Genomic DNA, 56,249 nt, shown 5'->3' with positions numbered 1-56,249 from the left:
TGTCCGATTTCTACTTTGGTTAGCCGGTCCTCTACCTTGTCAAATCTCTCATCTACTTTGTCAAATCTCTCATCCATCCGTTTTTCCAGGGAGTCGATTTTCTCATCCATCCGTTTTTCCAGGGAGTCGATTTTCTCATCCATCCGTTTTTCCAGGGAGTCGATTTTACTCTCAATCCTAGTTAGGACAGCTTCTAGGGAATAAGTTACAGTTTCGTTAGACATTTGCTATACTCCTATGGCGTTTTCGGGTTTTTGAGCGGCCATTTATTATGATCATAAGGCCTCTAGCCTTGCCTAGGAGCCAGTTCTAGGGATTGGGGAAAAAACCAAAAAGTTTAGCAGCACCTCCCAAGACGGCCACCACCAAAGCGATGAGAATCCCCCGGTTGGTAAATTCCTGATAACCAACCCGTGTAGTTAATCCCTCGATTTTCTCGTCTAATACTTTAATATCGCCTTTTAACTCGGCTTTGAGTTCGGCCTGTCCGATTTCTAATTTTGTGAGACGTTCATCGATTTTATCGATTTTACTCTCAATCCTTGTCAGGATAGCTTCTAGGGAATAAGTTACAGTTTCGTTAGACATTTGCTAAACTCCTATGGCGTTTTCGGGTTTTTTGAGCAGCTATTTATTATGATCATAAAGCTCGTAGCCTTGCCTAGTAGCCACTTCTAGTTACTTCATTGTCATAAATAAGGGACTTGCGCTTTGATAATGTACCTTTTGGACGAACGCAGTTCGCCCCTACATTGTGGACAAAATCCGTCTTTGGCTATAAAGATAAAAGCGGTCGCCCCAAAATTGGCAATAATGTCAGGATTACCGCCGGCGCTAAAGTCTTGGGAAATATTACCATCGGCGATAATGTCACCGTGGGCGCAAATTCAGTGCTAGTCAAGGATATTCCACCTAATTGCGTGGTGGTGGGTATTCCCGCTCGTATTGTTAAACCGGACGGCGTTAAAGTAGATGAAAAATTATAAACGTTGACTTAAAATATATTCGGCAATTGCCAGATCTCCGGGGGTAGTAATTTTTAAGTTAGTTTCTTCACCGACGACAATTTTGACGGGAAAACCACATTTTTCTAATAAGGCGGCATCGTCGGTGACTTCCCAAGCTAATTTTCGGCCCTGTTCATGACATTCTTTTAATAATTTTACCTGAAAACCCTGGGGCGTTTGGGCCGCCCACAACCGAGATCGATCGGGTGTATCCTTAATCCAACCCTTGCTATCGACAATTTTAATCGTATCTTTCACCGGAACCGCCGCTATGAAACCCTGACAAGTGGCTAAAGCGACAGCACAGCGATCGAATAATTCGGGGGTGGCTAAACATCGCGCCCCATCGTGAATTAAAACCGTCTCAGCCCCCTCTGGCAGGGCTTGTAAGCCATTGTAAACCGATTTTTGTCTGGTTTCGCCTCCTTGTATGATTTGCACGGGTTTAAGGGCATTTATGGCGGTTATAATTTCTCGGATCTCCTCAAAGTCTTCCGGTTGTGCCATGATGCCAATCCAGATAATTGCCCTGGATTGCATGGCAGCCAGCAAAGTCCAAGCGAGGAGCGGTTTTCCGTGCAGGGTGAGCAGTAACTTGTTGCGATCGCTGCCCATCCGTTTACCCATTCCCGCTGCTGGAATTAACAAATACATATTTTTTTCAGGTAAAAAGTTAAGAATTCAATAGATTTGGTCTTTGATCCCCCCTTAATCCCCCCTTGATTAGGGGGGTGCCGATGATTGTTAATAGCTTAAATAAGCCCAAAACTATCCCTCTTAAGAGAATAAATCGAGGGGAAAGTGACCATAAGTACCGACTAATTGATCATTTTCTGATTGACAAGAAACCAGGACACCGCGATAGGTTCCCGTATAAGAATCGAGATAGGAAGCTTGTCTTTGGGTATTATATTTAATATACACCGCTCCCTGTTCTGGCTGGTCTTCTGGGAGACTATTAGGCAGGGGGTATCCTAGGGCTTGTAGATAACCTTTCAGAGCTTTAAATCCCTCTTCATTGTTATCGGCACAGATACCTAAATTAATTGATTCCGAACCTTGGTTAACCAATAAAATTGCCTGTCTTAGAGCTTCTTCTTCTTCAGGAGATTGGGCAATTTTTAGTTTAATACATCCATATTCTTTTAGGAGTTTCAAAGCTTCTTCAATAGACATGAGCGGTTAGATAGGCGGGGCTAAAGATAAAAAATAAGCTGATGCTGCTGTCCTTAACGACAAATTCTCAAGTAAAAAAGCCCTAAATCATTGGGGTTTAGAGATAGGAAAATTTTGCATTGGTCTTAATCGTAAGATCGCCAATTTCGATCATATCAGGTTGGGGACAGGAAAATTTATCGGGGTTGTTTGATTGCTCCATTTTGTGCGGGCATTTCACGCGCTGCTTTTTGATAGCTGAAGTAAGCACGGCTCTCCTAGGTTTGGTGGGTAAAATGTATTCTAAGATACATTTCTCAAGAGCGCGGGGGTGGAACGAACCACAAAGACACAAAGGACACAAAGATCGATCGATCATTATGTAAGTTAAACTGATCACACAGAACCTAGAAGAGCCTAAACTTTTTCTAGAGCTTTTTCTTCGCTTGTTTCAGAGTCTTGCAGTTAAATTTCCGCCACGGCTCTTTCGATTAAACGACGAGCCAGGGTTTGAATGCCGGTATGTTCATAGTAATTAGTCGTCATATCGAGAAATGCCCCAACATACACCAATTTATCGGCAGAAAAGTCGATAAATCCCTGAATTTTGCTCAATAATCCCTGCTGGCTCAAATCGCGATCGCTGACAAAACTACTCATCCAACCTTTAGTCGAGTCGAAACTTTGACCGATAAAGTCTAATTTTCTGGCAGTATTTCCCCCCGGAATCAATTCTTTAATACTGCCGAAAGTAGAGTTAGATTCTAAGTCTTCTGGGTGGAGAATGCTGAGGGTGGATTCCACTTTGCGGATAAAACTGCCCCCCAGAGGAATCAAACCATCCAAACAAACTAACGCCGCCATCCGCATCAGGGATTCGCCGCTATAATCTCCTAGGGAAGTGACGAAATCCCCGATACTATCCCCCGGAATGCCATTAATTTGACAAAAAGCGACTAATTCGGTCACTAATTTCAAGGTTAGATCGATGGTTTGCGCTTTTTCGGGGGCAGGGGTTAATCTTTCGATTAAACCGCCCATGAGGGGAATTTTACCACCGACGGCATTAGCAAGAGAGGCGGTGGCTAGGGCATTATCGGCGCTGTCGATGGTTTGGTAGAGCCAGAGGGCCCGTTGATAGCCCTGGGATTTATCATTAAACAACCAAACGGCTCGATCGCCAATCTGTTGGATCATGCTTTCGTCGGTTTCGCCGGTGACTTTGATAATCGTATTTTTAAACCCGACTAGGTTATCCCACTCTCCCGGCACCACATAATCAAGGGTTTTGAGAACTTTGACGGTGAGATTATTCGTCGGTAATTTGTCCACCAGTTCAAAAATTGGCTTACTCACGGATGTCTCCTTACTTCAATTTTGCTAAACCATCTAAATCGAACTTAGCCAACCAAGCTTGGCGATCGCTGGCATCAAAATCCGTATCCCGCGATAAAACCTTGACTTGATAGCGATTATTGACTAAAACGGAGCTGGCGGTTGCACCCTGTTCGATAGAGGGAAAACCTTTGATTGTGGTTTGACTGTCTTGGAATTTATTGGCTGCGGCGGGATTATTGCTAATGTCAGATATGGCTAACATAGCCAGAACTTTGCCATCTTGCTTCAGTTTTGCCTCAGCAAAGCCTTTTTTCTCCTGGGTATAGACGCGCTCGTATCCTCCCCCAGAAGGCGGGAAAAACCGATTAAAACTGCCGCCAGAGGTGGATTCTTTCACCACTGCCGCCGCCCCGCGAGCGGTACTTTCCTGTTGCGCTCGGTCAAATTGCGAGGGAGCTTTAGCACAGGAAGTTACTAGCAAAAGTGTCGCTAATACCCCTGCTATCAAGATTTTGCCAAATCGAAAGCTCATAGTTCTCTTAATTAAAACTTGCTCATGTTTGTTTGTAGTATATCTCTCGCTTATTGCTTATTATTGTTAAGTTTTTCTAGATTCTCTCACACCAGACCGGGAAAAACAGAAAATCAGCAAAATTCAAGTCATTAACGAAGGCAGGGGGCAGTCCCGATGAAAAAATTTTCACCCCCACAGATGAAAGAGGTTTCTTTCCCTACACCCCACACCCTACACCCCACACCCCACACCCTGCCCCCAGGAAAACCTTTTTCGGCAAACCCCAGCTACAGTCCCGCAATTGCCCCTCGCGCCATAGATGCGATCGCTTGTTCCGTGGCCCGGGGTAGATGATAATATTTACCCCCGGCTTTTAGGGCTAATTCTTTGGCAAAACCAGTGGAGACGAATTTTTTCTCTGTATCGATAACCAGCAGTTTAATGCCTAAAGAGCGAATTTTAGCGGCAATATCGAGCAGTTCTGCCTTAATATCGGGTTTTTCACCCTCCGGAATCGGTTCGCCTAGAGATTTCGCCAAAGGAATATTACTTCTACCGTCGGTAATCGCCACAATCACCACTTGACCGATATCCCCCGATAAACGGGCATTCATCCCCACATGAACCCCTTGGGTTAAACCGTGAGCTAAGGGGGAACCGCCACCACAGGGCAGGGTTTCTAGACGTTTTTTCGCTAGGGTAATCGATTTGGTCGGCGGCAATAGTACATCTGCTCGCTCACCCCGGAAAGGAATCAGGGCAATCTGGTCGCGATTTTCGTAAGCTTCCGTTAACAGACGCATAACCGCACCTTTGGCCGACTGCATCCGATTCAGGGCCATGGAACCGGAGGCATCAACCACAAAGACAATTAAAGAACCGGCCTTGCGGGCCAGCCGTTTTGAGCGCAGATCCCCTTCTTCTATAATCACATGACGTTCGGGATTTCTTAAGCGACGGGCTTTTTGATAGGGTGCGGCCGCCCGGAGAGTGGCATCGACGGCGACTCTTTTCACCTTGCCCCGGGGTAACATCGGCTTAATATAACGTCCCCTATCTTCCGAGAAAATCAGGTTACGCGCCCCCGATTTCCCCTGACGCTGGGCCATCTGGGCAAAATACAGCACACTAGGATCCAGTAAAACCCCTTCCGGGTCGAAAACAAATTCTTCCGGCAGATTATCGGGCTGTTCCGGTTCTTTTTCCTCCTCTTTCTCCTCCTCTTTTTCTTCCTGTTCCTGCTGGTTTTCGTCTTGGGGCGGTTCCGGTGGTGGCGGTGGTGGCGGTGGGGGCTGTTGTTCCTGTTCCGGAGGTGGTGGCGTAATCAGCGATCGAGGTACAATAACTAATTCGACGGCTCTTTTTAAGTCATCGGCACTGACTAAATCCCGACCTTCTAAAGCGGCGGCGGCCTTGGCTACTCTCACGGCAAAAATCTCGGCGCGATGACCTTCTACCCTACCGCGCACCGCTTCTTCGACTAGATAACTAATTTGTTCGGGTTTAATTTTTACCTCTTTTAACCATTCCCTGGCTAGGATAATTTCGGTTTTTAGATCATCGATTTCTTGGGCATATTGGGCGATAAAAGCGGTGGGAGAAACAGCATACTCGATCGCCTGATTGACGGCGGTTACTCGTTGGTCTAAACTAAGGACACCATCGGCGGAAAGCGCAATGGCAATTCTATCTAATAAATGGGTTCGTAAATCCCCTTCTTCTGGGTTATAAGTAGCGATCAGGATTGGTTTACAGGGATGTTGAAAACTGATGCCTTCCCGTTCGATTTGGTTGCGTCCTTCGCTTAAAACTGTGAGTAATTGGTTAGCAATTTGGTCATCGAGTAGATTAATTTCATCGATGTAGAGAATTCCCCGATGGGCGCTGGCTAATAAACCGGGTTGAAAGACTGGTTCCCCCTGTTTCACCGATTCTTCCACATCGACGGAACCCAATAAACGATCCTCGGTGACTCCCAGGGGAATCTGCACGAAAGGGGCCCGGATAACTTCCGTGGGGACCTCTCCACTGCTATATTCTTCTTTAGTGCGATCGTCCCATTCGTCGGCATTGTTGGGATCACAATTAAAGACATTACCTGCGATAATTTCGATCGGTGGCAGTAAGGAATGTATCGCTCGCGCCATGACTGATTTGGCGGTTCCCCGACGACCGGCAATTACCACACCCCCCAGGGCGGGATCCACGGCAGCTAAGAGTAGGGCTAATTTAATCGCTTCTTGGCCGACAACGGCAGTCAGGGGAAAATTGAGGGTCAGAGTGGGCATAGATCTAGATTCAGGCGGCCAAATTCTAGTGTAAAACAGAAGCTCCCTGGTCTGGCGCTTTTCCCCTTTTGATTCCCGAACTCAGATTTTAAGTAGGTAGGCGTTAAAAATTATCAGACACCCCCCTTATCAAGGTAGGGCTGTTTCATTCTCCCATCAGAATATCAAAAGTAAAAGCGATCGCTGTCTTTGTAAAATGAGTATGTACTCTCAGACAATTTCAAGAGAGATAGGCTTTTAGTGGCTTGAGAAGAAGCTTTATCAATTTATTCATAATAAATATTGGCAGAGGATTAAAGATTAGTTATTGTAACTAACTCTTTTGATTAGAAAAAGATAAACTTGAGAATCTTCAGTCAAATTTATTGACTCAAAATCAGCTGTACTTAATTTAAATAAATCAACCCTAGGGAGCAGAGAGCTTTTTTCAATGCTCAGTCAACAGTAAAAAGTAATCAGTGAACTGAAAACTCAAATCTGACACCTGCTAACGGCTAACTGCTAACTGATAACTGAGAAAACGGTAGCAATTTCTACCAAAAGTCCCAGTAAAATTCGTTATTGTCATAAGGTCATGACAAAATGTAATTAAAACCAGAAAGAATGCGGATCGAGCAATTGCAAGCCTTTTTAGCCGTAGCCGATACAGGCAATTTCGGTCAAGCTGCCCGCCAGTGTGGAGTCACCCAATCGACTATCAGCCGCCAGATTCAATCCCTAGAAACCGATTTGGGCTTACCTCTTTTCCATCGTACCGCCCAAGCGAAATTAACCATTGCTGGCGAGAAATTACTGCCCCGGGCGAAACGAATTTGTCAAGAATGGACGAATGTTCACGAGGAAATCACTGACCTACAGGCGGGAAAACAGCCAGAATTGTGCGTGGCGGCGATTCATTCCGTGTGCGCCCACTATTTACCGCCGATTTTGCCGAAATTTTGTGCTGAATACCCAGAAGTGCAGTTAAGAGTTACAGCTCTGGGCAGCGATCGCGCATTAAAAGTGCTGCGGGATGGTTTAGTAGATCTGGCCTTGGTAATGAATAATCGTTTTCTCACCTCTAGCCCAGAGATGGTGGTAGAAATATTATACGAAGAAGCGATCGAAATTCTCATGGCCGCTAATCATCCCCTTGCCCAATACAAAGAAGTGCCATGGTCGGAATTAATCCCCTATCCGCAAGTGGTTTTCAAAGATGGCTACGGAATGCAAAGATTAGTACAAGAATGGTTTTCCCGTCAGGATGCCCACCTAAAAACTGTCATGGAATTAAACACCCTTGATGCTTTTCGCGGTGTGGTGCGTCAGGGTAATATTATCGCTCTTCTGCCTCAATCTGCCCTGATGGAAGCGCGTAGCGATGCCACCCTCGCCATTCGTCCTCTTGCTTCCCCTAGTGGCGAAAATCCCCATCTTAACCATGGTAAATTTAGTCATCGTCTCACCCGTCAGGTAGTCCTTGTCACCACCAGCGATCGCCTACAGATACCACCGATCGCTCATTTTTGTCAATTAGTGCGGCAAATGAATCAAAGTGTGGTTAAAAGCTTAGAAAATCACCCTGTCCAGCCTTAGCAATTCCCATCAATCCCATTTATCCTTTATTTTCTTCCTTGAGATGAGCGATACTTTTCGAGAATTATTAAAAGCGATCGGTAGTGGCACCCATACGGGCAAAAATCTAACCCGTCCCGAAGCGGCGATGGCCACCAAGATGATGTTAACCCAAGAGGCAACCCCAGCCCAAATCGGCGCTTTTATGATTGCCCATCGCATTAAACGCCCCACCAGCGATGAGTTAGCGGGAATGCTTGATGCCTACGCCGAGCTTGGTCCGCAAATAACCCTAGAATCAGCCTCTTTTCAGCATCCGATCGCTATTTTTGGCAATCCCTACGATGGACGCTCTCGCACTGCCCCGGTTACTCCGATCACTACTTTAATCTTAGGGTTGGCGGGGGTTCCCGTAGTCCTGCACGGGGGCGATCGAATGCCGACTAAATACGGTATTTCCCTCAGGGAAATCTGGCAGCAATTAGGAGCAGATTTTAGTCAATTATCCTTAGCAGCAGTGAAAGACTGTTTAATCACCACAGGATTGACTTTTTTCTATATTCCGCGCCATTTTCCCCTAGTACAGAATTTTGTCACCTATCGGGAGCAAATCGGTAAACGTCCGCCCATGGCCACGGTAGAGTTAATGTGGTCGCCTTTTGTGGGTAATATTCATCAGATATCGGGTTTTGTTCATCCCCCCACCGAGGATCGTTTTCGCGAAACTTTCGCTCTGAGAAATATCTCTCACTTCACCACCGTGAAAGGATTAGAGGGGAGTTGTGATTTAGCCTGTAATCGGACGGCGATTATTGGTCTGGGAAATCCCACCGATACCCCTTCCTTTCAGCGATTTTTCCTAAATCCTCGCGATTATGGCTTCTGTCCCTCGGATTATCCCCTCGAATCTTTAGAGATGCTCACCGCTAAATTAAAGGGTTTATTAGCTGGAGAAAATAACGAATTAACCGACGCGGCAATTTTTAACGGTGGTTTTTATCTTTGGCGCTGTGGAATTGCCCCAGATATCCCCACGGGTTTCCAGCAAGCAGAACAATCTTTACAGTCAGGAAAAGCCCTGGCTAAACTAGAACAAATCTGTAATTATCTGGAAAATCAGGAATAGATAGGAATAAGGCTGTAGGGGAAATTACTTCTAAATCAATCATTAATTTGAGAAGTTGGGCCAAGAAGGTCAACCCCAGACTTGGTGTAACTTCTCGGTTTAAAGATCAATGCTTTTGAAAAAAAATTTTCCCGACTGCATCATTTCCGCGCTCAAGGGGGAAAACCATGACTACGGTGAACGATTTAGAAGTTTCTAATTCCTATCACAGTCGCCCATAGAAAAGCCCTCATGTCTGCAATTAACCCCTCGACGCTCGAAACTAAATTTATCTCCCCCTCTTTTTCTGTCCTAAAATTGAAGGAAAACTCGATCGACCTAGATGAAGATTTTCTCGGCAGTGATTTAGAAGATAATTTAGTATCTAGTCCCCAAAAAAGCTACAGCAACCGTACAACTACCGATTTAGTCCGTTTATACCTACAAGACATTGGCAGAGTGCCTCTACTCAAACGAGACGAGGAAGTTGAACAAGCGCAACGGGTGCAGCGTCATCTGTCTTTACTGAAATTGCGCGCCACTGCCGTTAAACAAGGTGATACACAAGTACAGCAATTTGTCAAGTTAATTAAGATTTGCGATCGACTGACCGCCCTTCGGCTTCTCTCAGGGTCAACTCGATCAGCCCATCGTCCCTCCCTAGAAATTTGGGCAGAAACTGCCCAAATCACCGTGTCTGAGTTAAAAAATGCTTTGAAAGCAGGAAAACAGCGTTGGGCAGACCTAGCGGGCTTAGAAGTGGAAGAATTAGAAGAAATTATTGCCCTTGGTACCCGTGCCAAAGAACAGATGATTAAGTCCAATTTACGTCTGGTGGTGTCGGTGGCCAAAAAATATCAGAATCGCGGTTTAGAATTATTGGATTTGATTCAAGAGGGAACCCTAGGTTTAGAATGCGCCGTCAAGAAATTTGACCCCACCAAAGGCTATCATTTTACTACCTATGCCTACTGGTGGATTCGTCAAGGAATTACGAGGGCGATCGCAACTCAAAGCCGGATTATTCGCTTACCAGTTAGTATTACCGAAAAACTCAACAGAATTAGGAAAGCACAACGGAAAATCTCACAAATGCGCGGTCGTACTGCGACCGTAGAGGAAATTGCCCAAGAGTTAGCGATGACTCCTGAAACTGTGCGGGAATTGTTGATGACAGTGCCGCGTTCGGTTTCCTTAGAAATAAAAGTGGGTAAGGAAAAAGATACGGAATTGATAGACCTTTTGGAAACTGAAGAAGTGTCTTCAGAAAATCGTCTTGTCTATGAATCTTTGCAAAGAGATATGAGAGAACTATTGGCAGATTTAACCACTCGCGAACGAGAAGTGATTGAATGGCGCTATGGTTTTCTCGATGGTAAATCCCATTCCTTGGCTGATATCGGTCGCATCTTGGAATTATCCGGGGAAAGGGTGCGAAAAATTGAGTTGAAAGCGTTGCAAAAACTGCGTCAATCCGGGCGACATCATCAAATTCGCGATTATTTTGAAGCTTTGAGTTAGTTAGGGTATGCTGACAAAGATTGTCATGGGGGTAGGGTGTGGGGAGTATTTTCAGTGAACAGTAAACAGTAAAAAGTAAACAGTAAAAAGTAATCCTAAATCCTGTTATTAAAAACTGATTATTTATTCCTCCTTTTGCCTTTTGCCTTTTGCCTATCCTGATATGTAGCCTATACTCAACGGATTTAGTATTAATATGTCCAATTTTGTTTCGTCTGTAGGGTGTAGGTTCCGTCGCGCACATTGACCCGATGGGGGATCAGCTTCAGGTCTCGGAAGATATGAGCTTGGTGTTGTAGGGCTGCCAGAGAGCGATCATCGATCGGGATAATGGCACGTTCAGAGGCCCGTTGTTCGAGATTAGTCACGATCGCCGGATCGATCTCGTGGTGAGCTGCCAAGCGTCTCGTCGCCTCTAACTCCTGTTGTTTCGCCCAGGCACCCGCCTCGTTCACCTCTTCTAAAATCACCTTCAGTACATCGGGATAATCCCGCACCAATTCGGGAACCGCATAATAATAGGTCGGCACTTCTAGAGAGGCGTTTTCCCCAAAGATACTCTCTAGATCGGCCAACGGTCTTCCCGGATAGGTGCGCGTCTCCGTGGGAGAATAGGGAACCCAGACCACCCAAGCGTCGATCTCACCGCGACGGAAAAGCGCCAGTGCTTCCGGTTGGGTTGCATACACCGGTTCGATATCGTTTAATTCTAGATTCACTCTCATCAGGGCGCGGATAAGGACGTAATGGGCGCTCGAACCTCGATCGAAGGCGATTCTTTTTCCTTTTAAATCCGCCAACGTCTCTATTGGCGAATCCTCTGGCACGAGAATCGCCTGACCTTTCGGGGCGGTATATTTTTCCTTGGCTACCCGGACGAAGACGTGTTCCGCCGCTTGGGAGAAAATACTCGCCGTACCGCCACCACCGCAGAAATCGATCGTTCCGTTGCTCAAGGCCTCGATCAGAGAGGAAGCGGCCAGAAAACTCGTCCACGTTACCGTCACCCCAAAGGGTTTTAAGCGTCTTTCCAGAAAGGCCTGGGCGCGGAGAACTTCCAGATTGGTCATACCCTCGGGGTAGCCGATCTTGAGGGTTCCTAGCCGCCGCGCTTGTTTGGCAAGGGGAGTGATATCGGAGGGGGTCGAGCGCTTGAACCAGCGATCGATCGCGATACAGAAGAGAATTCCAGCGATAAATAATCCCACGGTTTCCAATAGTCGGGGAGTGGTATTTCGGGGGAATTTAAAGCTATCGACGAGGTTCAGAATCGGGTTATCCGAGCGAGAATTTTGACCGACGGCGATCGTGTGGGAAAATCCAGCCAGGAGAAAGCTCCCGACCAGGCTGGTAACAAAAAGCACCGCAGGACGAACTGCCCGCCAATTTCGCCACGGTTTCCAGAGACACTTGATCGAACGGTGGAGCATGGGATTTCTCGCAGAAAACAAGATTTATGATCGGGAAAGGGGACAAGAGGGAAGGGTTTCCCAACTTGATCGGGAGAGGTTCCATTAGTTTTATCTACATACTATAAAAATCCACGACTCCTCGATTGTGTAACAAAGTACATTTATAAATGTATTGAAAATGATATAGTTTCAAAATGAAATTGCGCCCGCATTTGAGAGATCGAGGTGGTATGGATGGATTGGTTGATCGAAATCGTCAAAATCGCGGTGGCCACCGGCATAGCCACCACCTTCGACGACAATATTTATCTAACTGGCTTCTTTAGCGAGGTAAATCGTACCTTTCGCCCGGTTCACGTCGTCGTCGGCGAGCTAGTCGGGTTTACGGTCTTGGTATCGGTTAGCTTGATGGGTTTTCTACTCGGCTTAATCATCCCACCGATTTATATCGGTCTTCTCGGAATCTTGCCGATCCTCATCGGTGTGAGAAATTTACTGACGTTAAATCGGGATAACGAGAGGGAAACCGCAGATCACAAGGTGAATTTGCAAAGAAACGCCCAATTTCATGGATTCGCCTCCCGCAGACTATCCCTCGCTCAAGTCCTCAGCGATCGCCAAACCTATAAAGTTTCCGCGGTCACGATATCCAATGGCGGCAATAATCTCGGTATCTACATTCCCCTATTCGCCAATAGTACCGTGGCGCAGTTAGCCGTAATCATCCCGATCTGCTATCTAATCGTTTGTACTTGGTTATTTCTCTCCTATAATCTAACCCGCCAACCGGGGATCGCGGTTGTCCTCAGCCGTTATGCGAGTAAGCTTTTCCCTTTTGTGCTGATGTGGTTGGGCCTACGGATTATTCTCGATAACGGATCCTATCGCCTGTTGATTCCCATCGGGTAAATTAGACCCCCCGTAAACGCCAATCTCCAGATCCCACGGGAGTCAAAATTCAGGAAGAGAGAAGAAAAAATTAGTTGGTTTAGATCAACCTTATCGAGAAAATCCCGATGAATGTATCACTGTTGTCAATTCGATCGCTGTTTCGTCGCTTTCGTTCCTTATCGGGGAGGAGCTTCCTTTCCTTCCTGTTAGTGGGACTGTTGGCAAGTATTGCCCTCGCCTCCTGCGGGGGGATCGGCTCAAAACCGGAGGTGAAACTGAATCTCGTTTCCTTCTCGGTCACAAAAGCCGCCCACGACCAGATTATCCCGAAATTCGTCGAGAAATGGCGGAAAGAGCATAACCAAAAAGTCATTTTCCAGCGGAGTTACGGCGGTTCCCTGGCCCAGGCCGATGACGTGATCGCAGGGAAACAAGAGGCGGACGTGGTACATCTGGCCCTTCCCCTCGACGTGATGCGGATATCTCAAGCTGGCCTGATTAATCGCGGTTGGGAAGATCGGGTGCCGCGGCGGGGGGTGGTGAGTCACTCGGTTGCAGCGATCGTGACGCGGGCGGGAAATCCGAAAAAGATTCAATCTTGGGCGGATCTGGCTAGAGAGGACGTTACGGTTCTATCCGCCGATCCGAAAACTTCCGGGATCGCTATTTGGCAGTTATTAGCCCTCTGGGGTTCGGTGACGCAAACGGGGGGCGAACCGCAACAGGCATGGGATTTTGTCCGCCGGATCTATCAAAAGATTCCCACCCTAGCTAGGGACGCACGGGACGCCAGCAATGCCTTTTTCCAAGAGGGAAAGGGCGATGTTTTAGTCACCTACGAAAACGAGGTAATTCTAGCGGCAAGAAATCAACCAGATACCAATTACTTAGTCCCCCCGGTCAATATCTCGATCGATAATCCCGTGGCGGTGGTGGATAGAAATGTCGATAAACACGGCACGCGAGAGGTGGCCGAGGCCTTTGTGAATTTCCTCTATTCCGAGCCGGCACAACAGGAATTGGCCAAATTAGGCTATCGCTCGGTCAATCCCTTCGTGGCCAAGGATGAAGGACTACAATTTCCGCCGATCAAGACCCTTTTCAACGCCCAAGATCTCGGCGGTTGGACGTTGATCGAAAAGGAATTTCTGGCCAATAACGGCATCTTCGAGCAGATTAAAAACCAGTCGGCTTCCTAACATTTTTCCCGCTTTAATCTATGAAATTCTCTCATTATTTTTTCCTAATCTCCCTTCTGATGGCCAGTAATTTGATCGCCGGTTGCGGTCGCCCGGCCGACTCGGCCGAGAAAGAAGCGCCAGTCTCGATCGACGGAGGTGCGGTGGGTTTCGCCCTCTCCCTCGCCGTTGCCGAAGAATATCAAAGAATCCATCCCGAAGCGCGGGTAAGCGTCGCCACCAGTGGAACCGGGGGCGGTTTTAGTAAGTTCTGCGCCGGAAATCTCGACATTGCCGGGGCATCGCGGGTGATCCGGAAAGAAGAGATCGAGAAATGTCGGGAAAACGGCGTGGAATTTCTGGAATTACCGATGGCGATCGACGGATTGGCGGTGATTGTCAATAAAAAAAATCAATTCGCCAAGTGTTTAACGATTAAAGAACTCGATAAAATGTGGAACACCAAAGCGGAGGGTAGGATTACCAGTTGGAAACAGATTAATCCCAAATTTCCCGACGAGAGATTATTACTTTTCGCCCCGCCTTCCGATACGGGAACCTTCGATTATTTCACCCAAGCGATTACGGGAAAACGGAGAAATAGCCGCACCGATTTTACCCCGAACCGCAATCAAAACGCCCTCGTACAGGGGGTGATCGGCAATCCATCCGCGCTTGCGTATTTAGGCATCTCTTTCTATATGCAGAACCAAGATCGATTGAACTTGGTGGCGATCGAAAATAATGAAGGAAAATGCGTCAAACCGGTCCCCATCCATAACGTTCTCCGCAATGTCTATAATCCCCTTTCCCGTCCCCTGTTTATCTACGTCAACAAGAATAATTTAAAAACGAATCCATCCCTGGAAAAATTCGTGCGCTTCTATTTAGAAAATTCATGGAAATGGGTCGATGGGGTGGGTTACGTCGCTTTACCTGATGAGGCCTACGTCAAAACCCTGCGGAAATTCGAGCGCAGGGAAACGGGATCGAAATTCGGCAAAGCTAAACCGGGAGAACCGATCACGAACTTTATCTAAAAAAGGAATTTTGTTAAACCATGACCTTAACCCCGAGTTCTTTCGATAATTCTTTTTTCGCGGCAGATAATTCACTCCTCAAGCGCCCCGGCGACGATATTCAAGAGAAGATGATCGCGGTCATTCTCTTCGCTTGCGCCTTCGTTTCCGTGGCGACGACGATCGGCATCGTGGCGATTATTTTTAGCGAAACCTGGGGATTTTTTCAAGAGGTATCTTTCGCCCAATTCTTTCTCGATACCCGTTGGACTCCACTGTTCGCCACCCCTCATTTCGGCATCTGGCCGCTAATTAACGGGACATTTTTAACCACGGCCATCGCTATGTCCGTCGCGGTTCCTTTAGGCCTATCTTCCGCGATCTACCTCGCCGAATACGCAAAACCGAACCTAGCGGCGATTTTACGCCCTGCGGTGGAACTTCTCGCCGGGATTCCCACGGTGGTGTACGGGTACTTCGCCCTACTGGTGGTCACGCCCACTTTGCGGAATCTTTTCCCCGTCGAGATTTTTAACGCCCTCAGCGCCGGGTTAATGATGGGGATCATGATCACTCCCACGGTGGGATCGATTAGTTTAGACGCGATCCGAGCGGTTCCCCGTTCCCTGCGCGAGGGTTCCTACGCCCTAGGAATTACCAAGCTGGAAACGATTTTTAAAGTGGTTCTCCCCGCCGCCCTCTCCGGGATCATGGCCTCGATTATTTTGGGAATGTCGCGGGCGGTGGGGGAAACGATGACGGTGTTGATCGCCGCCGGCTCGCAACCCCGGCTTACCCTCAATCCCTTCGAGTCGATCGCCACGATGACCGCTTTTATGGCCGAGATTTCCGGGGGAGATGCGCCCCGGGGCAGTCTCAGTTTTAAAACCCTCTACGCGGTCGGCGCGCTGCTTTTTCTGATCACGTTGGCACTGAATCTGGCCAGTTACTGGATCTCCCACCGTTTTAAAGAAAAATACGATTGATTTGCCATGGTTAAATCCTCTGTTAAGTCCGATACCGTTGAATTTATCGACCATCTGGAACGCCGGGAGGCGATCGGCAAATTCTGCGAGTATCTTTTCCTCTTCGGTTTACTGATCGGTTTGTTCGTTCTGGCGCTGTTGGTGTTGAATATCGCCCACGATGGACTCGGACGACTCTTAACCCCCGGATTCCTCACGGAAACGCCTTCCCGTTTCCCGGAAAGGGGCGGTATCCGTCCGGCGATCATCGGTAGTTTCTATCTGGGAATTATCGTGCTTCTCGTGGCGGTGCCGATCGGGGTCGGGTCGGCTTTGTATCTAGAGGAATACGCCCCGAAAACTTGGTGGACGGCACTGATCGAGGTGAATATCGGCAATCTGGCCGGGGTTCCCTCGATCGTCTATGGTTTATTGGGATTAGCGGTTTTTAACTATCTGCTCAATTTTGGCCCGACGCTGATTTCCGGTGCGTTAACCCTTGCGCTTCTCTCGCTGCCGGTGATTATCGTCACGGCGCGGGAGGCGATCCGGGCGGTTCCCGATTCCCTACGCCAAGCCTCCTACGGTCTAGGCAGTACCAAATGGCAGACGATCCAACACCATGTTTTACCCTACGCGGTGCCGGGGATTCTCACGGGGGTGATTATCTCCGTGTCGCGGGCGATCGGGGACGCGGCTTCCTTAATGGTCGTCGGTGCGGTTAGTTTCCTCACTTTCGATCCTGGTTTATTCCAACGCTTTATGGCACTACCGATTCAAATTTTCAGCTATATCACCCGTCCCGAACCCGGTTTCGCCAATGCGGCGGCGGCCGCGATTATCGTTCTGATCCTGTTAATTCTCGCCCTCAACGCCATCGCCATCTATCTACGTCAACGCTATTCGACACCGAATTAGGGAAGGCAGCAGGCGGGAGGTTAGATAAGTCTATTTAACTTTTTAATTGCCCACTCCTCTACTCCCCACTGCCCTCGAAACACATCTTTAACCATACTCAGGAGAATTTTTACCATGACTACCCACCTTAACGCCGATCACAGTGTTTTCGAGGCGGAAGGAGTGAAAGTTTTTTATAATGGATTTCTCGCTCTTCTGGACGTTCATATTAAAATTCCTGCACGAAAAATCGTCGCCTTTATCGGGCCGTCCGGTTGCGGGAAAAGTACCCTTTTGCGCTGCTTTAACCGAATGAATGATCTGATCCCCGGCGCCAAGGTGGAGGGAAAACTACTTTACCGAAATCAGAATATTTACGATTCGCAGGTCAATGCAGTCAAGTTACGGCGACAGGTGGGGATGGTTTTCCAACGTCCCAACCCTTTTCCCAAGAGCATTTACGAGAATATCGCCTACGCGCCCCGAACCAACGGTTATCAGGGAAATCTGGACGAATTGGTCGAGTATTCCCTGCGGCAGGCGGCGATCTGGGAGGAAGTAAAGGACAAACTGAAAGAAAAAGGAACGGCACTATCGGGGGGACAGCAACAGCGCCTCTGTATTGCCCGTGCGATCGCTATGAAGCCAGATGTTTTATTGATGGATGAACCCTGTTCGGCCCTCGATCCCATCTCTACCCGTCAGGTGGAGGAATTGTGCCTACAACTGAAGGAAAGTTACACGATCGTCACCGTCACCCACAATATGCAGCAGGCATCGCGGATCGCCGACTGGACGGCATTTTTTAACACCGAAACCGATTCGTCCGGGAAACGCCGGGGAAAATTAGTCGAATTCAGCCCCACGGAAGTTATGTTCGGCAATCCGCAAACCGACGAGGCCCGGGAGTATATTACTGGGCGATTTGGGTAATTGAAACGGAAAAAAGGCTGATAGTCTGTTTTTCAAAACCGTGCGCGGTTTTATGCCGAGACACCCATTGCTATGAATAGAAAGGACTGGATTTTCGCTATTTTGTTGGTTTTTGTCCCGATCTCGATCGCTGGGAATTTCCTGCGTTGGGACGTGACGATCGTTTTCCTGAGTGCCTGTCTAGCGATTGTTCCCCTGGCCGCTTACATGGGAAAGGCAACCGAGGAAATCGCCGTCGTGGTCGGTCCTAATCTTGGCGGTTTATTGAACGCCACCTTCGGCAACGCTACCGAATTAATTCTCGCCTACGCCGCCCTCGAAGAAGGTTTGATCGAGGTGGTGAAAGCGACGATTACCGGTTCGATTATCGGGAATCTGCTGCTGGTAACGGGCTTGTCGATGTTTTTCGGCGGCTTACGCTATAAAGAACAGAAATTCCAGCCCGTGACCGCCCGTTTAAATTCCTCGTCGATGAATCTCGCCGTCGCGGCGATCCTCCTACCCACAACCTTTCAATACACCTCCGCCGCAATCCAGGAGAGCGCCCTACAGCGTCTCTCGGTAGCGTTGGCGGCGGTATTAATTTTTGTGTATTGTCTGAGTCTGCTTTTTTCGATGAAGACCCATACCTATCTTTACGAGGTGGGGGGCGCAGCTCTCGATGAAGAGCCAGGAGAAGCCGTAAGCGTAAAAAAGCCGAATCTCTGGCTGTGGGTGGGGATATTACTGCTGGTGACCATCGGGGTGGCGATCGAATCGGAATTATTAGTTAATACCCTAGAGGAAGCCACGCATAAATTAGGATTAACGACCCTTTTCACGGGGGTGATCCTGCTGCCAATTATCGGCAACGCGGCCGAACACGCCACCGCGGTTAGGGTCGCCTTAAAAGACAAAATGGATCTGGCGGTTTCTGTCACCGTCGGTTCGAGTCTGCAAATCGCACTTTTTGTCGCACCCGTCCTCGTGATTGCGGGTTATTTCCTCGGTCAGCCGATGGCTCTCGATTTCGATCCGTTTGAATTGGTCGCCGTCGCCGTCGCGGTGTGGCTGACTAACTCGATCAGTAACGACGGTCGCTCGAACTGGCTAGAGGGTATATTACTCGTCGCGACCTACGCGGTGATCGCCCTCGCTTTCTTTTTCCATCCCGCAGCGGCCTAGGGCGATCGGTTGTGGGAAATACAGTTTCTCGATCGGGATAGGTAGTAAAATTCTCCCGTTCCAGAACCTTTGAAGGAAAAGCCGAACAAGGTTTAACGAACGGACGAACCCGACGGCCATCTTAAGGAAAAAAACCATGATCGAGATTGTGATCGCGATATCTACCGGTGTAGCGGCATTCGTCGCCACCAACCTCGACGATATATTGATCCTGACGATTCTATTCAGCCAAACGGGGAAACTCTTCCGTCATCGCGATATCGTCATCGGTCAGTATATCGGCTTTAGTCTGCTGGTTATTGCCAGTTTAGCGGGGTTTTTCGGGTGTTTTCTCATCCCTACCCCGTGGATTCGCTATCTAGGCCTCGTTCCTGTGATTCTCGGCATCGTTTCCCTTCTCAAAGAAGAGGAGAAGGAGGAAGAGCCGGAGAATGTCGAATTGGACCTAGAGGGTGCGAAAGATTCCCCCTTCGGTGGTTGGTTTGACCCGCGCACCTATAGCGTGGCCGCGTTGACCGTCGCCAACGGCAGCGATAATATCGGTATTTACGTTCCCCTGTTTGCCAGTAGTACCGTGACAAGTCTGATCGTTATCGTCAGCGTGTTTTTGATTCTGGTGGGGGTTTGGTGTGCGTTCGCCTACGGGTTGACCAGTGTGCCGACCATCGCCACTATCTTAACCAGTCAGGGAAGTACCTTTGTTCCCTGTGTGCTGATCGGTTTAGGGATTTTTATCGTCAAAGAAAGTATTCCCCTCACGTTTTTGGCCTTAGCAATTAGTTATCTCTGGGCGATCATCGGTCGCAGTCAGGGACTGGCAAGAAAATAAAGTACCATTTATTTACTAGGCAGAATTATCACATTAAATCTGGTTATTAAAAACTGATTATTTATTTCTCCTTTTGCCTTTTGACTGTCCTTATAAGTAGCCTATACTCAACGGATTTAGTATCCCATCCCAAGGGGTAATTCTGAGTGGGGTGTAGGGTTAGGAGATTTTAACTCACTGAGAACAACGATTTGATGAGTTGCATTCCAGACGTTTTTGACGTTCTGCTAAGATTGTTTTTAAATTCGGTCTTCCGGTTAAGGTTAATCGCCAAGAAGCCCAAATTTCATAGATAATATCCACTAGAAACCCGATAACCGGCCATTTGGTAGCGGCATAAATCCAACCAATGCCCAAAATATCATAGACTTGGCGAAACACTTCCACATTTTGGATAATAGTACCATCAGCTAGTACGGCGTGGATTCGTCCCATGGCTGCCGCGAAGGAAATACCGCCATTTTCCTCCGGATTATAGTTTTCGGCGGCAATATCGACAAAAGCAACTAATCCTCTCCCAGCATCCTGTTTTTGCAGAAAATTAACCTCCCGCAAGCAGAGGGGACATTCTCCATCGTAGAGGAGTTTAATTTTCCAAGAGGGCGATCGAGTAGAATTTTCTAAGGTATCAGCAGATTGAGTCGGTAAAGATGACATGATCTTCTAGGGATTCTCTTTTCAGTGAACAGTAAACAGTAAACAGTGAACAGTGAACTGAAAACTCAAATCCGATCACTGATTACTGACTCCTGATGATTATTTTATGGCAATTCATCAGATTGGATGGGATCACTCTCTATTGGTTCTCGATCGTTGCGTTTTGAGAAACCCCAAGCAAAGAGGATAGCAATTAAACTAATCATAATCCATTCCGGCGGCACAAAATCGGGACTAATCACCCGCAACAGCAATCTTAAACCCACCAAACCGACGGTGACAAAACCAGCATCTTCTAGGTGGGTGTATTCCTCTAACCAGCGAATAAATAAACCCGCCATAAAGCGCAGGGTAACTACTCCGATCGTACCACCAAGCAGGATCAACCAAGTATCATCGGCCACGGCGATGGAGGTGGTAACACTATCGAGGGAAAAAGCTAAATCAGTAACGGCAATTAGGGGGATAGCTTGCCAGAGAGATTGAAACTTGAGACTATGATGGGTGTGATCCTTGTCTTCAGGGGAGGCAAAGTAATTAAAGACTAACCAGAGCAAATATACTGCTCCCAAAAGTTCAAACTGCCAGTATTTGACCACCCAGGTGGCAGTAAGAATCAAGACCATACGGAGAATATAGGCGAAAACTAAGCCAATATTCAAGGCCTGACGTTGACGCTGATGATCTCCTAATCCCTGTGCTATGGAAGCGAGAGCAATGGCGTTATCTGCTGATAATACCGCTTCTAGGGCAATGAGAACCAACAGAATTAACGGGGTTTTTAGACTAAGGGTTAGAGATGAATCAAGGAGCGAGTCTAACATTGAGGCCGCAGGTAAAAATAAATGTAATCATGGCAATATCTCAGCTTAACGCTTTTACAACTTTCTTTTCTAGGGGAGATAACCGTCATCGGGGTGGGGAGATATGAAGTCTTGTAACGAAATGATGCAGAGAACCCCGATGATGTCGGAAAGTATTGGATGAATATCTTTATGAGGAGATAATCAGCAATGCTTTCTGATACTCAAGTTTTAGTCGCTCTGGTAATTGCTTTAATCCCCGGGATTTTGGCTTTTCGTCTAGCGACGGAACTTTATAAGTAAAGTCGCTTTCAATAAACCCCAATCCCGTCTAACCTAGTTATAGGATAGACCGATTGGGGTTTTTTCGGTTATCGGTTATCAGTGATTGGGTGTAAATTGAAAGTAATTAGCCACCTTTCTCACCGATTTTACTTGTACTCATAAATCTATGACCGCACGAACACGAAACCAAACCGACAAAAAACCGCAAAAAAAGCCAAAAAGCGGCAATAAATCCCAAAAATGGCAAATTATCGAGATTTGGATGCGAATTATTGCCTATAGCGCCATTTCCATCACGGCGGTTTTTGCGATCGCTCGTTTGTTACCCTACCAACAGATGCAACAGGCAAAATTAGAAGAAGTGCGTTTGGCGGCCCAAGAAAAGGAGGAACGGGTTAATCAATTGCGAGATCAATTTACTCGCAGCTTTGATCCTAGTCAAGCGCGGCAAGTGATGGGGGAACAAAGTCCCCGACGGGATCCTAATCAAAGACGCATTTTTTGGGTTTCTCAGTAGAATTGAGCGAGATAAATGCGTTTTTGAGCAGATTATTTGAGTATTTTGCCGATGCTGGTTGTTCACAACGAAAAAATTCTCGATTTCATTAAATACCGCTACTCTCTGGGGGAGCTTCAGAGATTATCCGCGTTTTTGTCGGAAAATGATGTCTTGAGATTTCCCCATCTGGAAAATGGCTTATTTCCAGCAGCATTAGTCAGTAATGAGACAGAATACACTGGATATGCCAATGTTTGGCTGAGGGATAACGTTTATCTGGCTTATTCTCACTATATTATCGGACAGACAGCGATCGCTGTCAAGAATATTCAGACTTTGATGAACTATTTTCAAAAGTTCCAAAGGCGTTTTATTAATATTATCCAAGGTCGGGTTAATCCTGAAAAGATCAGGGAACGTCCTCATATTCGTTTTGAGGGACGTACACTAACGGAAATTGACCAAGTTTGGCAACACGCACAAAATGATACTCTTGGCTATTTTCTCTGGTTTTATTGTCGTTTAGCACGGGAAAAATATATTCAGCTTTCCCCCGATTGTCTAGAAACAATTGCCCTATTCCCCTTATATTTTCAAGCGATTAGTTATTGGCAGGATGAGGATAGCGGTCACTTAAATCAAGTTTTTATGTCAAGCTATTTTGAAAGCCTTGCTAGAAACCAGTTTTAGGGATAAGTATAATTAGGATATGCTGAAAAAGTTTTTCGTGGGGACAGGGTGTGGGGTGTGGGGTGTGGGGTGTAGGGTTTTACCCATACGAGAAATTTTTTGTCGCAAACCCTACTTAACATCTTCCCCAACAGCCAACCCCTAACGCTCCTTTTGCCGAGGTTATCTGCCATTTTCCAATAAAAACCTTCTTTCTGCGCGAACAATTGCCTCTCTAGTGGCTAAAACTGCTTCTGTATCCACCGAAAGAGAAGTCACACCCCAAGCAATCAGATCATCGATAATTTCAGGATACTGGACGATGGCCATGCCGCAAACGGAACAGGGAATCTGTAAAACTTTTGCTTGAGTGATAATTTGTTTTAAAGCTGCCCTGACTGCGGGATGACGGGCGTTAAAATATTCTGAGAAATGTTCTCGATCGCTACCTAAAAGTAATTGAGTTAAATCATTAGTACCAATAGCGATTAACTGTACCCCTGCTTGCACATAATCCCTCAATTGAAAGATTACCCCCGGTACTTCCACCATTATCCCCAATTGGAAAGAAGGGACTTGAGTGAGTAAAGCCGATTGTACCCGTTGCCGGCAGAAAATAAATTCTTCAACCCCACGGACAAAGGGAAGCAGTAAATTAATATTGGTGGCGCTGGTGGTTTGTACCCGTCGTAAAGCTTGCAATTCTAGATCAAATAGAGTCGGATCTAATATATAACCATGGGTTCCCCGACTGTCTTTAGCCGAATGTTGAGCATCAAAAGAACGGTAAAATAAAGGCTTAGGCTGGATACTAAGGGCAAATTGTGCGATTAAATCACTTAATCTCTCGATCAATGCTTCTTGATGCTCTGGTGTTAACCATTCTTCTAGATTGCGCTGAGAAAGTAACTCTAAAATCATCCATTCTGAGCGCAATAAACCGATCCCATCAATAGGCAGTTCTCGGATTCTGGCAATACTTTCAGTTTGACTGAGATTAACCATCAAACGGGTAGCAATTGCCGTCCCGTCGGTTTCTCTGGGGGGTGCTGGGGGTAAGGAAATCTGTTCCTGAGATGCTAGAGAAATAATTCCCCTCGTACCATCTACTAAAATTATCTCGCCTGAGCGGATAATTTCTGTGGCATTTTTTACCCCGACAATGGCAGGAATGGCTAATTCCCGGGCTAAGATGGCTCCATGGCTAGTTAATCCCCCCTGTTCCGTGATCATTGCTCGAATTTGGCGTAAATGGGGCAGTTTTTTCGGAGGTAAATTAGTAGTAACCAGAATGCAATCCTGAAAATTTGCCTCTGGGGAGTCGAAATTGCTGATCACTTTTGCCACTCCCGATACCAACCCCGGGGATGCCCCTAATCCTCTTAAGGGATAATTGGAGGTAGTAGCGGTGATTTCCTGACTGTGACAGTTGAGAATATAAATTTGACCATCTAGCATCATCAGCCATTCTATGCTGGTTAAGCGGGGTTTTTCCGCTAGTAGAGATTGAACCAGTTGACAAAGGCGATCGAGGGCGAAATTATCTAAACAGTAGCTTTCCTGTAAACTGGGTGCTAATAATTGTGCCGCAAGCAGATTACTGTCACTATTGAGATAATAAGCGCGGGATTTATTGCCTAATTGCCGACTGCGTAATTGACCGGAGCGATCGATAATATAGGTATCCGGTGCCACTTCTCCATTAACTAAACTGTGTCCTAACCCCCAAACTGCCTGAATTTTCCAGTTATCGTCATTAATCAACACATTTCCCGCACAATTGGCCGGTAATAATGGTTGTACCAGTAAAGATAATTGAATTTTTTCTAAACCAATTCCCACTTTTCGCCAATAAAATAGACTTCTGGCGGTGAATAACTCCGCCCAAGCTTGTTTTAGGGCATTTTCTAGATTATCTGCTTTAATTCCACTGATGGGGGCGGAAAATAAACCGAGAGTTCGCCGAGCCAGATGAGCAGGTAAGGAAAAGCGCCATACTAGGCTATCCATGGATAATTGTGCCACGGCCGCCGTTAGTTCTTCTAACCAGAGAGGAGGAATTTGCGCTTGTAAAATGGCGCGGCGACTTTCTTTGGCGACTAATTGCAGAGCTTTTGGGTTATCTACGTCTAAATAGAGGGAAGACTGGGGAAAATCAGTCAGGAATGAGTCAGTATTGTTGATAGTTTCCAAAAATTCCGCAAAAATGCGGTTAAAAATGGCAAATCCCCTGATAATTGGGTATCCTCGCTGGTGTAATTCACTGGCAATAAAAGCTTTTTCCCCCACCAGGGGGCGATCAGAAGCACTAATGCGATCGAGCCAGCAGAGAATGGTCACGGGATTTGTTAAGAATGGTGAAAGGATTGTAAAATTATTGTGTGATTTTTGTAACTTTTTGGTTCTATCTGCTAGTTTAACTCACCGTCACTATCTTGAGGATGATCTGGAAAGTGGGGTGTAGGGTGTAGGGTGTGGGGTGTAGGGTGTGGGGTGTAGGGTGTGGAGAGGGGAGAATAAATAAAAGCAATCTCCTGACTCCTATCTCCTGACTCCTATCTCCTGACTACTGACTACTGACTCCTATCTCCTTAGCTGATAAGATAGGATTCGGACAATATTCGATCGCTGCGAGAAATTGATGGACACACCTGCGAAAGTTTTGTTAGTGGATGACGAACCGGGGGTTCGTGAATCTGTGCAAGCATATCTACAGTACGGGGATGAATTCGAGGTAAGAACTGCTAGTAATGCTAACGAAGCCTGGGATTTACTCAATCAAGAAATTCCGGAATTAGTTATCTCCGATATTATGATGCCGCAGGTGGATGGCTATCAGTTTCTGAAGAAATTGCGCGAAGATGCTCGTTTTCAGACAATTCCCGTGGTTTTTCTCACTGCAAGGGGGATGACAAGCGATCGCATTCAGGGTTATAATGCTGGTTGTGATGCTTATTTATCCAAGCCTTTCGATCCCGAAGAATTAGAAGCATTAATCAAGTCTTTAATCGAGCGCCGTCGTCAATCCCTGCAAGCCACCAGCGAAAACGCTAGATTAGAAGAAATTGCCCGAGATATCCGGGAATTAAAACAGCAGGTGGGACAACAGAACACTTTTACTACCACTCCCCCCCCGATTAAAGTTGATCTGACCCCCCGGGAACAAAGTGTTTTAGATTTAGTAGCGGAGGGATTGATGAATAAAGAAATTGCCAGTCGTCTAGAAACCAGCGTTAGGAACGTAGAAAAATACGTCAGTCGCTTATTTAGCAAGACTGGTACTAATAGTCGCACGGAATTGGTACGTTTTGCCCTAAAACACGGTTTAACCAGTTAATATAGCAGCTACTGTTTGCGGCTAGAAATCCATTGGTGGTCTATCATACTTTGTGCTTTTTGTCAAAAAAACTTTTTTTTTGCAATAAAACTACACAAAAAAAAGATCATCGTTGTGGGTGAAATTGACTCATTTACCTGTCTTAATTGGGATTATCTTCTAGGTGTGGCAAGGGTTTCAACCTTTGCTGCCCAAAAAAGTATAGAATAACCGATTATGAAATTATATCAAATCGCTGTAACCATTGGAACATCGTTGTTAAATAAAAATCTTTCTCAATTAATTCTTAAGAATTTGTAAATATTGCGAAATATTAATTTAAATATTCTCAAGTTATTGCAGTCAATAGATAATTTTTGCTTATCTTTGTCGAAAAATAGAACTTCTGCAAAAATCCAACATCTACCATTGGGTTAGGAGTCTCCGAGTCAGGAGTCTCCGAGTCAGAAGTCAGGAGTCAGGAGATTATTTTATTTATTCTCCCCACACCCCACACCCTACACCCCACACCCCACACCCCACACCCCACACCCTACACCCTACACCCTACACCCCACACCCCACACCCTACACCCTGTCCCCTAATGCCTAGAGAATTTCAATAATTCCTTGACTGCCATCGAGACGAATTAATTGACCATCTTTTAACAATTTCATGGCATTATGCACATCCATAACCGCCGGAATTCCGTATTCTCTGGCAATAATAGCACCATGGGATAATTGTCCCCCCACCTCGGCAATAATGCCCACAGCTTGGGATAATAAAGGGGACCATCCTGAGTCAGTATAGGGAATAACGAGAATAGTATCAGGGGCAATTTCTAGATTTTGTAGGGTTGGCATAATTTTGACTCGTCCCTCCACTGTCCCCCCACTAGCGGCAATTCCCTGTAAGCGTTTTTTGGCAGTTAAATTTGAAACTAAAAATTCTCTTTTCGGTGGTTGTCCATAAACAATATAGGGAATATCAGTTAATTGAGAGTTTTCTTGGAATTGTTGGCGACGCTGACGGATAATCTGCTTAAGATTGGCGATATTATTATTCTGACCTAACTGGATAACTTCTGAGTAGTTTAGATAAAATATATCTCCCGTCTCTGATAATATTTGTTGCTGTAACCAGAGGGTTTCCAAAGCGAGAAAATGCCAGCGTAGGTGAGCTAAAAGACGGGAGTAAATTTCAGTCACTTGGTTTTTGATATTTAATCTTTTTTGGACATTGTGGGAAGATTTGACTTTTTTCTGGCTATTATTGCCCGGAATATCTAAGGGTAGTTGTAGCAGATATGGGGGATTTTCTCGCCATCTCGGTATCGAAATATCAGTCCCCACTTCGCTTAAATAACCGTAGGTTTCTAACCAGAGGGAAAAAGCTGAGTCAAAATCTCGATCGAGCGTATTTTTTCTCAGTTCAGATAGCGATCGCATTGAGGCTATTTCCGGTGCTTGAGAGTTATCCAATTTCTCAAAAGGTACTCGCGAGATACTGCGACGCAAAGCGAAGCTAAGGGGGGCAAGAATACTATAATAGGTGGCTTTTTTTAAGACGGTTAAAATCTCCTCAATTTGCTCTAAAATCTCCCCTGAAGATAAAGCTTCTAGGGAAGTAGCGTTAATTTTTTCGAGCGTTGGGATAAAATAGGTTTTTTGATCTTGGCTAAAGTCTTTTTCTAACTGTAATTCCCGTCCTAAAAGTTTTAATAAACCAGGGGAATTAGCCAAGGTTGCCGTTAACGGTGGTTTGGTAAACTTTGCTCCTTTGGTCAGGAATTCTAAGCTTTCTGGAGGTAATCCCATGCGACGGAAAATTGTGCCTAATAAAGAAGCATTAAAATAGGCTCTTTGATAGTGTAAAGTCGCTGTTTCATTGAAGTCCAAATCGAGGGCTTTTTTGTCTAAAACTAACTGGAAAATATCTCCCCAAACTCCACAGGTTAAAGGACGATTAATCGACCAAGGCAAAGGACGAATCACTCCGGGGATAACTTCAGCTGCGATTTTTCTTGTCCAAATTGGCTGTAAATTAGTGATAGGACGGCACTGTAATAACCATAATTTGTGTCCGTCATGAGTCCATTCTATATCTTGGGGAATGCCATGATCAAGGTTTTCTAATTGCCGACAAAGATTAGCTACCTGTTGAATAATAGCCGGGGGAATATCTCCCGCTCCGATGATGATATTTTCTTCTAAATTAACTCGATAACTTTCGGGGGTGACTCTTCCCGATACAACTCTGGTGGCATCTCCGGGTAAAGCTTCAATAACCACATCTAAACTGAGAGGATTAATCGGATCACGACTGAAGGCAACCCCCGAAAAAACTCCTCGAATTTGTTCTTGAATTAACACAGCCATGGCCGTGTTTTCTTGACCTCGATCGAGTCGATAATTAACAGCATTAGGACTATTATAGGAGGTTTGGCAACTTAAAATCGCCGCCGCTAAATTTTCTTGATCAACAACGTTAAGAATTGTGGTATATTGTCCCGCAGATGAAGCGGTTTCACCATCTTCTCCAATAGCGGAAGAGCGCACGACTAAGGGATGATTAATATCAGGATGAAGAGATTCTATTAACGGTTGTGGATCATCTCCTGGTGGTAAAATCCAACCCCTAGGAATGGGATAACCGGCACGCTTAAGATCGGCTAAAGTGGCGGACTTTTGTCCCACTTTTGAAGCTGCTAGATTGTCATCAAGAGTTTGGATTGATCGATCTCCACGAAAAAAACGAAACATAGTTTTTGATTCATTGTTAACATTTGCTTCAGGTAAGTCTAAATCGTCGGCGATTTTTTGAAAAATTGCCCCTAATAAACAGGCTAAAGCAATGGCAGTTATAATATAACCTGAATCGTGGGGACGGCGCAAGGTGAGAATTAAAGCTAATAAAAATAATCCTACCAATCTACCCGTAGATTTTTCTCGAAAGACAGTAAAGCTAATCCCACTAATGATTAAGGTGAGAAAAACAGCGACAAAATCGTGAACAATTAATCCCCAGAAAACATTAGTAGTTCCCGCACCTTTTCCTAACCAATAGCGCCCCATGACTAAGGCAATTAAAGCTAATAATTCCCACGTGGAGCCGGTGGGAAAAAATAAACGGGTTAGGAGAATAACGATAATTCCCTTGGCTGCTTCCGAAATTACCGCCAAAATTCCCACCAATTTACCCCCATGGTAAAAAGCGGCAGTTACACCGATATTACCAGTACCTAATTGGGATAATTTACGTCCAGTTACGAGATAATTTATCCAATCAATCAGAGGCAATCCCCCGATAATAGGACAGACTAAAAAAATAAATAGGGATCCCCAAATTTCTCTCATTTAAAATGCGTCTTAGTTTACGATCTTGTCTTAGTAACGACCTTGAGAACATGAACACGAAAGCGATAAAATAAATTGAGATTAATGGCTTAAAACTCAAGCAGATGGAGCAAATAAAGGCAATAATTGCGGATTTTAATCGGCAAAATCAACCCCTCAAACTGAAGAAAAAAGCGAAAAGAGTAAGGTGGACGATGCACACCCTACAGACTTAAGAAAATCTGATTGACAGTGAGATTTAATTCCGTGAAAGTCTGAGAAATTAGGCGATCACTATCTCGAAATTGCCGAATTTGATATTCTTCCTCAACTAAGCGACAAACAGAGATGGTCGGTTGTTTAGAAGTGCCAAGAAAATTACGCCCACCCAAGGCTGCATAATCGACAATCCAATATTCAGGAATACCCATTTCTTCATAATCAGCAAATTTTAAGTAGTAATCATCACGCCAGTTAGTCGATACCACTTCAATTATCAGAGGGATAGATGCACCCTCACTAAGGATTGATTCTTTTTTCCATAATTTTTCCTGAGCGAGCTTGGTTCGATTTAGCACTAATACATCAGGAAAATAACCAGAGTTTTTACCAGCAGGTCTGACAATCGCTTGGTTAGGAATTAAATAAGGAAGACCCAGTCTATCAATTATTCCACTGAGTTTAACAGTTAAAAATCCTTTGATTTCCTCGTGTTCTCCTGCGGGTTGTGCCATTTCAATAATATTTCCCTTGTGTAGCTCATAACGTACTCCAGAATTTTCAGGCAGCCAAGGGACGAATTCCTCGAAATTAACAGTTTTAGGTAGGGTTTGGCTCATAGCTGGCAAAATAGCTTTCTCTCTCTACTAACTTCCTTGGCTCTATTTTACCTTGAATGTAAAATAGGCATTGCCCACCCGACAAACTCTCTACACAATCTGCGATCGCACTATCGCTGCCAAAAACGATGAGGACGAAACCAAAAATATAATTGGTGACGACGGCGAGGTTCATAAAAGGAGTCAGTTGCCAGTTAGTTTTTAGATCTCCATTTGGCAATATTACACCCTCATAAAATTCTTTACCACCGGAGCCGCCTAGTAAGTTTATGATCGGGTCTCCTTGATTAACGCTGAATGTTACAGCCCCTCCTGATGATGAAGACGATGTCGGTGGCTTAGATGTGTAGTTATAGCGCTTTTCACGTTACTGAGGTATCGACAAGTTTTGCCAACAAAGGGTTTAAGCCTCTTGCCCATGGCTCATTCTGATGAAAAATGCTATGATTGCTTTGAGCGCATAGAGACAAGTGCTAATATTAGGAACAACAGCTTCGGAAATTTCCGATCCTCCTGGATAATAAATATAGCTATCGGAAATTTCCAATCCCTCTGGATAATTTGTCGGGGGAACGGCGAACGTAGTGATTTCCCTGGCAAGGGCTTCGGAAATTTCCGATCCTCCTGGATAATAAATATAGCTATCGGAAATTTCCAATCCCTCTGGATAATTTGTCGGGGGAACGGCGAACGTAGGGATTTCCCTGGCAAGGGCTTCGGAAATTTCTGATTCTCCTGGATAATAGATATAGCTATCGGAAATTTCCAATCCCCCTGGATAATAGGTATAGCTAAATGTGTTATATTTTGGGTCATCAGAAAATGCCGGGGGACGTAATTGAAGAATTTCTGCACCCAATACCCTAGAGCAATCTTTAAATGGCATATATTGTTTAACCATCGACATTTACTTGGTAATTAATAACGGGAAAAAGTGAGAGATTTAAACGGAACTACACTGATGGACAAAATTAACAAATCAACTCTGCTGTAACTCATACTACTCAGTCCTCTATGCTAAGATGATCCAAAAAACGCAGGTCTTTAAATTGATGGGCAAAAAAAGTTTAATTTTACTCAATAACCAAGGAGTTATACATAGATGTTTATTTTTGACAGTAAAACCGATATTTTAATTGATTCTCAGGAATTAACCTTTAAAAGTGAATATTTTTGTGACTTTTCTCGCTATTTTCAGAATCGAGAATTTGTCAACGGAGATGCTTTACAACTCAGTGGTGATCATTTTGAAGGGTATCTTTCAAGGATCATCATCGATGAAGTGATGTTAGAATTATCGCAACGTAATTGTTTAATAAATGTTGTGGGAGTAGTCCATTCTAAAATGTGGGTTTTTGCGATTCCTATTCAGGTGAATTCTGTCTTCTTCCAAAATTTGTACTCAGTAGAAAATAACTATCTTGGGATTGTCCCCCCTAAATCAGAAATTTCCATTTTTCAACATCCCTTTTCCAATCGTTTTCAGCTTTACGTTCATGATAATTATCTGCAACAATTGTGCCAAAATTTAGAGCTACCAGAAGCGAAAAAGTTTTTAAATTCTTCCGCTTCTTCTGTTGTGATTTGCCCATCGGAAAAAATTCGTCATCTCCAACAATCTTGTCATCAACTTTATCGAATGCTATTTAATTTAGATTGTCAACAAATATCTGGGCAAAGAAAAGCACTAAGATTAAATTTTGTCAGGCAAAAATTAAAAGAAGAAATTGTCAAAGATTTTCTTTTGACTTTAGCAGTAACCAAAGATATTAAAACCCCTAAAAACGCTATCAGACGCACCTCTATTCTCAAAAAAGCAGAAGAAATGATGAGAAAAAATCTGCGTTCTGATCTGACTATTCCAGCGATTTGTCAAGAATTAAAAGTAAGTCAACGCACCTTAGAATATATATTTAAAGACTTCTATCAAATGTCTCCTTACAATTATTTTAAGTTGCTTCGTCTTAATGCTTTACATCAATCTCTTAACCAAAATAATCAGACAAAATTAACTTATGAAATTGCCGAAGAATTAGGTTTTTTTCATCGAGGATATCTGGCCTCTGATTATAAAAAACTGTTTGGTTACTTCCCCTCTGAAACCTAAAAAAATAGTAGGGGTAGGAATTAGGATTATTTTTGCTTTGAGAACTCAATTCCTAACTCCTCTTCCAATTCAGTGCCTCTCCCGTACTTGTTTGGTAGGGGCGTATATTGTACGCCCTTTCTTCGATCTCATAACCTCAAGAGAGCCATTAATAATTAGCCCCATCGAGATTAATTTACTTAGGGCTTGCTGAATAAATCTAAAAACCTTGTTGGATAAGGCTTTTAGACTTTTTTGACCTCAAAAAGTGCCGACCATTGGAGGGATCGGGGGTAAAATTCAGGTACTTTTTCACTGAAAATTAGGTAACTGACTACCTCAAAATCGGTAAAACCCTACACCCCACACCCCACACCCCACACCCTGCCCCCACCAACAAACTTTTTCAGCAGACCCTACTTAATTCCCACTAAAAAAGTTGTACCGATCGCCATAATTGCCAATCCGATTAACTTACTAATTAGAGTCGCTTGCTTGGCTAATTTTTCCTTGATGACACTGCCAAGGACAAAAGCCCCAGATGCGATCGCTAATTGGATGACGGTAAAACCGATTAAATAGGCAACTAAAGTGGCAACTCGCGCCCCGATAATTGATTCTCCGTAGGCATAACCGTGGAAAATTCCCGCGATCATTGCCAAAGTTGCCAGAGCGATCGTATAGAGATTAGAATGATTTTGTAACCCTTTTTTCAGGGTTAAAATTAGTCCAAAAATCACCACAGAAAGGGCAACAATCCCTTCAGGAAAAAGTAAATTTATTCCCTGTAAATGAATCCCCGTCCCGATTAAAGTAGCAATCGCAAAAGCGATCGGAATTAATAAACCCTGTTCCATCCCCACAGCAATTAAACCACTAGCCACCACAAAAGCTAAATGATCTAAACCGATAACTGGGTGAGCTAAACCCGATAAAAATCCATTCCAAAAATTATCGGGAGTTTGCCCTGCCATGGCATGATGGGCGAGGGTTTTGCTGGCAAAAATTAACAGAAAGAGAGGGACAATAGTTAATATCTTTGTCCAGCTTTGACGAAAAATTATCTTCATTGATTACCTCAAAATTATGATTCGGAAACCCGCGCAACAATCGCCCGATGTCGGGGACTGGTGGGGGTAATGATCGGTGCTTGAAACCCCGCTTCAACTAATGCCTGTTCGATATCGAGAGTAAAATATTGATCGAGATAGGGTTCGGTACTCTTGAGTAAGGTGAGGACATAAGGGGGCATTTTTCGATAAATTTCCGAGCGCGGATTCATATCCATCAGCGTCAAATAACCCCCCGATCGCAATAAACGACGCGCTTCGGCGAAAATTTCTCTAGTAGCCTGTTGGGGTAGTTCGTGAAACATTAAAAACGAAGATACCAGATCGTAGGACTGACTGGGTAATTGAGTTTTTTCCGCAGCCGCGTGTTGCCATTGAATCGTCTTTTGTTTTTGTTGAGCCTGGTATTGAGCAACTGCTAAATAGTAGGGAGAGAGATCCAACCCAGTTACCCGCGCTTGCGGATAAGTATCTTGCAGCGCAAAGCTACTCATGCCGACACTACAGCCTAAATCGACAATATCGTTAATTTTTGCCTTGATTTGCTCCTTTAATATCCGGTGATATTCCCGTCGCAATCGCGGGTCGCCGTCCATCCCCGCCCCGGGCCAGATGGTAGAATGGACAGCATAGGCGGCAGATTCTACCTCAAAAGCTGGCAACCAGTCTAAATTGCCCTTTTCGTAAGCGTGGAAAGAACAAACGTAGTATTCGGGATAGACGAGATCGGGATTTTCTACCGCTTGCAGTTCCTGACTCCAATCCCGTTGCTGCCATTGTTTGACGGTTTCTCGCCAAGGTACGCCTAGTTTTTCGGCTCTTTTAATCATCATATTGCGGGCCTGATAGCGAGCGATGTCAAAAAGCGGTTTTATGCCGAGAATACGGTTAACTAGACCAGAAACAGGATTAAAGGAGGCCGGAACGGGTGTAACTGTCATAGAAAAGCTTCGATCGTAAATTTTCCCTTTCTCATCTTATAACAGTGATCAGTGATCAGTAATCAGTAATCAGTGAAAAAACAGCACTGTCACCGCCATTTAATACTGCTCAGTTAATACCACTCACTGAAAACTCACATCTAATAACTGTTGACTGATAACAGCAAAAAGCTCCCTAACCCCCATCTTGCCAATTTTTAAGTAGGTAGGTGTTGAAAACTTTCAGATGCCCCCCTTAATAAGGGGGGATTAAGGGGGGATCGGCACCCCCCTTATTAAGGGGGGATTAAGGGGGGATCGGCACCCCCTTATTAAGGGGGAATACATCTTCAATTTAATTATAACCAGCTACTTATTATGAGAACAATCGCTGAAATCAACGACAAGATCGCTAAAAAAACTGCTGTAGTCTGGACAGTAGAGGAATTAAAAAGCCGCGTGAGCGAGATGGGAATTAAGGAGGTTTTTTCCCAAGTAGATGTGGTTTGTACGGGAACTTTTGAACCGATGGAATCTTCGGGGGCAATTATTAATTTAGGTCAGACGGATCCGCCGATAAAAATTCGTCAATGTTGGTTAGATGGGATTCCTGCTTATGCTGGTTTTGGAGCGGTGGATTTATATTTAGGAGCCAGTGCTATTAGTGATCTAGCGGCCAAAAATGAGAATTTAGAGGGAGAAAATCCCGAAAGGGGCGGCGGACATATTATTGAGGATTTAATCGCTGGAAAATCGATTCAATTGCGCGCTGTCGGCCAGGCCACTGATTGTTATCCTCGCACTTCTTTTGAAACGATTATTTCTAAGGAGACTATCAATCAATTTTATCTTTTTAATCCTCGCAATCTCTACCAGAATTTTATCGTCGGAGTCAATGGAGGAGAGCGGACTTTATATACTTATTTAGGACCACTACAGCCACGATTAGGTAATGCAGTGTATTCTAACCCCGGGGCAATTTCTCCCCTGTTAAATGACCCAGATTTAGAGGCTATCGGCATCGGTACGCGCATTTTTTTGGGAGGAGGAATCGGTTATATTGCCTGGGAAGGAACCCAACATTTTCCCCTGCAAAAACGCCTACAAAATCGAACTCCTATTGGTCCCGCTTCCACCTTAGCCTTAATTGGGGATGCTAAACAAATGAATGCTCGCTGGGTGCGGGGTTGTTATTTCAAAAATTATGGGGCTTCTTTAATGTTAGGGGTAGCAGTACCGATTCCGATTTTAAGCGAGGAAATCGTTCGACATTGTGCCGTAAAAGATGAGGAAATTGTCGCTCCAGTGGTGGATTTTTCGATTCCCCGGCGAGTCCGTCCTACCTTTGGTTTAATCACCTACGCTAAACTAAAAAGCGGTCGGATTATGATCGAGGGAAAAAGTGTGAGGGTGGCTCCTTTGGCCAGTATTTCCCTGTCCCGGGAAGCCGCTTTAGAATTAAAAGCACTGATCGAATCGGGAGAATTTACCCTCACGGAACCCGTGGCAAAAATTAATCTAGAGCGGACTTTTATCCCCCAGGATCGTTGGGGCGGAAAATTATCAATTGAGTGAGGAGTTAAGGGATTGCGTGCAGGCGGCACAACTACAATTAAGATGACGTAAAATCGGATTTTCTTCCCCGGTTGTCTTGGCGATAATCATGTCACCTAAGTTCTCGGTATTGAAACTAGGATGAAAGGACTCTGGGGCAGCTTGTACGGAGTTAGTGGTAACTAATAGGGTTAATAAACTAGCGGAAGCAGTGGCAAGAATAACGACTTTTTGATTCATAAGTTTGCGGGAATTATTAGCAATGAATACCACTGATTATAACACTGCCCCCTGCCGATCGCCTCCGTTAACGGCCCAAAAGATTGGCAATATCAGCACATCCCCCCGGAATGGTTGCGCGGGACTTTTCCCCACACCAACGACAACAATAGTGACGTTGTTCCTCGCTCATGTTTTTCACCCCGGTAAAATTGACATTTTCTACCACTGCTCCCGTGTGTTCTCCACTGTCATAATTGGGGGGAACGGTACGACTGCGGGGGGTAGCATTTTCTAGGGAACCATAAAATAAACGCATCCCTTTGATATCTGCCCCTCTTAAATTAGCTTCGTAGAGAATTGTCCGCGATACATTTGCTTTCACCAAATCGCTATAACTTAAATCGGCCCGCACCATATTCGCTTCGCTTAAATCGGTCCAGCGCAGATCCTGCCCAGAAATGTCGGCCCCCGCTAACATTACCCCCAATTGTACTACTCTTGTACCGAACTCTCGATCCTCCGCATAACCCCCTTCCCCGTCTAGAATCGGTCGGCCTAGATAACGATCGCGTTTAATCGGTGATAATAGCCGCGATTGACTCAAAAAACGCAGTATTTTCGCTTTCCCAGAGGCATCGACACTGCTGAGGATAGAAGCGGTGCGACCTTCTGCGATCGCTCTTTCCTGGGGCCAATCTTCTAAAAATCCCTCCTCATCCAAGGCTAGATCGGAAATGCCCTGAAAATAGGAATCGATCGTCTGTTGTTGGGTAATGCGATTTTGTTGTATGGTTAAATCCTTAGAAATAACGTACTGTTCCCAAGCCACATAGACCGCTAACACGGCGATCATAATCTGTCCCAAGGCCCCCACCCACTCGGCCCAGGAACCGAACTCATCGTATTTAAAACTCTCCAACCATCGCAATATGCGATCATAAACCCCTAAATATTTCCCTAATCCGGCCAGAGCAGCTATAAAAACGATAAAAGCGAAAACCGTCTGACGTTCAGAGGGGGTGAGATAATGGGCGATCCACTGGCGAATAGAGGGCAAAATCACCTGTAAAGATATTAATATCGCTACTATCGCCCCAGAAAAGCCTAACCAGTCCCAGCTAAAGACGAGGCCGATAGTCATCACCATCAGGGGGGCCAACAGTAACCCCGCGTTACCCGGCCGAAGATCTTTTAATAGTAGGATGCGCTGACGCAGAGGATTACGGGAAGATAAAGAGGAGACGTATTCGGAGGCATCGGGGGCTGATAAACTGGTTTTACCGTTATTTTCGGGGTTATCGGCCCTATTTTCTGCGGCGAGTTTTTCTGGGTCTTTGCGATCGCTCATATTAATCCTTGTCAAGAGAAAATAATTCCACACCGAAAACTGAGGCGAAAACTCTCGATAAATCTTGCTGTACTTGCATAAGACTAATATTAGGCAGAAACTGCTGCAAACTGCCCACGGGTTTATTAGCAATCCCACAGGGAATAATTTCGGCAAAACCGCTTAAATCCGGACAAACATTAATGGCAAAACCATGATAGGTAATCCAACGACTAACTTTAATACCGATCGCCGCTATTTTATACCCTTCTACCCATACCCCCGTCAGTCCCGCGATTCTTTCCCCCGACAATCCATAAATAGCGATAGTTTGCAGGATGACTTCTTCTAATTGTCGCAAATACCAGTGTAAATCCTGCTGATAATAGCGCAAATTGAGGATCGGATAGCCCACTAACTGCCCCGGACAGTGATGGGTGACTTCTCCTCCTCGCTCGATTCGGTACACTTCTTTATCGGTTTTGTCAAGATTAAATTTAATAAACTTAATATCTGAACCAGTACCGAGGGTGTAAACGGGGGGATGTTCCAGTAGTAGCAGCACATCGGGTAAGTCAGGATCGGCAATTCTCGCCCCCACCAGCGATCGCTGTTGCGCCCAGGCCAGAGAATAGGGGGTAATTGCCTGAATTTTCAGCCCACAGAGACGAGGTATTTTTTGAGCATTCATTGCGAGATGTGTCAAAATATTTAAGAAATGTAAAGGAGCGCAAAGGAAGATTAAAAGAAGAGAAGATATAGATGTTGGGGAGAATACTAAGTGCTAATCTAAGGATATCCCATCTATTCGGATGTTAACCGTCCCACAGGAGAAACAATCACCGGATTCTCTTGCTGGCGGCGAAAATCGGTTTCTTTAAATAAAAGTTAACAGAACTTCGCACTTCTGTTAAGAAAAGGTTGAGAGAAACTTGTTAGAATAGAGGTAAATAAATCTAGTTGCAAATAGGCGCTCGACCCGATGAATTTTCCGCGCGATCCGACAAAAAAAAGAGAACGAAAACACCGACAATATCTAGACTGTGACCTCTGACAACAGCGCGATCGAGCGGATTTTTGAGGATTAAATTCCTAGCATCAACATCCCTTAAAAATAGTTGATGTGGACGGTCTATAGCAAAATTTTTAGATGGAGTAGTGAGTATGAAGCTATTGATTCAGGGCAATAATATCGCTGTCACCGAAGCTATTCATGATTATGTCGAACAAAAGCTGGAGAAAGCGGTGAAACATTTTAACGGCATAACCACAAAAGTTGATGTTCACCTCTCCGTGGAAAAGAATGCACGCATTCCCGATCGCCACAAAGCGGAAGTAACGGTTTATGCTAATGGAACAGTGATTCGCGCTCAAGAAGGAAGCGAAAATTTGTACGCAAGTATTGATTTAGTTTCTGATAAAATCGCTCGTCAACTCCGCAAGTATAAAGAGAGACTGGTGGATCATCGCACCAACGCCACCGTTAAAACTAGCGAGGTGGTGCAAGAGAAACCCTTAGATGATAACCTAATTGGCGATCGCACTCCCGAATTACCTGCGGAAGTAGTGCGGATGAAATACTTTGCTATGCCACCGATGACTATTGAGGAAGCACTAACACAATTGCAATTAGTCGATCACGATTTCTTTATGTTCTGCAACAAAGACACTAACGAAATCAACGTTATCTATCAACGCAATCACGGCGGTTTTGGTGTTATTCAACCCCGTCCCGTTAACGTAAATGGCAAAGAATCCAATTAACAGTTAGCGACCACAAATAAAACTAAAGACTGGAGAAATTCTCCAGTCTTTTTTTCATCTAACCAAGATTAACTTTCACCACTTTATTTTTTTCTGCCACCGCTTTCGGGAGGGTGAGATAAAGAATACCGTCTTGATAGTTAGCGGTAACTTGGCTATTTTGCACCTCCACTGGTAGGGTAATCAAGCGACTAAATTTACCATAATAAAATTCGCTGTTTTCCACCTCGGCAGGGCGTTGACGTTGCCCATTAATAGCCACCATTTGTTTGCTAACCTCCACATCGATATCTTTAATATCCACACCGGGTAATTCGATTTTTAATTCTACGGAATCCTCATTAACAGAGATTTCCACCGGGGGACGAGATACCGATGAAGTTGTCGGTAATACTTCTTGAAAAAGTTGATCGATTTGACGTTGAACAGAATTAATTTCTAGGAAGGGAGAATAAAGAGTGAAAGCCATAGTAATAATTTCCTTGAGAGGTTTTCTCTGACTGCGATTACCTCCATAATAAGCAACTAACTTGGCTTACACAAGGCGGTTTTCAGGAAATAAAAAGTCGCAATAACCGATACAGTTATCAGTTATCAGTTATCAGTTATCAGTTATCAGTGGCAAGTGCGAAGTTGTGGGGTGTGGGGTGTGGGGTGTGGGGTGTGGGGTGTGGGGTGTGGGGAGCAAAAAACCGACGGCTGACGGCTAAAATCACTGTTATAACCATTGTTGTAATTCCGGCCAACCCAAACCCTGACGCACGATATCCGGTTGATCGCTGGTAAAATCAACAATTGTTGACACTTCCGAACCGGGAGCCGAACCATCTTCGATAATTAAATCAACTATATGATCGAGGGCATCGAATAACCTAGGGGTTTCTAATCCCTTGGTGGGAAAATCCCCCTCCTGATCGGGAAGATGGGCAGAACTAGAGATAATAGGATTTTCTAGGGTTTCGAGAATAGTGCGACAGATAACATGATCGGGAACCCGGATACCAGTGGTTTTCCGCTTCGGATTCATCACCACTTTCGGCACTAATTTAGTCGCCGGTAAGAGAAAAGTGTAGGGACCGGGTATAACTCGTCGCATAATCTTATAGGCATAATCGCTGACCACTGCGTACTCGGAAATATTCGACAAAGAAGAACAGAGAAACGTCAAGGGTTTATCATTAGATAGTTGCTTGATTTGGCGAACTCGTTCGACGGCGGATTTCACATTGAGATCGCAACCGATCGCATAGACGGTGTCGGTAGGATAAAGCATAATTGCCCCATTTTTCAGGGCATGACAGATTTCTTGGATAGAACGTTGTTGGGGATTTTCCGGATGGAGAGAGTAAATAGTAGCCATGATAGCAAAATCGTCGCCTATTGGGATTGTCCCACGGGAATTGCCGGGGATATGTGTTTAGGGGCGTTAGTAGATTTAGGAGTCCCCTTAGAATACCTGATTGCACAACTAAAAACTTTAGGAATTGAGGATGAATATCAGTTAAGAGCCGAAAAAGTGCATCGTCGCGGTCAAATTGCCACTAAGATTCACGTCGATGTCACTGCCGAGAAGTCTGCTGATCATCACCACCATCACCATCATACCCCCGCTCGCCATTTACTGGAGATTGAAAATTTAATTAAACAGGCAAATTTACCCCAGAAAGTCCAAGAATGGAGTTTAGCGGTTTTTCAACAACTTGCGATCGCAGAAGGGGCTGTTCACGGGATCGCACCGGAAAAAGTGCATTTTCACGAAGTCGGGGCAACCGATGCCATTATCGATATCGTCGGGACTTGTTTGGGTTTGGATTGGCTATCGGTGAGTGAATTATACTGTTCTTCTCTACCCACCGGCGGCGGTACAGTTCAGGCCGCCCATGGTCGTTTACCGGTTCCTGTGCCAGCAGTAGTACAATTGTTCAGTCAGGGACAAGTACCAATTTATAGTAATGGCATCGAAGCGGAGTTAGTAACACCCACGGGGGCAGCTATTGTGACAACTTTAGCTAAAAGTTTCGGTAAACCGCCGCAAATGCAGTTAGAAAAGGTCGGTTTAGGAGCAGGGACAAAAGATTTACCGATTCCCAATCTTGTCCGGCTTTGGTTAGGGAAAAAAGAATCAGAAAAGCTAGATGAAAGCGAAACCGTGGCAGTTTTAGAAACTCAAATTGATGACTTAAATCCGCAAGCGATCGCCTACTTAAGTGAGTCTTTATTACAAGTGGGTGCCTTGGATGTATTTAGTCAAGCAATTACTATGAAAAAATCCCGTTTGGGAATACTTTTGACAGTAATTTGTGGCTTGGATAAAATTGCTATTTGTGAAAATATGATCTTTCAGGAAACCACAACTTTAGGCATTAGAAGGACAATTCAAGAGCGATCAATCTTAAAAAGAGAGATACAATCGATCGATACTGTCTATGGTCAAATTCGGCTAAAAGTTGCCTATAAAGAGTCAATTAATCAACCGATTACCGTACAACCAGAATACGAAGATTGTGCCGCAATTGCCCGTCAGCATCATCTACCTTGGCGATTTGTTCATCAAATGGCCTTGGCTATTTGGCAAGAAAAAAATCAGTCTTGACAGCAGGGCAATTTTATCATAAAACTGCTATTGTTCAAAAGCTATTTTCAGGAAGATAATCCCACTTTAAAACCTGTTCTTGGCTAAAAGGACAATCAACTGGAAAAGTTTCTTTTGGTAAATTAGTTTCATTTACCGTCCCTCGCACTGCTTTTTGATAACATTCTGCGAAAATATCGGCTAAATAGGGTTTTAAGCTAGGACTATCCCTGAAAATAAGCTCTAATTGTTCTCTTTGCTCATCAATGGTATTTATCCAGCTATTAGTCCGTTTTTCTGGTTGATATTGCCATTTAAGTAAGTGCATCAAGAGAACTTTTAAACGGACGAATACCTCCCGTCTATTATTACGTCCCATATCGGATATTTCTTCGATTAAGTTATCTAAATCGAGTGCCTCTAAATTGCCCTTTTTTAAGTGATTTACGGTTTGCTCAAGCCACAAATTAAAATCAGTTTCATAAAGCTGAGATAATTTAGTTTTCATAATGAGAACGTTTCTTCTATTCTATCTTTACGTTGTGCCTATCTTAATGGTGTCTTGTCTAGATGATATTTTTACAAATATGAGATGCACCCACCCGTTTTCTAGATATAGCAAGGTTTTGAATATTCTAAAGGAATTAGGTTGTGTAGGTTTTCTCTAGACTATTATTGCGCTCAAACCAATCTTAGGAGACGATGCTAAACTGGTTTCAATGTAGACGGTTTCACTGACAAAAGGTTCTAAAATTTATTGGTTCCTTATTTTACATCCTTCAGTCCTTTTGACAGTTTCCCTAGCCATAGGCCTACATTGGTTTCATTCCCTAGTAACCGCAACTATAAACAATGAGGTGGCTAGGGATGCAGGGAGGAAATTAAAGGGAAACTTTCTTATTTCCAGTATCTTGAAATTTTGACGAATGGTTTGAGTTAACCATCTATGGTCAAACCCTTTATGGTCTGCAACACCTTCACCTCTTCCGTGAACAGGCAGTTTATCCAACTGGTATAGTCCCGCCCAAAAAGTTTCTTCCAGGGTATATCCCCTAGCGAATCCATTTCTAGCATATCCAGTTATAAACGAACCAATATTTTTAATCCAAATAATAGGTCCTATTTCGACAGGGACGGAGGCAATCAGGAGTTGAGGTTTTACAGTATCTGCTAAAAACTCTATCAGTCTGACTAGATCTCGCTCCGGTAGGTGTTCAAATGTTTCCAGAGCAGTGACAATATCAGGCTCAGGTATACGACTGTAAACTTCCCTGTCTAAGGCAGAACCCAAAATATTATGAAAATTGTTTTTTTCACCATATCTTTCGCAGGCAGTTTCATGCCACTCTTTAAACAATTCTATCCCCCAGTAATCGATATTAAATTTTTCATCCAATGTTGAAAAAGTTCGACCAAAGCCACTGCCTATGTCTAGGATTTTTATAATCTTTCCTTGTCTTGAAGTATTCACTTGAAAGTTGTTTATTGTCTGTACAAGATTTTTATACCTCAAAGAATGTAGGTATCGGTTAATTAAGTTAAAATCTTGGTTTTTTTCGTATTGGGATTCTGGTTTTTTATTTTCAGTCTGGAGTTTCATAATATCCTCTCAAAGACATATGGGCTGATTTACTTGGTTAAATTACAAAACTAATCAGGTAGGCTAATTCAAGTTTGAAGTGCACAGCTGACTGGTTGAAGACTACCTACTAGGGGTGGGGATAGTCAGGAACTTTTCCCAGTCGATGGTTGATTAACTCCGTCAATCGGTACATCTCAGCGTGCTTGCGGCTTTCGTAAGGTTGGGCTGAACGACAGCGCAACGTGACTCTCAGTGGAGACCCAAAAAAACGATATATACTACCTTGCTCACACATTGTATTCTAAGATACAATTTAATAAATCTTTACATTTATCTCCCTGGCCGGGGAGACACGGGGATGGTGACTGAGCAAGAAACAAAGTTTGTAACGCTATTCGCCATTTAGGAGCAAGCAAGATGAAATTTAAGCTATTTTCCCAAGTGTTTTTAACAGAAGATATTCCCGAATATGGTTTAAAAAAAGGGGCTATTCGGTTTGTGTTATGCAATGGACGGGGGTTATAAGGGATGGAACCCCTATATAGAAAGGCATTTAGCGATTTTTGTCAATTATTTTCTATCTAGAGTGAACTAATCAATTAAATCCCTTGCCAGATAAGGATTTAGTCGATTTATGCCCCCCTATCGAACCATACCAAGTAACGAAGAGCCAAAAAAGGAAGTATTGGCACAATTGTTGAATATTATCAGAAGCCCGAAGGTGAGGAAGATGGATACAGTTTAGAAGGCTTGATTTTCCAAGATACAGCAGAGGTAGCAGAATCACAAATTGAATTATTGGTTACACCTGCACTAAGTTATCAGTCTGGTTAATTTTTTCGAAAGAGAGATTTATTGGCTCTTCTCGACTTTGTGTGATAAGTTCAACTTATATAGTAGTGATCGATCTTTGTGTCCTTTGTGTCTCTGTGGTTCGTTCCACTTAGTCGCCTGCAAGACTGTATCTTAGAATACATTTTACTCACCAAACCTGGGAGAGCCATTTATATTTCCCTAATTTTGTTTCTAGCATCGTAATTTTTGCTATCTGTCAACCTAAATTTAACCAATAAAATAAGGACGCTGCCAATTGCGTCCTCAAGGTATCTGGAAAAGGCTTTTTTCCTAGACTTTCCGAGAGTAGTATTCCACTACTAACAGTTCATTAATCGAGAGGGCAATCCATTCTCTTTCCACAACGCCATTCACTTTGCCCACGAGGGTGTTTTTGTCAAATTCCAAATGACTCGGCAGATTGGCTAAACCGGGGTATTCCATATTTCTTTTGACTAGATCCTGGGAACGCTCTTGATTTCTGACTCCAATCACATCACCCGGACGGCACTGATAACTAGCAATATCCACAACTCTACCGTTAACGGTGACGTGACCGTGATTGACTAATTGTCGCGCCCCCGGAATTGTCCCGGCCATACCGAGACGGAAAACGGTATTATCCAGACGCATTTCTAAGAGTTGCAGCAGCACTTGACCAGTGGAACCGGTAGCCCGGCGAGCTTTGCGGACATAGCGAACTAATTGTTTTTCGCTGACACCGTAGTTAAAACGCAGTTTTTGTTTTTCTTCTAGACGAATGGCATATTCTGAACGTTTTTTGCGGGCCTGGCCATGTTGCCCGGGTGCATAGGCACGACGGGCATTTTTACGGGTTAGGCCCGGTAATTCCCCTAAACGACGCACAACGCGCAAGCGCGGTCCTCTATAACGAGACATACAAACAGTCTGCTCCTATTTAAATTTATCCCAAAACTATCATCATAGCACAAATTAAGTAATTTAGTTGGGGTGTGGGGTGTGGGGTGTGGGGAGAATAAATAGAAATAGTCTCGGAGTCTCCTGTCTCGGAGTCTCCTGTCTCGGAGTCTCCTGTCTCGGAGTCTCCTGACTCCTGACTCCTGAATACTGACTCCTGACGGCAGCTGATGTATTTTTTTCATTAAAGATGAGGCTAATCTCCGCCATCTTAGGGCATACTGTGAGTGTAACGAAGCACTATATTATTCAGGTTGCTTTCCCACTCCTTCCCTAGCTGAATCTCTATCTTGGAGAAGCCATTAGTCATGATCGAAATGAAAGTCGCTGGAATTGCCCTAGACGCTATCACTCGCAGTCCCATTGTACTGCTGAAGGATGGTTCCGAGCGTCGCGCCCTACCTATCTACATCGGACAAGATCAGGCTAAGGCCATTATCACCGTCCTCGAACAACAAAGACCCCCTCGTCCTCTTACCCACGATTTGATCGCTAATATTTTTAAAGCTTGGGACATGGATTTAGAAAAGATTATCATCCATTCTCTCCAAGATAATACTTTTTATGCTGTTCTCTGTCTCCAGCGCGGCGAAGTCAAAAAAGAAATCGATTGTCGTCCCAGTGATGCGATCGCTATTGCCCTGCGTACCAACAGTCCCATCTGGGTAATGGAAGAAGTGATCGCTTCTGCTTCTATTCCTGTTGATCGTGATGCGGATGAAGAGGAACGTCAAGCTTTTCGCAATTTCGTCTCCAATCTTAGCCCCTCAGATCTGATCCAACGTCGCGGTGATTTTAGTGATCAGTGATCTTGAAGCGGTCAGCCGTCGGCTAGATAAAAATGATAGTAACAGGGAAATTACGGCGGATTCAGGCTTAGTCTGGTAGATATTCTAAGTGGGAAGGCTTATCTAATCAGGAGTTGTCTGTGCCAGATGGATAAGCTGTACTGAATTTAAACTGCGTATTGAAATTTTTAGTACAAATGCTCAAACTGCCTCTCCCTGCTCCGCAGCTCTGGCGCTCCCTTGCAGTCTTAACGAGTATAGTCATTTCAAATAAGTGTGATACAGTCTAGACCGACAAAATCCTTAAAAACTCTGGGATTGATATTCTCAATTTTAATTGAAATGACTATAACTCTATAGTCATCGACTCGAAGCTTGAAAAGACCAGTCAAATTAGCACTGAAAGCTTGAGGACTAAAATTGGCAAAATTGTCCGACAACAGGCGAACTTTACCGAAAATTTGCTCTTGAATAATTGCAGGGAGTGCTGCTAAACCAGCGATTGCTTCGGCTGTAAATTCTACCAAGTAGGCTATTACCAATTTAAGCCTAGTTTTTTAGCTACTTCCTCGGCTGAAATCTCCCTTTCTCCCTTTTCAGTCTGTCTTAGAGAGTCAAGAAATTGCTGCTTAATTTCAAGTTTCACTTTTTTGTCTTGGTCAGACTCGAGTAGGATAGATTGGATAGTTTCAGCAACTATAATCTTCTCAAAGCAACGATTGGATCTAATTTAGCGGCACGATGAGCGGGAACAACACCGAAAATCAGACCGATGGCACTGGAAACTCCTAAAGCGAGAATTATGGCGGGGATTGAGACACTGGTGGTTAAAGCGGCAAAAATTCCCGCTAGATACATTCCTTGAATGCCGACAAAAATGCCGATAATTCCGCCAGTGGTGGCTAAAATCACCGATTCAATGAGGAATTGACCTTTTATATCCCCTTCTTTCGCTCCTAAAGCCTTTCTTAACCCGATTTCTTGGGTTCTCTCCGTGACTGACACGAGCATAATATTCATGACACCGATTCCCCCGACAAAAAGGGAAATACTAGCGATCGAGGCTAACATTCTAGTTAAACTATCGTTAGTTTCTTGGGCCATTTCTAGGATTGCGGTTTGGGGGAAAATCTGCACATAATTCTCGTCGCTGACCTGATGACGCATTTGCAGCAGGTTGCTAATCTGAAACTGGGCGGCTTTAATTTGGCTGGAGTTTTTGGCCAAGACAGAAATATGAGTTAGGGGAATGCCAAAGATAGAGCTGCGGCCTTGAACCCGATTAGACATGGTAGTTAGGGGAATTAAGGCTCGATCGTCCTGATTAGCCTCAAATAAGGAGCCTTTCGCCTGTAAAACTCCAATGACTTGAAAACTAAGATTGCCGATGCGAAGATTTTCGCCCACGGGATTGCGATTACCAAAGAAATTTTTAGCTAATTCCGATCCCAAGACAATCACGCGATTATCCCGTTTCAGGTCAGATTCCATAATAAATCTACCTTTAGATAGTTGACGGTTACGCACATTTAGGTAATCGGCTCCCACCCCGACTAGGGGGCTATTACTGGTTCTATTACCGAAGGATAAGATTGTTTTCCCGCTGAATTCGGGAGAAATGGCGGCAATGGCGGGAACTTGAGATGCGATCGCTTGAGCATCTTCGTAGGTGAGCGGCCGGGGATTAGGAATTGTCCGCCGGACATTGCGCGAGGAGGTGGAAACAAATAAAACATTCGGACCGAGGGCTTCAAACTGCTCTAGGGCGACTTTTTGCGCTCCTTCACCCACTCCCACTAGGGCAATGACGGAGGCGTTACCGATAGCAATTCCCAGCATAGTTAGACCACTACGCAGTTTATTGGCCATCAAAGCGGAAAAAGCCATTTTCAGGTTTTCGAGCATTTCCATCGTTAGTTATATTCAGTAATCAGTAAACAGTAAACAGTAAACAGTAAACAGGGATAAAGATGAAGATATAGCGTTTTTCAGTCTGCTGAGGTACAAAAGTTATGGGTTTTAGGCAAAAGGCAAGAGGCAAAAGGGAAGAAAAACAAGTGTACCTCACTAGCTTAGGAAACGCTATAAATAAATAACTAATTAACTAATTCACTTACATCTGATAACTAAATAACTAATTAACTTAAAACTTACATCTGATAACTGATAACTGATAACTGATAACTGATTAGCGTGCAGAGATTTGGATCGTTTCTGGTTTACTTAAATCGCCGGTAATAGTTAAACTGCGCCGATTAGCGTTGAGATGACGGACAATTTTATAGATAGCTTCAACTTGGTCACTAGCCCCGATTTTGGCCGCTAGAGTGGCTAGGTCAAGAGAAGTTCCCGTTTCCCGAACAACTTGCACGATTTTTCTTTGTAAATCCAGAATAGAAGCGGCGGCTTTTTTCCCTGCTTCTACCCCGGGTTGATGGTAGGCGTTAATGTTAACTAAACTAGCATAGAAACTAACGGCCCGTTCGTAGAGGGCGATTAAGGCCCCTACCTGACGGGGAGTAACCTCTGGGATCGTGATAGTGATAGAGTGACGACTATTTTCGTATAAAGCTTGTCGAGTACCTTGCAGTAATCCTGAGAGGAAATCGCCAGCAGTGGAGCCGGTTTCCACTTCGATGGAATCTCCTTGTCGGTCTTTTAACACTTCAATAAAAGTGGCGAAGAAATTGGGAATCCCTTCGCGTAATTGTTGGACGTAGGCGTGTTGGTCCGTGGAACCTTTGTTACCATAGACGGCGATACCCTGGTAAACCGTCTTGCCATCGAGGTCTTTTTCTTTACCGAGGGACTCCATGACCAATTGTTGCAGATAGCGGCTAAAGAGATAGAGACTGTCTTTGTAGGGCAGAATCACCATATCTTTCTCTCCCTTGCCATTGCCCTCATGATACCAAGCTAGAGCCAGTAGGGCGCTAGGATTTTTTTTCAGGTTATGGACGCGGGTGGCGATGTCCATTTCTTTGGCCCCGGCTAACATTTCATTAATGTCGATACCCTGCAAAGCGGCCGGGAGAAGACCGACGGCGGATAGTTCTGATGTACGACCACCGACCCAATCCTGCATGGGGAAACGAGTTAGCCAATCTTGGGCGTGTTTGTCCAGTTGGCTACCAGGCATAGTGACGGCGACTGCGTGTTGGGGAAAGTCTAAATCTTGTTTTTCGTAAGCGTTGCGGACTTCTAACATTCCGTTTCTCGCTTCGGGAGTGCCGCCGGATTTACTGGTGACGATAACCAGGGTGGTAGCTAGGGGTAAATGGGCTAAGGTGCGATCGATGCCTTTGGGGTCGGTATTATCAATAAAAGCAATCTCTAAGGCGGGAAAATCGGGTGCTAGAGCCTCGGCGACGAATTGGGGACCCAAAGCAGACCCCCCGATGCCTACACAGAGAACATGGGTGAATTTTGACCGATTGGGCGGCTTAATTGCTCCAGAGTGAATTTTCTTGACAAATTCTTTGATCTGTGCTAGGGGTTCGGTGATTTCGTCCCGCAATTCCTGGTTAGGAGCGAGTTCAGGAGCGCGCAGCCAGTAGTGGCCAACCATACGCTGTTCGTCGGGATTGGCGATCGCACCCTGTTCTAAGGCTGCCATGTCTTGGAAAGCACGCTCAAATTTTGCTTCTAGACCTTTGAGAAAAGCCTCATCGAAGGGAATCCGACTGACATCGAGATAAAGTTCTAGGTTAGGGTGATAGTATAACCAATCTTGGTAACGTTGCCAGAGTTGCAGATTATCCATAAAAAAAAGCGAAATTTTTGTTTAATTACTCGTTTAGGAGAGATAGGATTCTATCCTCTCCAATCATCATACAGGTAGTTTTAGACTAGAAGTTGACGGTTAAGCATATATTAGGGGTTGGCAAAATGCTAACAGTGACGGAACTATCCCCTAATTGTTCGGTTTGCTGGTGTTGGCTGTTGATTTTTTAACTGGTTCTATGGCTATCTACTCATCCCCTCTCAAAATCGGTAACTTAGAAGTGCATAGCCGCGTCTTGCAATCACCTTTATCCGGTGTCACCGATTTAGTTTTTCGGCGCTTGGTGAGACGTTTTGCTCCTGATTCGATGCTCTATACGGAGATGGTTAACGCGACAGAAATCTCCCAGCTGCAAGAGTTACCGCAATTAATGGTTATCGGGGACAAAGAACAACCAATTAGTATGCAGTTATTTGATTGCCGTCCCGATTTTATGGCTGTGGCGGCGAAAAAAGCGGTTAAAGAAGGAGCGATGACCATCGATATTAATATGGGTTGTCCTGTTAATAAAATTACTAAAAAAGGCGGTGGTTCTTCCCTTTTACGACAGCCAGAAATTGCCGAGCAAATTGTTAGGGAAGTGGTGGGAGCGGTATCGGTGCCAGTAACGGTGAAAACTCGCTTGGGATGGAACGCTCAGGAGATTAATATTATCGATTTTGCCCGTCGTTTGGAAGATGCGGGAGCGCAAATGTTGACCCTGCACGCACGCACTAGGGAACAGGGTTATCACGGGCCGGCCGATTGGCAATGGATTAAACGGGTGAAGGAGGTTTTATCGATTCCTGTCATCGCTAATGGTGATATTGTTTCTGTGGAAACGGCGATTAATTGTTTGGAATTTACTGGGGCCGATGGGGTGATGTGTTCGCGGGGAACCCTCGGTTATCCCTATTTAGTGGGGGAAATTGATTATTACCTCAAAACAGGCAAAAAGTTGCCGAAACCCACCTCTATTGACCTGTTAAGCCTAGCTAAAGAGCATTTACAGGGGCTATGGCTATACAAGGGACAACGCGGTATCTGGCAAGCGCGGAAACATCTGGCTTGGTATTGTCAGGATTTTACCGGTGCGGCGGTTTGGCGCGATCGGTTTTCGCGCATCGAATCCTTGGGGGAGGGCTGTGATTTAATTGATGGAGCTATTGCCCAATTAAACCTTGAAAACGAGAATATTTACAGATAACGGTGCTACAAGCTGTAGGTTTTTACGAACCTTTTGCTGGTTCGTCAGCATCATCGACAAGGTACATTTACTACCTAAGCCTGCTCACGGGTTTCAGCTTCATGGCGCAATTTGCTTGACTGCTCCTAACTATCGATAATATCAGGTCGGGAGCCAATAAACCCAACGCTTTCCCAATAAGCAACTAGCTCCAGCCCTGTTTTAGGAGGATTTTGTAGATAACTCATTCTCTAGCTCTGAAGGTAGATCTAGGCTGATGTTCACGGTATTTCTTTAACGTTCCATGACCTGTCTTTGATTATATCCGATATATTCAGTTAAACGAAGGCTGCATCTCATTTTTCTAAATCTACTAAGTTGGGATTTTTAAGGCGAAACTCTCTGCTAAAATCGGGCGTTACTTCCGAACTCATACCCGACAATTCCGCATCAGAGCGGTGAATCCTGCTTGGGCAAAATGTTTGTCATAAGCGAGTGCTTCTCTGATTCCATTTTCTTCCATTATTTTGAAAGATACGCAATCTGTATGACTCCATGCTTTGTCTTTACGCTGTTGATATAGTCTTAATCCTTGTTCAAATTGCTCACTGGTTTGGGGAACAATACTAACATTGGGGTTAGAACGCAAATTTTGAGTTAGCTCTATGGCTAAGTCACGGAAATACTCACCACGTTTAGAAAAGTCGTTTAAGACTTCGATGAGGACGGCTTCACTGGTAACGATGTAGACGGGATGCAATGTTTTTGATAGCTGAACAGCTTTTTTGTGCAAATTATCACTAGGGTTAAGTAGGGCAACCCAATAACCTGTATCGGCGAAAACGACTCTCACTAACTATCCTGTTGCTGTTGATAATGGTCAAAGTTTTGGGCTAAGTCTTTTGGTAGTTTTGCCCATTCTTCATTGGGGATTTTGGCAGAAAGTCGGGCGGCTAATTCCCAGATTGGTTCTGCATTATAGTCAAATTTAATATTTGCGAAAGAGAAGCTTTCGATAGGTGTTTGATTATTCATAGGTGTATTTGATTTAGAAGAAATCAGTTTTTCTAATTTCGAGATCGCTTCTTGTTCACTGCGCCAAGCTTGATCGCGTAGTTGGTTAGCTTTGAGAACTAGATCGCCAATTTCATTTCTAATAGCTGGTTCAGGTAATGGAATATGGACAGAAGAAAACATTTCTTTATCAACTTCAAGAATTACCGAACCATAGGAACATCGAGTCATGAGACAGTAGCCATAATCTGAGGCTAACCAAGCATAAAGATAACCTGCATTAATATCATCAGATGCTAGAATCCGAGTTGCATCTTCACTAGCTGTCCATGCTGCCATGTATTTAGGAATAATCTGTACTTTCCCAATCGTGCCAGAACGAGTAACAGCGATCATGTTTTCTTCTAGTTGAATTTCAGGTAAATCTTTGGTATGTGCGCCCTTGGCAAGTCGTTTAACATCGATTGGATCGACTTGAAAAAGTTGCTTACTACTAAGCATAGGAATACCACCTTTGTCAACATAGGTGCGTTCTCTAAACTTTGTAATTGCTCTAACTTCTTTAGTAATTCGCTGATCGCCAATTTTAGTAATTTCAACAGGTAACTGAGCTAGTTGTTTTTCAGCAGCGATCGCTTCGGGATCGTGAAAACTTGCTTCTAATCGTCCCATGAGTTGAGAAGCTTTGATCGTAGTCGTAAAAGACGCACTACCACGCAGAGCAATATCTTTGAGATAGGGTAGGTTTAAACGTTCATGGAGAAGGCGATCGGCTTCATCTAACAAATGATTTGCTTCATCACGCAATTCTCCTGCTTTGCACATCAAGCGACCAATTTCAATCCGGCGAATCGGCGGCAAATCGGGAATTAAAACTTTTCCAAGATGTTCTGGTTTTATATAACTAACAACTGAACCACAAGATGTTTGAGTTAACTGAGGGCGACCATAGCGACTACGCAAAAACACAGCTATATAACCTGCTGTATCAGGATCATTAGCTCTGAGGCGAATAGCATTTTCTGAGAGGGCTTTACCTGCAAATATTTCAGTGGCTAGACTGATATTACCTACAGTTCCATAAGAAGAAATTAGTATGTCCCACTTTTGGATTATTAATTTATCTAAGCCTTTAGTCTGCTTACAACTTAAATAATTTTCTACTCTAGGGCGTAAACTAATAATCTCTGAGCCAGAAAGAAATGGAAAACCGTGTTCAGCATCTACATAAATTCGCTTGAAACGAAAGCCATCAAGAGCTTCCTGACAAAGACCTTCCTTGCCATAAAGCGGAATAAGAGGTAAATCACTATTTGTCAAAGCTGTAACTGCATTATGAGCCTCAATGCTAAAAGCAGAAGCCTCTAGACGCACACCAGCAGCCAGGACTTCACTGAGTTTGATCGTCGTCGATAGTTTCTCCGACTCATCATCAGGTATCTCTGGCGTGTAATCAGATTTAAAAGCGTAAGTTACCATCCTAGTACCACCTTTTTCTTCCACTCAATAAACTCATTAGCTACCAAATCCGTATCATCATCCTCAACTTTCTGACGAGGTAGCGGTCTAGCCACACCTTCACCCGTGGCCGTTCGCTCGATCAAAGGGATTGACTCTGGATTAGTTGGAACCAGTATCTCTTCCCCTTCCTCATTGCGTCTGTAGGTGATGTTACCCCGTTTATCATGTCCGATCGCCTTCACCTGTGCCATAAAGATTTCATAATCAGACATTGTTCCTTGAACGATTTCCTTTTCAGTCTTTTTCTGAAGAATCAAAACCGAAGTTTGCGTCCCATTGTGAGGCTGAAAAGTATCAGGATGTAGGTCAATCGAAGCAACAATTCGGCAATGCTTAATTAACCAATAACGCACATAAAGTAACCCAGGAGCGCCCAAAATTGCATCAGGTAAAACGATTCCCATCCGTCCCCCTGGTTTCAAAAATTGCCAGCATCGTTCAATAAACAAGATCTCAGGTGATGCAGAACCCTGAAGTTGTTCTGTCGGTTCCCAACCAGACTCAGTTTCTTTCCAAACATAGGCAAGCTGATATTGTTTTAAGGTTTCTTCATCCTTAATTGGTAACTTTGAACCAAAGGGGGGATTGGTTGCAATTACATCAAAATGACCTAGATCTTTCTCACTGCGTAAAGTTTTTGGATCGATAGCTAAAGCCGTGGCAAATTGCTTCCGAAAACTATCTTCCCATTGATGAGGATGTAACAGAGAATCTTGTCTAAGAATATTTCCAGAGCCGTCATTGTTCATCACCATATTCATCTTGGTCGCTTTGACTAAATCTGGATTAATATCAATCCCAAAGAAATTAATTTTAGCTGTTTCTTGAATTTTAGAATTGAGTGCATTTCGCATCCAAATATCCGATTGGCTAGTTACTCCTGCTAATTGTTCTAACTTTTTGATTACCTCATTCATTGCAATTACCAAAAAGCCACCCGTGCCACAGGATTGATCGAGAATCTTATCAGTAACTTTCGGCTCCAGCATACGAATAGTCATTTTTTGCACATTTCGAGGTGTGAAAAATTCACCACGATCGCCCCTTAAATTTGCGCCAACCAGTTCTTCATAGGCTTTCCCTTTAACATCAATATTTGTACTCAGAAAGCTATAGCGTTGAAGCTCACCGATAATATAAGCTAAAGAACGAGGTTGAAGTTTAATTTCATCATTAGCATCAAAAATAGCAGGGTATTGCTTTTTAACTGCGCTAAAAATCTTGCTAATGCGATTAAAAACAGTTAACCGACCATCATTACTCTTTTTCTCTTTCGCTGTTGCATAAAATTCTAAAGGATTAGGAAAATTACGCTCATCATGAATCTTGCAAAAAATAACCTTTAAAAGCTCAAAAAAAGCAGGTTGTTTTTGTAGCCCATCCGTTACATAAATATGATCGTGGCAAATCTTAAAAGAAAACAGTAAATTATCACCAACTGCATTCTTTAGTGACTCACGAGTTGGGCGATCAACTTCCTCAACGTTACCATTCTTAGAAGGAATATCATTAGGCTCTTCATACTCAATGCCTTCCTCTGTCCTAATGCGGCGCAAGACGGTCTTTTTCCTACCATTTGTCCACATCCCCCACTCAGAGTTATCACAAGCCGCCATATAAGATCGAAGCTGCTCAACTCCGTCTTTACTGGCTGAGGGTGGTACTGAGTCTTTTTTGCACTCAATAATGATCCAAATATTTTCCTGATTGTGTTGATCCCCCTCACGGAAAATAGCCAGATCCACTCGAACAGTCTTACTACCCTGCTTAATTGGATACTCAACCTCGATCTGTTCTGGCAAATAGCCCAATTCCAGCACCAATCGACGCTCGATGTTCTGGCGAACATATTCTTCGGGCGTATCATTACGGGTTTTCTGGTCTATGAAATCACAGACCTTGCCATCTGGAAGTGTTGGCAAAAGCTTGGACATTGCCCTCCCCCCACAAAGAAAATTTACCTTCCTTAATGTTTTACCGGTAAATGATCTGCTATGACCAACTGCTTATTTTAAATTTACAGGCTGGAAGAACTGATAGCGGGTCAACCGTTGGCCGTCAACCCAGACCAAGTCGATCGGCGATCGCACTGACCCGCTATCATGAACCTTGAATAATATTATTAGTCTAACTCTCGGTCGGGTGCAGTGATTGGTTAGATCGCTCCTAATTCTTACCTATAATCTTGTCATACTCGGAGTGCGACCCAACCCAGAACCAAACTATCTTTTCTTCATCTGACTTCTTAATCCCTAATGCTCGCCATCCAATGCCGACTCTGACTGACCAGATTTTTTCTCTTGGTTTCACCTCTTTGAACTCTAGGCTGGGGTGAAGTGGATTTTCTTTCCAAATCTCGTAATTTTTCTTGGCTGTTTCTTGTACCCTTTGCGGCAAACTGAGAAAAAGTTGACGAAACCTCTTGGTTCTGGCTGACTTCATTCTTCTCCAAAGCCTTTATCTTCTGTTCTCCCCTCTTGTTCTTCTATCAGGGCTTCCTGTGCCATTGTTATTAAAGCTCCCAATTCCAGATCTTCGTTAGAAAGGCTTTGCTGCCATTTTAATTCACTTTCAATGTCTTCCAGCAATTGTTGAGCAAGTTCATCCTGAAGAGACTCTGGCAGTTTCTGGATTTCTGTGAATGCTTTTTGCAACAGAGTAGTCATATTTTGTTAATGTTTTACAGGCATCGGACTATTTTACCACCTCCCGAGTCGAGTCATCCCACCATAACCTCACGGATTACTGCTCCGGGTAGAAGGTCGATAGCATCAGGTTGTAAATAAAGCTCGATCGCCTCCTGTATATTGTTGAGAGCTTCCTCTTGTGTAATAGTTACTAATTCTGTACGCAAATATTGCATCTAGAATTAGCTTTGTACGCTTTGACCCGTACTGGGTTAACTACGAACCTCTCTATCGGATTCCCGC

Annotated in this window: 54 protein-coding genes and 2 pseudogenes; 22 read left to right on the top strand and 34 right to left on the bottom strand. The window is 44.4% G+C overall.

Translation table 11 applies throughout. From position 1 onward, the window contains the following. Both H6G40_RS10645 and H6G40_RS10640 read right to left on the bottom strand, forming a co-directional pair. Positions 1-224, bottom strand: a pseudogene (locus tag H6G40_RS10645) (DUF4164 family protein); the annotation flags it as partial. Positions 225-309: 85 nt separating this feature from the next. Beyond that, entirely contained in the window at positions 310-588 is a 279-nt protein-coding gene (locus H6G40_RS10640; RefSeq protein WP_069475483.1) for a DUF4164 domain-containing protein, read from the bottom strand. 185 nt (positions 589-773) lie between these two features. On the opposite strand from H6G40_RS10640, the pseudogene H6G40_RS10635 reads away from it, so the two are divergent. Next, positions 774-986, top strand: a pseudogene (locus tag H6G40_RS10635) (serine O-acetyltransferase); the annotation flags it as partial. Here the strand turns inward: H6G40_RS10635 and ispD are convergent. From ispD to bchD, 5 genes are all read right to left on the bottom strand, one after another. After that, positions 981-1,661, bottom strand: a complete 681-nt coding sequence (gene ispD / locus H6G40_RS10630; RefSeq protein ID WP_002792529.1) for a 2-C-methyl-D-erythritol 4-phosphate cytidylyltransferase — start codon at positions 1,659-1,661, stop codon at positions 981-983. The pseudogene H6G40_RS10635 and the gene ispD overlap by 6 nt on opposite strands. 123 nt (positions 1,662-1,784) lie before the next feature. Continuing rightward, positions 1,785-2,183 carry a DUF1824 family protein gene (locus H6G40_RS10625; RefSeq protein WP_002737278.1) on the bottom strand — a complete coding sequence of 133 codons (399 nt, stop codon included), beginning with the start codon at positions 2,181-2,183 and terminating at the stop codon, positions 1,785-1,787. A gap of 444 nt (positions 2,184-2,627) precedes the next feature. After that, positions 2,628-3,518, bottom strand: coding sequence for a hypothetical protein (locus H6G40_RS10620; RefSeq protein WP_002776005.1), 891 nt, complete (start codon positions 3,516-3,518; stop codon positions 2,628-2,630). Between the two features lie 10 nt (positions 3,519-3,528). Next, positions 3,529-4,032 carry a hypothetical protein gene (locus tag H6G40_RS10615; protein ID WP_016516745.1) on the bottom strand — a complete coding sequence of 168 codons (504 nt, stop codon included), beginning with the start codon at positions 4,030-4,032 and terminating at the stop codon, positions 3,529-3,531. Between the two features lie 269 nt (positions 4,033-4,301). After that, positions 4,302-6,302, bottom strand: a complete 2,001-nt coding sequence (bchD, locus tag H6G40_RS10610) for a magnesium chelatase ATPase subunit D (RefSeq protein ID WP_002736428.1) — start codon at positions 6,300-6,302, stop codon at positions 4,302-4,304. Between the two features lie 603 nt (positions 6,303-6,905). Here bchD and H6G40_RS10605 point away from each other — a divergent pair. From H6G40_RS10605 to sigC, 3 genes are all read left to right on the top strand, one after another. Continuing rightward, positions 6,906-7,877: a LysR family transcriptional regulator gene (locus tag H6G40_RS10605; protein WP_002737888.1), complete on the top strand. Its 972-nt coding sequence runs from the start codon at positions 6,906-6,908 to the stop codon at positions 7,875-7,877. Between the two features lie 43 nt (positions 7,878-7,920). Further along, positions 7,921-8,982, top strand: coding sequence for an anthranilate phosphoribosyltransferase family protein (locus H6G40_RS10600; RefSeq protein ID WP_123229937.1), 1,062 nt, complete (start codon positions 7,921-7,923; stop codon positions 8,980-8,982). 231 nt (positions 8,983-9,213) lie between these two features. Continuing rightward, positions 9,214-10,482, top strand: coding sequence for an RNA polymerase sigma factor SigC (gene sigC / locus H6G40_RS10595; protein ID WP_069475482.1), 1,269 nt, complete (start codon positions 9,214-9,216; stop codon positions 10,480-10,482). A 191-nt stretch (positions 10,483-10,673) separates the two neighbouring features. Here the strand turns inward: sigC and H6G40_RS10590 are convergent, their stop codons facing one another. Continuing rightward, positions 10,674-11,912 carry a sulfonate ABC transporter substrate-binding protein gene (locus H6G40_RS10590; RefSeq protein ID WP_069475481.1) on the bottom strand — a complete coding sequence of 413 codons (1,239 nt, stop codon included), beginning with the start codon at positions 11,910-11,912 and terminating at the stop codon, positions 10,674-10,676. Between the two features lie 216 nt (positions 11,913-12,128). Between H6G40_RS10590 and H6G40_RS10585 the strand changes: the two genes are divergently transcribed. From H6G40_RS10585 to H6G40_RS10550, 8 genes are all read left to right on the top strand, one after another. Then, positions 12,129-12,803, top strand: coding sequence for a cadmium resistance transporter (locus H6G40_RS10585; RefSeq protein WP_190537643.1), 675 nt, complete (start codon positions 12,129-12,131; stop codon positions 12,801-12,803). A gap of 107 nt (positions 12,804-12,910) precedes the next feature. Beyond that, positions 12,911-13,984: a sulfate ABC transporter substrate-binding protein gene (locus H6G40_RS10580; RefSeq protein ID WP_123229936.1), complete on the top strand. Its 1,074-nt coding sequence runs from the start codon at positions 12,911-12,913 to the stop codon at positions 13,982-13,984. A 20-nt stretch (positions 13,985-14,004) separates the two neighbouring features. Further along, positions 14,005-15,003, top strand: coding sequence for a PstS family phosphate ABC transporter substrate-binding protein (locus H6G40_RS10575; RefSeq protein WP_069475480.1), 999 nt, complete (start codon positions 14,005-14,007; stop codon positions 15,001-15,003). A gap of 20 nt (positions 15,004-15,023) precedes the next feature. Further along, a complete protein-coding gene (pstC, locus tag H6G40_RS10570) occupies positions 15,024-15,968 on the top strand; it encodes a phosphate ABC transporter permease subunit PstC (protein ID WP_069475479.1) in 945 nt (314 codons plus the stop codon). A gap of 6 nt (positions 15,969-15,974) precedes the next feature. Then, a complete protein-coding gene (gene pstA, locus H6G40_RS10565) occupies positions 15,975-16,865 on the top strand; it encodes a phosphate ABC transporter permease PstA (RefSeq protein ID WP_004163295.1) in 891 nt (296 codons plus the stop codon). A gap of 114 nt (positions 16,866-16,979) precedes the next feature. Further along, positions 16,980-17,777 (top strand): phosphate ABC transporter ATP-binding protein PstB, encoded by a 798-nt coding sequence (gene pstB, locus H6G40_RS10560; protein WP_042790648.1) that lies wholly within the window; start codon positions 16,980-16,982, stop codon positions 17,775-17,777. 72 nt (positions 17,778-17,849) lie between these two features. Next, positions 17,850-18,941, top strand: a complete 1,092-nt coding sequence (cax, locus tag H6G40_RS10555) for a calcium/proton exchanger (RefSeq protein WP_002737894.1) — start codon at positions 17,850-17,852, stop codon at positions 18,939-18,941. Between the two features lie 136 nt (positions 18,942-19,077). Next, positions 19,078-19,770: a cadmium resistance transporter gene (locus H6G40_RS10550; protein ID WP_002735272.1), complete on the top strand. Its 693-nt coding sequence runs from the start codon at positions 19,078-19,080 to the stop codon at positions 19,768-19,770. A 174-nt stretch (positions 19,771-19,944) separates the two neighbouring features. Here H6G40_RS10550 and H6G40_RS10545 read toward each other — a convergent pair whose 3' ends face one another. After that, positions 19,945-20,427: a thiol-disulfide oxidoreductase DCC family protein gene (locus H6G40_RS10545; protein WP_069475477.1), complete on the bottom strand. Its 483-nt coding sequence runs from the start codon at positions 20,425-20,427 to the stop codon at positions 19,945-19,947. Between the two features lie 104 nt (positions 20,428-20,531). Then, on the bottom strand, positions 20,532-21,251 hold the full coding sequence (locus H6G40_RS10540; protein WP_002737049.1) for a TerC family protein: 720 nt from the start codon (positions 21,249-21,251) through the stop codon (positions 20,532-20,534). A gap of 189 nt (positions 21,252-21,440) precedes the next feature. Here H6G40_RS10540 and psaM point away from each other — a divergent pair, with 189 nt between their 5' ends. From psaM to H6G40_RS10525, 3 genes are all read left to right on the top strand, one after another. Beyond that, positions 21,441-21,533, top strand: a complete 93-nt coding sequence (gene psaM, locus H6G40_RS10535) for a photosystem I reaction center subunit XII (protein ID WP_012264462.1) — start codon at positions 21,441-21,443, stop codon at positions 21,531-21,533. 148 nt (positions 21,534-21,681) lie between these two features. After that, the gene (locus tag H6G40_RS10530; protein ID WP_069475476.1) at positions 21,682-22,032 is read left to right on the top strand and encodes a slr1601 family putative cell division protein; all 351 of its coding nucleotides are present in this window, start codon (positions 21,682-21,684) and stop codon (positions 22,030-22,032) included. Positions 22,033-22,083: 51 nt separating this feature from the next. Beyond that, a complete protein-coding gene (locus H6G40_RS10525) occupies positions 22,084-22,704 on the top strand; it encodes a glycoside hydrolase family 15 protein (protein ID WP_069475475.1) in 621 nt (206 codons plus the stop codon). Between the two features lie 162 nt (positions 22,705-22,866). Here the strand turns inward: H6G40_RS10525 and H6G40_RS10520 are convergent, their stop codons facing one another. Further along, a complete protein-coding gene (locus H6G40_RS10520; protein WP_190537641.1) occupies positions 22,867-25,023 on the bottom strand; it encodes a putative PEP-binding protein in 2,157 nt (718 codons plus the stop codon). Positions 25,024-25,324: 301 nt separating this feature from the next. Between H6G40_RS10520 and H6G40_RS10515 the strand changes: the two genes are divergently transcribed. Then, complete coding sequence (locus H6G40_RS10515; protein WP_002737332.1) at positions 25,325-26,020, top strand: response regulator transcription factor; 696 nt, start codon at positions 25,325-25,327, stop codon at positions 26,018-26,020. A gap of 588 nt (positions 26,021-26,608) precedes the next feature. On the opposite strand, the gene H6G40_RS10510 is transcribed toward H6G40_RS10515, so the two are convergent. The 4 genes from H6G40_RS10510 to H6G40_RS10495 all read right to left on the bottom strand — a co-directional run bounded on the left by H6G40_RS10510 (position 26,609) and on the right by H6G40_RS10495 (position 31,078). Further along, on the bottom strand, positions 26,609-29,359 hold the full coding sequence (locus tag H6G40_RS10510; protein WP_190537639.1) for a glycerol-3-phosphate acyltransferase: 2,751 nt from the start codon (positions 29,357-29,359) through the stop codon (positions 26,609-26,611). 203 nt (positions 29,360-29,562) lie between these two features. Then, on the bottom strand, positions 29,563-30,177 hold the full coding sequence (locus H6G40_RS10505; protein ID WP_002753162.1) for a Uma2 family endonuclease: 615 nt from the start codon (positions 30,175-30,177) through the stop codon (positions 29,563-29,565). Beyond that, positions 30,158-30,397, bottom strand: a complete 240-nt coding sequence (locus H6G40_RS10500) for a hypothetical protein (RefSeq protein WP_002753163.1) — start codon at positions 30,395-30,397, stop codon at positions 30,158-30,160. Before H6G40_RS10500 ends, H6G40_RS10505 begins: the two co-directional genes overlap by 20 nt. 183 nt (positions 30,398-30,580) lie before the next feature. Further along, complete coding sequence (locus tag H6G40_RS10495) at positions 30,581-31,078, bottom strand: hypothetical protein (protein ID WP_069475473.1); 498 nt, start codon at positions 31,076-31,078, stop codon at positions 30,581-30,583. A gap of 201 nt (positions 31,079-31,279) precedes the next feature. Here H6G40_RS10495 and H6G40_RS10490 point away from each other — a divergent pair, with 201 nt between their 5' ends. Next, on the top strand, positions 31,280-32,284 hold the full coding sequence (locus tag H6G40_RS10490) for a helix-turn-helix domain-containing protein (RefSeq protein ID WP_069475472.1): 1,005 nt from the start codon (positions 31,280-31,282) through the stop codon (positions 32,282-32,284). Positions 32,285-32,679: 395 nt separating this feature from the next. Here H6G40_RS10490 and H6G40_RS10485 read toward each other — a convergent pair whose 3' ends face one another. Then, entirely contained in the window at positions 32,680-33,333 is a 654-nt protein-coding gene (locus tag H6G40_RS10485; RefSeq protein WP_002738140.1) for a HupE/UreJ family protein, read from the bottom strand. A gap of 14 nt (positions 33,334-33,347) precedes the next feature. Beyond that, positions 33,348-34,274, bottom strand: a complete 927-nt coding sequence (locus H6G40_RS10480) for a class I SAM-dependent methyltransferase (protein ID WP_002736498.1) — start codon at positions 34,272-34,274, stop codon at positions 33,348-33,350. A gap of 357 nt (positions 34,275-34,631) precedes the next feature. Here H6G40_RS10480 and H6G40_RS10475 point away from each other — a divergent pair, with 357 nt between their 5' ends. Continuing rightward, positions 34,632-35,828 (top strand): homocysteine biosynthesis protein, encoded by a 1,197-nt coding sequence (locus H6G40_RS10475; RefSeq protein ID WP_002753167.1) that lies wholly within the window; start codon positions 34,632-34,634, stop codon positions 35,826-35,828. On the opposite strand, the gene H6G40_RS10470 is transcribed toward H6G40_RS10475, so the two are convergent. From H6G40_RS10470 to lipB, 3 genes are all read right to left on the bottom strand, one after another. Continuing rightward, complete coding sequence (locus tag H6G40_RS10470) at positions 35,817-36,047, bottom strand: hypothetical protein (RefSeq protein WP_002737992.1); 231 nt, start codon at positions 36,045-36,047, stop codon at positions 35,817-35,819. The genes H6G40_RS10475 and H6G40_RS10470 overlap by 12 nt on opposite strands. 67 nt (positions 36,048-36,114) lie before the next feature. Further along, positions 36,115-37,377 (bottom strand): pentapeptide repeat-containing protein, encoded by a 1,263-nt coding sequence (locus tag H6G40_RS10465; protein WP_190537637.1) that lies wholly within the window; start codon positions 37,375-37,377, stop codon positions 36,115-36,117. 1 nt (position 37,378) lies between these two features. After that, positions 37,379-38,047, bottom strand: coding sequence for a lipoyl(octanoyl) transferase LipB (gene lipB, locus H6G40_RS10460; protein WP_190537647.1), 669 nt, complete (start codon positions 38,045-38,047; stop codon positions 37,379-37,381). A gap of 473 nt (positions 38,048-38,520) precedes the next feature. Between lipB and hpf the strand changes: the two genes are divergently transcribed. Beyond that, a complete protein-coding gene (gene hpf, locus H6G40_RS10455; RefSeq protein ID WP_002735641.1) occupies positions 38,521-39,120 on the top strand; it encodes a ribosome hibernation-promoting factor, HPF/YfiA family in 600 nt (199 codons plus the stop codon). Between the two features lie 58 nt (positions 39,121-39,178). Here hpf and H6G40_RS10450 read toward each other — a convergent pair whose 3' ends face one another. Both H6G40_RS10450 and H6G40_RS10445 read right to left on the bottom strand, forming a co-directional pair. Further along, positions 39,179-39,589 (bottom strand): Hsp20/alpha crystallin family protein, encoded by a 411-nt coding sequence (locus H6G40_RS10450; protein ID WP_002735678.1) that lies wholly within the window; start codon positions 39,587-39,589, stop codon positions 39,179-39,181. A gap of 249 nt (positions 39,590-39,838) precedes the next feature. Continuing rightward, positions 39,839-40,480: an L-threonylcarbamoyladenylate synthase gene (locus H6G40_RS10445; RefSeq protein WP_002735809.1), complete on the bottom strand. Its 642-nt coding sequence runs from the start codon at positions 40,478-40,480 to the stop codon at positions 39,839-39,841. On the opposite strand from H6G40_RS10445, the gene larC reads away from it, so the two are divergent. Continuing rightward, a complete protein-coding gene (gene larC, locus H6G40_RS10440) occupies positions 40,457-41,713 on the top strand; it encodes a nickel pincer cofactor biosynthesis protein LarC (protein ID WP_081330915.1) in 1,257 nt (418 codons plus the stop codon). The two genes, H6G40_RS10445 and larC, sit on opposite strands and share 24 nt — an antisense overlap. 34 nt (positions 41,714-41,747) lie before the next feature. Here larC and H6G40_RS10435 read toward each other — a convergent pair whose 3' ends face one another. The 3 genes from H6G40_RS10435 to rpsD form a co-directional block, all read right to left on the bottom strand. Continuing rightward, complete coding sequence (locus H6G40_RS10435) at positions 41,748-42,200, bottom strand: DUF29 domain-containing protein (RefSeq protein ID WP_002735906.1); 453 nt, start codon at positions 42,198-42,200, stop codon at positions 41,748-41,750. Between the two features lie 315 nt (positions 42,201-42,515). After that, positions 42,516-43,292 carry a class I SAM-dependent methyltransferase gene (locus tag H6G40_RS10430; protein WP_002736571.1) on the bottom strand — a complete coding sequence of 259 codons (777 nt, stop codon included), beginning with the start codon at positions 43,290-43,292 and terminating at the stop codon, positions 42,516-42,518. 1,107 nt (positions 43,293-44,399) lie between these two features. Continuing rightward, positions 44,400-45,008, bottom strand: a complete 609-nt coding sequence (rpsD, locus tag H6G40_RS10425) for a 30S ribosomal protein S4 (RefSeq protein ID WP_002737433.1) — start codon at positions 45,006-45,008, stop codon at positions 44,400-44,402. Between the two features lie 347 nt (positions 45,009-45,355). On the opposite strand from rpsD, the gene H6G40_RS10420 reads away from it, so the two are divergent. Continuing rightward, complete coding sequence (locus H6G40_RS10420; RefSeq protein WP_002736902.1) at positions 45,356-45,856, top strand: bifunctional nuclease family protein; 501 nt, start codon at positions 45,356-45,358, stop codon at positions 45,854-45,856. A gap of 245 nt (positions 45,857-46,101) precedes the next feature. Here the strand turns inward: H6G40_RS10420 and H6G40_RS10415 are convergent, their stop codons facing one another. The 3 genes from H6G40_RS10415 to H6G40_RS10405 form a co-directional block, all read right to left on the bottom strand. Continuing rightward, on the bottom strand, positions 46,102-46,362 hold the full coding sequence (locus H6G40_RS10415) for a type II toxin-antitoxin system RelE family toxin (RefSeq protein WP_002737784.1): 261 nt from the start codon (positions 46,360-46,362) through the stop codon (positions 46,102-46,104). Between the two features lie 169 nt (positions 46,363-46,531). Then, positions 46,532-47,746 (bottom strand): ABC transporter permease, encoded by a 1,215-nt coding sequence (locus H6G40_RS10410; RefSeq protein WP_069475468.1) that lies wholly within the window; start codon positions 47,744-47,746, stop codon positions 46,532-46,534. 277 nt (positions 47,747-48,023) lie between these two features. Further along, positions 48,024-49,598 carry a glucose-6-phosphate isomerase gene (locus tag H6G40_RS10405; RefSeq protein WP_069475467.1) on the bottom strand — a complete coding sequence of 525 codons (1,575 nt, stop codon included), beginning with the start codon at positions 49,596-49,598 and terminating at the stop codon, positions 48,024-48,026. A 199-nt stretch (positions 49,599-49,797) separates the two neighbouring features. On the opposite strand from H6G40_RS10405, the gene dusB reads away from it, so the two are divergent. After that, positions 49,798-50,805, top strand: a complete 1,008-nt coding sequence (gene dusB, locus H6G40_RS10400; RefSeq protein ID WP_069475484.1) for a tRNA dihydrouridine synthase DusB — start codon at positions 49,798-49,800, stop codon at positions 50,803-50,805. A gap of 409 nt (positions 50,806-51,214) precedes the next feature. Here the strand turns inward: dusB and H6G40_RS10395 are convergent, their stop codons facing one another. The 6 genes from H6G40_RS10395 to H6G40_RS10375 all read right to left on the bottom strand — a co-directional run bounded on the left by H6G40_RS10395 (position 51,215) and on the right by H6G40_RS10375 (position 56,182). Continuing rightward, positions 51,215-51,637: a type II toxin-antitoxin system VapC family toxin gene (locus H6G40_RS10395; RefSeq protein ID WP_069475466.1), complete on the bottom strand. Its 423-nt coding sequence runs from the start codon at positions 51,635-51,637 to the stop codon at positions 51,215-51,217. After that, a complete protein-coding gene (locus tag H6G40_RS10390) occupies positions 51,637-53,301 on the bottom strand; it encodes a restriction endonuclease subunit S (protein ID WP_256094088.1) in 1,665 nt (554 codons plus the stop codon). Before H6G40_RS10390 ends, H6G40_RS10395 begins: the two co-directional genes overlap by 1 nt. Beyond that, a complete protein-coding gene (locus tag H6G40_RS10385; protein WP_190537635.1) occupies positions 53,271-55,253 on the bottom strand; it encodes a type I restriction-modification system subunit M in 1,983 nt (660 codons plus the stop codon). Before H6G40_RS10385 ends, H6G40_RS10390 begins: the two co-directional genes overlap by 31 nt. A 232-nt stretch (positions 55,254-55,485) precedes the next feature. Further along, entirely contained in the window at positions 55,486-55,761 is a 276-nt protein-coding gene (locus tag H6G40_RS23255) for a ParE family toxin-like protein (RefSeq protein ID WP_002752377.1), read from the bottom strand. Next, complete coding sequence (locus H6G40_RS10380) at positions 55,758-55,985, bottom strand: hypothetical protein (protein ID WP_002735837.1); 228 nt, start codon at positions 55,983-55,985, stop codon at positions 55,758-55,760. Before H6G40_RS10380 ends, H6G40_RS23255 begins: the two co-directional genes overlap by 4 nt. Before the next feature lie 53 nt (positions 55,986-56,038). Beyond that, the gene (locus tag H6G40_RS10375) at positions 56,039-56,182 is read right to left on the bottom strand and encodes a hypothetical protein (RefSeq protein WP_228051454.1); all 144 of its coding nucleotides are present in this window, start codon (positions 56,180-56,182) and stop codon (positions 56,039-56,041) included. Between the last annotated feature and the right edge of the window lie 67 nt (positions 56,183-56,249).

It is taken from the genome of Microcystis viridis FACHB-1342, assembly GCF_014698335.1.
In the GTDB taxonomy this organism is placed as follows: domain Bacteria; phylum Cyanobacteriota; class Cyanobacteriia; order Cyanobacteriales; family Microcystaceae; genus Microcystis; species Microcystis ichthyoblabe_A.
This window is presented reverse-complemented; position numbering and strand designations above follow the sequence as displayed.

Excerpts from the sequence above, each read along its gene's own strand:
- H6G40_RS10640 (WP_069475483.1), bottom strand. The coding sequence starts at position 588 with ATGTCTAACGAAACTGTAACTTATTCCCTAGAAGCTATCCTGACAAGG.
- ispD (WP_002792529.1), bottom strand. The coding sequence starts at position 1,661 with ATGTATTTGTTAATTCCAGCAGCGGGAATGGGTAAACGGATGGGCAGC.
- H6G40_RS10625 (WP_002737278.1), bottom strand. The coding sequence starts at position 2,183 with ATGTCTATTGAAGAAGCTTTGAAACTCCTAAAAGAATATGGATGTATT.
- H6G40_RS10615 (WP_016516745.1), bottom strand. The coding sequence starts at position 4,032 with ATGAGCTTTCGATTTGGCAAAATCTTGATAGCAGGGGTATTAGCGACA.
- bchD (WP_002736428.1), bottom strand. The coding sequence starts at position 6,302 with ATGCCCACTCTGACCCTCAATTTTCCCCTGACTGCCGTTGTCGGCCAA.
- H6G40_RS10605 (WP_002737888.1), top strand. The coding sequence starts at position 6,906 with ATGCGGATCGAGCAATTGCAAGCCTTTTTAGCCGTAGCCGATACAGGC.
- H6G40_RS10600 (WP_123229937.1), top strand. The coding sequence starts at position 7,921 with ATGAGCGATACTTTTCGAGAATTATTAAAAGCGATCGGTAGTGGCACC.
- sigC (WP_069475482.1), top strand. The coding sequence starts at position 9,214 with ATGTCTGCAATTAACCCCTCGACGCTCGAAACTAAATTTATCTCCCCC.
- H6G40_RS10590 (WP_069475481.1), bottom strand. The coding sequence starts at position 11,912 with ATGCTCCACCGTTCGATCAAGTGTCTCTGGAAACCGTGGCGAAATTGG.
- H6G40_RS10585 (WP_190537643.1), top strand. The coding sequence starts at position 12,129 with ATGGATTGGTTGATCGAAATCGTCAAAATCGCGGTGGCCACCGGCATA.
- H6G40_RS10580 (WP_123229936.1), top strand. The coding sequence starts at position 12,911 with ATGAATGTATCACTGTTGTCAATTCGATCGCTGTTTCGTCGCTTTCGT.
- H6G40_RS10575 (WP_069475480.1), top strand. The coding sequence starts at position 14,005 with ATGAAATTCTCTCATTATTTTTTCCTAATCTCCCTTCTGATGGCCAGT.
- pstC (WP_069475479.1), top strand. The coding sequence starts at position 15,024 with ATGACCTTAACCCCGAGTTCTTTCGATAATTCTTTTTTCGCGGCAGAT.
- pstA (WP_004163295.1), top strand. The coding sequence starts at position 15,975 with ATGGTTAAATCCTCTGTTAAGTCCGATACCGTTGAATTTATCGACCAT.
- pstB (WP_042790648.1), top strand. The coding sequence starts at position 16,980 with ATGACTACCCACCTTAACGCCGATCACAGTGTTTTCGAGGCGGAAGGA.
- cax (WP_002737894.1), top strand. The coding sequence starts at position 17,850 with ATGAATAGAAAGGACTGGATTTTCGCTATTTTGTTGGTTTTTGTCCCG.
- H6G40_RS10550 (WP_002735272.1), top strand. The coding sequence starts at position 19,078 with ATGATCGAGATTGTGATCGCGATATCTACCGGTGTAGCGGCATTCGTC.
- H6G40_RS10545 (WP_069475477.1), bottom strand. The coding sequence starts at position 20,427 with ATGTCATCTTTACCGACTCAATCTGCTGATACCTTAGAAAATTCTACT.
- H6G40_RS10540 (WP_002737049.1), bottom strand. The coding sequence starts at position 21,251 with ATGTTAGACTCGCTCCTTGATTCATCTCTAACCCTTAGTCTAAAAACC.
- psaM (WP_012264462.1), top strand. The coding sequence starts at position 21,441 with ATGCTTTCTGATACTCAAGTTTTAGTCGCTCTGGTAATTGCTTTAATC.
- H6G40_RS10530 (WP_069475476.1), top strand. The coding sequence starts at position 21,682 with ATGACCGCACGAACACGAAACCAAACCGACAAAAAACCGCAAAAAAAG.
- H6G40_RS10525 (WP_069475475.1), top strand. The coding sequence starts at position 22,084 with ATGCTGGTTGTTCACAACGAAAAAATTCTCGATTTCATTAAATACCGC.
- H6G40_RS10515 (WP_002737332.1), top strand. The coding sequence starts at position 25,325 with ATGGACACACCTGCGAAAGTTTTGTTAGTGGATGACGAACCGGGGGTT.
- H6G40_RS10510 (WP_190537639.1), bottom strand. The coding sequence starts at position 29,359 with ATGAGAGAAATTTGGGGATCCCTATTTATTTTTTTAGTCTGTCCTATT.
- H6G40_RS10505 (WP_002753162.1), bottom strand. The coding sequence starts at position 30,177 with ATGAGCCAAACCCTACCTAAAACTGTTAATTTCGAGGAATTCGTCCCT.
- H6G40_RS10495 (WP_069475473.1), bottom strand. The coding sequence starts at position 31,078 with ATGGTTAAACAATATATGCCATTTAAAGATTGCTCTAGGGTATTGGGT.
- H6G40_RS10490 (WP_069475472.1), top strand. The coding sequence starts at position 31,280 with ATGTTTATTTTTGACAGTAAAACCGATATTTTAATTGATTCTCAGGAA.
- H6G40_RS10485 (WP_002738140.1), bottom strand. The coding sequence starts at position 33,333 with ATGAAGATAATTTTTCGTCAAAGCTGGACAAAGATATTAACTATTGTC.
- H6G40_RS10480 (WP_002736498.1), bottom strand. The coding sequence starts at position 34,274 with ATGACAGTTACACCCGTTCCGGCCTCCTTTAATCCTGTTTCTGGTCTA.
- H6G40_RS10475 (WP_002753167.1), top strand. The coding sequence starts at position 34,632 with ATGAGAACAATCGCTGAAATCAACGACAAGATCGCTAAAAAAACTGCT.
- H6G40_RS10470 (WP_002737992.1), bottom strand. The coding sequence starts at position 36,047 with ATGAATCAAAAAGTCGTTATTCTTGCCACTGCTTCCGCTAGTTTATTA.
- H6G40_RS10465 (WP_190537637.1), bottom strand. The coding sequence starts at position 37,377 with ATGAGCGATCGCAAAGACCCAGAAAAACTCGCCGCAGAAAATAGGGCC.
- lipB (WP_190537647.1), bottom strand. The coding sequence starts at position 38,047 with ATGAATGCTCAAAAAATACCTCGTCTCTGTGGGCTGAAAATTCAGGCA.
- hpf (WP_002735641.1), top strand. The coding sequence starts at position 38,521 with ATGAAGCTATTGATTCAGGGCAATAATATCGCTGTCACCGAAGCTATT.
- H6G40_RS10450 (WP_002735678.1), bottom strand. The coding sequence starts at position 39,589 with ATGGCTTTCACTCTTTATTCTCCCTTCCTAGAAATTAATTCTGTTCAA.
- larC (WP_081330915.1), top strand. The coding sequence starts at position 40,457 with ATGGAGAGAGTAAATAGTAGCCATGATAGCAAAATCGTCGCCTATTGG.
- H6G40_RS10445 (WP_002735809.1), bottom strand. The coding sequence starts at position 40,480 with ATGGCTACTATTTACTCTCTCCATCCGGAAAATCCCCAACAACGTTCT.
- H6G40_RS10435 (WP_002735906.1), bottom strand. The coding sequence starts at position 42,200 with ATGAAAACTAAATTATCTCAGCTTTATGAAACTGATTTTAATTTGTGG.
- H6G40_RS10430 (WP_002736571.1), bottom strand. The coding sequence starts at position 43,292 with ATGAAACTCCAGACTGAAAATAAAAAACCAGAATCCCAATACGAAAAA.
- rpsD (WP_002737433.1), bottom strand. The coding sequence starts at position 45,008 with ATGTCTCGTTATAGAGGACCGCGCTTGCGCGTTGTGCGTCGTTTAGGG.
- H6G40_RS10420 (WP_002736902.1), top strand. The coding sequence starts at position 45,356 with ATGATCGAAATGAAAGTCGCTGGAATTGCCCTAGACGCTATCACTCGC.
- H6G40_RS10410 (WP_069475468.1), bottom strand. The coding sequence starts at position 47,746 with ATGGAAATGCTCGAAAACCTGAAAATGGCTTTTTCCGCTTTGATGGCC.
- H6G40_RS10405 (WP_069475467.1), bottom strand. The coding sequence starts at position 49,598 with ATGGATAATCTGCAACTCTGGCAACGTTACCAAGATTGGTTATACTAT.
- dusB (WP_069475484.1), top strand. The coding sequence starts at position 49,798 with ATGGCTATCTACTCATCCCCTCTCAAAATCGGTAACTTAGAAGTGCAT.
- H6G40_RS10385 (WP_190537635.1), bottom strand. The coding sequence starts at position 55,253 with ATGTCCAAGCTTTTGCCAACACTTCCAGATGGCAAGGTCTGTGATTTC.
- H6G40_RS23255 (WP_002752377.1), bottom strand. The coding sequence starts at position 55,761 with ATGAAGTCAGCCAGAACCAAGAGGTTTCGTCAACTTTTTCTCAGTTTG.
- H6G40_RS10380 (WP_002735837.1), bottom strand. The coding sequence starts at position 55,985 with ATGACTACTCTGTTGCAAAAAGCATTCACAGAAATCCAGAAACTGCCA.
- H6G40_RS10375 (WP_228051454.1), bottom strand. The coding sequence starts at position 56,182 with ATGCAATATTTGCGTACAGAATTAGTAACTATTACACAAGAGGAAGCT.